Annotated in this window: 52 protein-coding genes, 3 tRNA genes and 2 pseudogenes (1 of these 57 running past the window's edge); 39 read left to right on the top strand and 18 right to left on the bottom strand. The window is 28.1% G+C overall.

The window, feature by feature from the left end; genetic code table 11:
- Positions 1-1,514, top strand: a 1,514-nt coding sequence (locus AVBRAN12654_RS03805) for a hypothetical protein (protein ID WP_336612877.1), incomplete at its 5' end; no start/stop codon positions are given.
- Between the two features lie 15 nt (positions 1,515-1,529).
- Here AVBRAN12654_RS03805 and AVBRAN12654_RS03810 read toward each other — a convergent pair.
- The 3 genes from AVBRAN12654_RS03810 to AVBRAN12654_RS03820 form a co-directional block, all read right to left on the bottom strand.
- A complete protein-coding gene (locus AVBRAN12654_RS03810; RefSeq protein ID WP_214117507.1) occupies positions 1,530-1,973 on the bottom strand; it encodes a hypothetical protein in 444 nt (147 codons plus the stop codon).
- Positions 1,974-2,193: 220 nt separating this feature from the next.
- On the bottom strand, positions 2,194-3,969 hold the full coding sequence (locus AVBRAN12654_RS03815; RefSeq protein ID WP_336613978.1) for a dynamin family protein: 1,776 nt from the start codon (positions 3,967-3,969) through the stop codon (positions 2,194-2,196).
- On the bottom strand, positions 3,966-5,942 hold the full coding sequence (locus AVBRAN12654_RS03820; RefSeq protein WP_336613979.1) for a dynamin family protein: 1,977 nt from the start codon (positions 5,940-5,942) through the stop codon (positions 3,966-3,968). The genes AVBRAN12654_RS03815 and AVBRAN12654_RS03820 overlap by 4 nt, the downstream gene beginning before the upstream one ends.
- Before the next feature lie 211 nt (positions 5,943-6,153).
- Between AVBRAN12654_RS03820 and AVBRAN12654_RS09520 the strand changes: the two are divergent.
- Positions 6,154-7,182, top strand: a pseudogene (locus tag AVBRAN12654_RS09520) (cache domain-containing protein); the annotation flags it as partial.
- A gap of 351 nt (positions 7,183-7,533) precedes the next feature.
- Positions 7,534-8,040, top strand: a pseudogene (locus AVBRAN12654_RS09525) (methyl-accepting chemotaxis protein); the annotation flags it as partial.
- Between the two features lie 78 nt (positions 8,041-8,118).
- On the opposite strand, the gene AVBRAN12654_RS03830 reads toward AVBRAN12654_RS09525, so the two are convergent.
- From AVBRAN12654_RS03830 to AVBRAN12654_RS03840, 3 genes are all read right to left on the bottom strand, one after another.
- Positions 8,119-8,340, bottom strand: a complete 222-nt coding sequence (locus tag AVBRAN12654_RS03830) for a helix-turn-helix domain-containing protein (RefSeq protein WP_214117503.1) — start codon at positions 8,338-8,340, stop codon at positions 8,119-8,121.
- 306 nt (positions 8,341-8,646) lie between these two features.
- Positions 8,647-9,939, bottom strand: coding sequence for an adenylosuccinate lyase (purB, locus tag AVBRAN12654_RS03835; RefSeq protein WP_214117502.1), 1,293 nt, complete (start codon positions 9,937-9,939; stop codon positions 8,647-8,649).
- Positions 9,936-12,116 (bottom strand): hypothetical protein, encoded by a 2,181-nt coding sequence (locus AVBRAN12654_RS03840; RefSeq protein ID WP_336613981.1) that lies wholly within the window; start codon positions 12,114-12,116, stop codon positions 9,936-9,938. Before AVBRAN12654_RS03840 ends, purB begins: the two co-directional genes overlap by 4 nt.
- A gap of 156 nt (positions 12,117-12,272) precedes the next feature.
- On the opposite strand from AVBRAN12654_RS03840, the gene groES reads away from it, so the two are divergent.
- The 3 genes from groES to traT all read left to right on the top strand — a co-directional run bounded on the left by groES (position 12,273) and on the right by traT (position 15,033).
- Positions 12,273-12,530: a co-chaperone GroES gene (gene groES, locus AVBRAN12654_RS03845; RefSeq protein WP_214117500.1), complete on the top strand. Its 258-nt coding sequence runs from the start codon at positions 12,273-12,275 to the stop codon at positions 12,528-12,530.
- Between the two features lie 10 nt (positions 12,531-12,540).
- Complete coding sequence (groL, locus tag AVBRAN12654_RS03850; RefSeq protein ID WP_336613982.1) at positions 12,541-14,181, top strand: chaperonin GroEL; 1,641 nt, start codon at positions 12,541-12,543, stop codon at positions 14,179-14,181.
- Between the two features lie 321 nt (positions 14,182-14,502).
- Positions 14,503-15,033: a complement resistance protein TraT gene (gene traT / locus AVBRAN12654_RS09530; protein ID WP_442862316.1), complete on the top strand. Its 531-nt coding sequence runs from the start codon at positions 14,503-14,505 to the stop codon at positions 15,031-15,033.
- 190 nt (positions 15,034-15,223) lie between these two features.
- On the opposite strand, the gene AVBRAN12654_RS03860 is transcribed toward traT, so the two are convergent.
- A complete protein-coding gene (locus AVBRAN12654_RS03860) occupies positions 15,224-16,570 on the bottom strand; it encodes a cation:dicarboxylate symporter family transporter (protein ID WP_336613984.1) in 1,347 nt (448 codons plus the stop codon).
- An 82-nt stretch (positions 16,571-16,652) separates the two neighbouring features.
- Here AVBRAN12654_RS03860 and AVBRAN12654_RS03865 point away from each other — a divergent pair, with 82 nt between their 5' ends.
- From AVBRAN12654_RS03865 to AVBRAN12654_RS03880, 4 genes are all read left to right on the top strand, one after another.
- Entirely contained in the window at positions 16,653-16,979 is a 327-nt protein-coding gene (locus AVBRAN12654_RS03865) for a rhodanese-like domain-containing protein (RefSeq protein WP_214117496.1), read from the top strand.
- A 267-nt stretch (positions 16,980-17,246) separates the two neighbouring features.
- Positions 17,247-19,316: a ribonucleoside triphosphate reductase gene (locus AVBRAN12654_RS03870; protein ID WP_442862313.1), complete on the top strand. Its 2,070-nt coding sequence runs from the start codon at positions 17,247-17,249 to the stop codon at positions 19,314-19,316.
- On the top strand, positions 19,313-19,444 hold the full coding sequence (gene nrdD / locus AVBRAN12654_RS03875; protein ID WP_214117495.1) for an anaerobic ribonucleoside-triphosphate reductase: 132 nt from the start codon (positions 19,313-19,315) through the stop codon (positions 19,442-19,444). The genes AVBRAN12654_RS03870 and nrdD overlap by 4 nt, the downstream gene beginning before the upstream one ends.
- Positions 19,441-20,103: an anaerobic ribonucleoside-triphosphate reductase activating protein gene (locus tag AVBRAN12654_RS03880; RefSeq protein ID WP_336613985.1), complete on the top strand. Its 663-nt coding sequence runs from the start codon at positions 19,441-19,443 to the stop codon at positions 20,101-20,103. Before nrdD ends, AVBRAN12654_RS03880 begins: the two co-directional genes overlap by 4 nt.
- A gap of 27 nt (positions 20,104-20,130) precedes the next feature.
- On the opposite strand, the gene bamD is transcribed toward AVBRAN12654_RS03880, so the two are convergent.
- Complete coding sequence (gene bamD, locus AVBRAN12654_RS03885; RefSeq protein ID WP_214117493.1) at positions 20,131-20,793, bottom strand: outer membrane protein assembly factor BamD; 663 nt, start codon at positions 20,791-20,793, stop codon at positions 20,131-20,133.
- Between the two features lie 83 nt (positions 20,794-20,876).
- Here bamD and fliW point away from each other — a divergent pair, with 83 nt between their 5' ends.
- Positions 20,877-21,287 (top strand): flagellar assembly protein FliW, encoded by a 411-nt coding sequence (gene fliW, locus AVBRAN12654_RS03890; protein ID WP_214117492.1) that lies wholly within the window; start codon positions 20,877-20,879, stop codon positions 21,285-21,287.
- Positions 21,284-22,021, top strand: coding sequence for a pyrroline-5-carboxylate reductase (locus tag AVBRAN12654_RS03895; RefSeq protein ID WP_214149682.1), 738 nt, complete (start codon positions 21,284-21,286; stop codon positions 22,019-22,021). Before fliW ends, AVBRAN12654_RS03895 begins: the two co-directional genes overlap by 4 nt.
- A gap of 29 nt (positions 22,022-22,050) precedes the next feature.
- Here AVBRAN12654_RS03895 and AVBRAN12654_RS03900 read toward each other — a convergent pair whose 3' ends face one another.
- From AVBRAN12654_RS03900 to rpsL, 5 genes are all read right to left on the bottom strand, one after another.
- Positions 22,051-22,584 (bottom strand): YagU family protein, encoded by a 534-nt coding sequence (locus AVBRAN12654_RS03900; RefSeq protein WP_214117490.1) that lies wholly within the window; start codon positions 22,582-22,584, stop codon positions 22,051-22,053.
- A 955-nt stretch (positions 22,585-23,539) separates the two neighbouring features.
- Positions 23,540-23,616, bottom strand: a tRNA-Arg gene (locus tag AVBRAN12654_RS03905).
- Between the two features lie 58 nt (positions 23,617-23,674).
- Positions 23,675-25,750 (bottom strand): elongation factor G, encoded by a 2,076-nt coding sequence (gene fusA, locus AVBRAN12654_RS03910; protein WP_214117489.1) that lies wholly within the window; start codon positions 25,748-25,750, stop codon positions 23,675-23,677.
- A 12-nt stretch (positions 25,751-25,762) separates the two neighbouring features.
- Positions 25,763-26,233 carry a 30S ribosomal protein S7 gene (rpsG, locus tag AVBRAN12654_RS03915; RefSeq protein ID WP_214119742.1) on the bottom strand — a complete coding sequence of 157 codons (471 nt, stop codon included), beginning with the start codon at positions 26,231-26,233 and terminating at the stop codon, positions 25,763-25,765.
- 78 nt (positions 26,234-26,311) lie between these two features.
- Positions 26,312-26,719: a 30S ribosomal protein S12 gene (rpsL, locus tag AVBRAN12654_RS03920; RefSeq protein WP_214117487.1), complete on the bottom strand. Its 408-nt coding sequence runs from the start codon at positions 26,717-26,719 to the stop codon at positions 26,312-26,314.
- Positions 26,720-26,889: 170 nt separating this feature from the next.
- Here rpsL and AVBRAN12654_RS03925 point away from each other — a divergent pair, with 170 nt between their 5' ends.
- The 22 genes from AVBRAN12654_RS03925 to AVBRAN12654_RS04030 all read left to right on the top strand — a co-directional run bounded on the left by AVBRAN12654_RS03925 (position 26,890) and on the right by AVBRAN12654_RS04030 (position 47,341).
- Entirely contained in the window at positions 26,890-27,279 is a 390-nt protein-coding gene (locus AVBRAN12654_RS03925; RefSeq protein WP_214117486.1) for an NAD(P)H-quinone oxidoreductase subunit 3, read from the top strand.
- On the top strand, positions 27,261-27,761 hold the full coding sequence (locus AVBRAN12654_RS03930) for a NuoB/complex I 20 kDa subunit family protein (protein WP_214117485.1): 501 nt from the start codon (positions 27,261-27,263) through the stop codon (positions 27,759-27,761). Before AVBRAN12654_RS03925 ends, AVBRAN12654_RS03930 begins: the two co-directional genes overlap by 19 nt.
- Entirely contained in the window at positions 27,761-28,552 is a 792-nt protein-coding gene (locus AVBRAN12654_RS03935; RefSeq protein WP_214119743.1) for an NADH-quinone oxidoreductase subunit C, read from the top strand. Before AVBRAN12654_RS03930 ends, AVBRAN12654_RS03935 begins: the two co-directional genes overlap by 1 nt.
- Positions 28,552-29,778, top strand: a complete 1,227-nt coding sequence (gene nuoD, locus AVBRAN12654_RS03940) for an NADH dehydrogenase (quinone) subunit D (RefSeq protein WP_214149680.1) — start codon at positions 28,552-28,554, stop codon at positions 29,776-29,778. The genes AVBRAN12654_RS03935 and nuoD overlap by 1 nt, the downstream gene beginning before the upstream one ends.
- On the top strand, positions 29,775-30,002 hold the full coding sequence (locus AVBRAN12654_RS03945) for an NADH-ubiquinone oxidoreductase subunit E family protein (protein ID WP_214117482.1): 228 nt from the start codon (positions 29,775-29,777) through the stop codon (positions 30,000-30,002). Before nuoD ends, AVBRAN12654_RS03945 begins: the two co-directional genes overlap by 4 nt.
- On the top strand, positions 29,999-30,646 hold the full coding sequence (locus tag AVBRAN12654_RS03950; RefSeq protein WP_214149678.1) for a hypothetical protein: 648 nt from the start codon (positions 29,999-30,001) through the stop codon (positions 30,644-30,646). The genes AVBRAN12654_RS03945 and AVBRAN12654_RS03950 overlap by 4 nt, the downstream gene beginning before the upstream one ends.
- The gene (locus AVBRAN12654_RS03955; protein ID WP_214117480.1) at positions 30,636-33,041 is read left to right on the top strand and encodes an NADH-quinone oxidoreductase subunit G; all 2,406 of its coding nucleotides are present in this window, start codon (positions 30,636-30,638) and stop codon (positions 33,039-33,041) included. The genes AVBRAN12654_RS03950 and AVBRAN12654_RS03955 overlap by 11 nt, the downstream gene beginning before the upstream one ends.
- Positions 33,034-34,029, top strand: a complete 996-nt coding sequence (nuoH, locus tag AVBRAN12654_RS03960) for an NADH-quinone oxidoreductase subunit NuoH (RefSeq protein WP_214117479.1) — start codon at positions 33,034-33,036, stop codon at positions 34,027-34,029. Before AVBRAN12654_RS03955 ends, nuoH begins: the two co-directional genes overlap by 8 nt.
- Before the next feature lie 9 nt (positions 34,030-34,038).
- Positions 34,039-34,710 (top strand): NADH-quinone oxidoreductase subunit NuoI, encoded by a 672-nt coding sequence (gene nuoI, locus AVBRAN12654_RS03965; protein ID WP_214117478.1) that lies wholly within the window; start codon positions 34,039-34,041, stop codon positions 34,708-34,710.
- Positions 34,703-35,212, top strand: coding sequence for an NADH-quinone oxidoreductase subunit J (locus tag AVBRAN12654_RS03970; RefSeq protein WP_214117477.1), 510 nt, complete (start codon positions 34,703-34,705; stop codon positions 35,210-35,212). The genes nuoI and AVBRAN12654_RS03970 overlap by 8 nt, the downstream gene beginning before the upstream one ends.
- Complete coding sequence (gene nuoK / locus AVBRAN12654_RS03975) at positions 35,209-35,487, top strand: NADH-quinone oxidoreductase subunit NuoK (RefSeq protein WP_214117476.1); 279 nt, start codon at positions 35,209-35,211, stop codon at positions 35,485-35,487. Before AVBRAN12654_RS03970 ends, nuoK begins: the two co-directional genes overlap by 4 nt.
- Positions 35,478-37,283 (top strand): NADH-quinone oxidoreductase subunit L, encoded by a 1,806-nt coding sequence (gene nuoL, locus AVBRAN12654_RS03980; RefSeq protein ID WP_442862314.1) that lies wholly within the window; start codon positions 35,478-35,480, stop codon positions 37,281-37,283. Before nuoK ends, nuoL begins: the two co-directional genes overlap by 10 nt.
- Positions 37,276-38,652 (top strand): complex I subunit 4 family protein, encoded by a 1,377-nt coding sequence (locus AVBRAN12654_RS03985; protein ID WP_214117474.1) that lies wholly within the window; start codon positions 37,276-37,278, stop codon positions 38,650-38,652. The genes nuoL and AVBRAN12654_RS03985 overlap by 8 nt, the downstream gene beginning before the upstream one ends.
- Before the next feature lie 9 nt (positions 38,653-38,661).
- Positions 38,662-39,978, top strand: a complete 1,317-nt coding sequence (locus tag AVBRAN12654_RS03990) for an NADH-quinone oxidoreductase subunit N (RefSeq protein WP_214117473.1) — start codon at positions 38,662-38,664, stop codon at positions 39,976-39,978.
- Complete coding sequence (locus tag AVBRAN12654_RS03995) at positions 39,978-42,299, top strand: tetratricopeptide repeat protein (protein ID WP_336608514.1); 2,322 nt, start codon at positions 39,978-39,980, stop codon at positions 42,297-42,299. The genes AVBRAN12654_RS03990 and AVBRAN12654_RS03995 overlap by 1 nt, the downstream gene beginning before the upstream one ends.
- A gap of 49 nt (positions 42,300-42,348) precedes the next feature.
- Positions 42,349-42,439: transfer RNA gene (locus AVBRAN12654_RS04000), tRNA-Ser, on the top strand.
- 24 nt (positions 42,440-42,463) lie between these two features.
- Positions 42,464-42,540: transfer RNA gene (locus AVBRAN12654_RS04005), tRNA-Arg, on the top strand.
- A gap of 64 nt (positions 42,541-42,604) precedes the next feature.
- The gene (locus AVBRAN12654_RS04010; RefSeq protein WP_214117471.1) at positions 42,605-43,045 is read left to right on the top strand and encodes a DUF3015 family protein; all 441 of its coding nucleotides are present in this window, start codon (positions 42,605-42,607) and stop codon (positions 43,043-43,045) included.
- Entirely contained in the window at positions 43,046-44,893 is a 1,848-nt protein-coding gene (locus AVBRAN12654_RS04015) for an Lnb N-terminal periplasmic domain-containing protein (RefSeq protein ID WP_336613987.1), read from the top strand.
- A 178-nt stretch (positions 44,894-45,071) separates the two neighbouring features.
- Positions 45,072-45,662, top strand: a complete 591-nt coding sequence (locus AVBRAN12654_RS04020) for a zeta toxin family protein (RefSeq protein ID WP_214117469.1) — start codon at positions 45,072-45,074, stop codon at positions 45,660-45,662.
- Between the two features lie 192 nt (positions 45,663-45,854).
- On the top strand, positions 45,855-46,802 hold the full coding sequence (locus AVBRAN12654_RS04025; RefSeq protein WP_336613988.1) for a sialidase family protein: 948 nt from the start codon (positions 45,855-45,857) through the stop codon (positions 46,800-46,802).
- 2 nt (positions 46,803-46,804) lie between these two features.
- The gene (locus AVBRAN12654_RS04030; protein ID WP_239803324.1) at positions 46,805-47,341 is read left to right on the top strand and encodes a hypothetical protein; all 537 of its coding nucleotides are present in this window, start codon (positions 46,805-46,807) and stop codon (positions 47,339-47,341) included.
- 6 nt (positions 47,342-47,347) lie between these two features.
- On the opposite strand, the gene AVBRAN12654_RS04035 is transcribed toward AVBRAN12654_RS04030, so the two are convergent.
- From AVBRAN12654_RS04035 to AVBRAN12654_RS04045, 3 genes are read right to left on the bottom strand one after another with little or no spacing between them, the layout of a single operon-like run.
- Positions 47,348-47,788: a DUF4878 domain-containing protein gene (locus AVBRAN12654_RS04035; RefSeq protein ID WP_214117466.1), complete on the bottom strand. Its 441-nt coding sequence runs from the start codon at positions 47,786-47,788 to the stop codon at positions 47,348-47,350.
- Positions 47,789-47,792: 4 nt separating this feature from the next.
- The gene (locus tag AVBRAN12654_RS04040; RefSeq protein WP_214119755.1) at positions 47,793-49,829 is read right to left on the bottom strand and encodes a rhodanese-like domain-containing protein; all 2,037 of its coding nucleotides are present in this window, start codon (positions 49,827-49,829) and stop codon (positions 47,793-47,795) included.
- Positions 49,830-49,872: 43 nt separating this feature from the next.
- Positions 49,873-51,801 carry a multiheme c-type cytochrome gene (locus AVBRAN12654_RS04045; RefSeq protein ID WP_214117464.1) on the bottom strand — a complete coding sequence of 643 codons (1,929 nt, stop codon included), beginning with the start codon at positions 51,799-51,801 and terminating at the stop codon, positions 49,873-49,875.
- A 243-nt stretch (positions 51,802-52,044) separates the two neighbouring features.
- Here AVBRAN12654_RS04045 and AVBRAN12654_RS04050 point away from each other — a divergent pair, with 243 nt between their 5' ends.
- The 5 genes from AVBRAN12654_RS04050 to AVBRAN12654_RS04070 are packed head-to-tail and all read left to right on the top strand — an operon-like array spanning position 52,045 to position 56,425.
- Positions 52,045-54,105, top strand: a complete 2,061-nt coding sequence (locus AVBRAN12654_RS04050) for a cytochrome c biogenesis protein ResB (RefSeq protein ID WP_336613989.1) — start codon at positions 52,045-52,047, stop codon at positions 54,103-54,105.
- Positions 54,093-54,608 carry a cytochrome c biogenesis protein gene (locus tag AVBRAN12654_RS04055; protein WP_336613990.1) on the top strand — a complete coding sequence of 172 codons (516 nt, stop codon included), beginning with the start codon at positions 54,093-54,095 and terminating at the stop codon, positions 54,606-54,608. Before AVBRAN12654_RS04050 ends, AVBRAN12654_RS04055 begins: the two co-directional genes overlap by 13 nt.
- Positions 54,605-55,021, top strand: coding sequence for a hypothetical protein (locus tag AVBRAN12654_RS04060; RefSeq protein WP_336613991.1), 417 nt, complete (start codon positions 54,605-54,607; stop codon positions 55,019-55,021). Before AVBRAN12654_RS04055 ends, AVBRAN12654_RS04060 begins: the two co-directional genes overlap by 4 nt.
- 2 nt (positions 55,022-55,023) lie before the next feature.
- Positions 55,024-55,785 (top strand): 5'/3'-nucleotidase SurE, encoded by a 762-nt coding sequence (surE, locus tag AVBRAN12654_RS04065; RefSeq protein ID WP_214117461.1) that lies wholly within the window; start codon positions 55,024-55,026, stop codon positions 55,783-55,785.
- Positions 55,778-56,425: a tRNA threonylcarbamoyladenosine dehydratase gene (locus AVBRAN12654_RS04070; protein ID WP_214117460.1), complete on the top strand. Its 648-nt coding sequence runs from the start codon at positions 55,778-55,780 to the stop codon at positions 56,423-56,425. The genes surE and AVBRAN12654_RS04070 overlap by 8 nt, the downstream gene beginning before the upstream one ends.
- A gap of 21 nt (positions 56,426-56,446) precedes the next feature.
- Here AVBRAN12654_RS04070 and AVBRAN12654_RS04075 read toward each other — a convergent pair whose 3' ends face one another.
- Both AVBRAN12654_RS04075 and AVBRAN12654_RS04080 read right to left on the bottom strand, forming a co-directional pair.
- Positions 56,447-56,869 (bottom strand): DUF1090 family protein, encoded by a 423-nt coding sequence (locus tag AVBRAN12654_RS04075; protein WP_214117459.1) that lies wholly within the window; start codon positions 56,867-56,869, stop codon positions 56,447-56,449.
- A gap of 9 nt (positions 56,870-56,878) precedes the next feature.
- Positions 56,879-57,671 carry the 3' portion of a PLP-dependent cysteine synthase family protein gene (locus tag AVBRAN12654_RS04080; protein WP_214149664.1) on the bottom strand. Its footprint extends 188 nt past the window's final position, so only the last 793 of its 981 coding nucleotides appear in the window; the start codon falls outside the window, past its right edge — the gene reads right to left on this strand; it ends in the stop codon at positions 56,879-56,881.

The raw sequence follows: 57,671 nt of genomic DNA on the forward strand, positions 1-57,671 counted from the left end.
TTGAAATTAAAGAAGAAATTAATAATAAAGTAGTGGCTTTATTAGAAAAAGAAGATGATGAAAATTCTGATAATAATAAAGAAGATGAAGAAAATAATGATAATGACACAAATAAACCAGATATGCCAATAGTTCCTAGTGAGCCTGTTTATAATAAATATTTTTCAAATGCAGACAATAAAAACTATTATTATTCATCAAATACTAGCCTAAGAAGTGGCGATGTTAGACAAGACGCTGCAGAGCTTAATGTGAAAAAAGGTAGTTTAAATATCCTTAGTAATACTAAAAGCGGTAATAATATTACAGATTTTAAAAAAATTAGCGTTACAAATAATCAGCTAAACATATTAAAAACTACAAATGATGCTAATAGTGTTGAAGATTTTTCATATAGTTTAACAGATACTACAATTAGTGGTTTAGATGGATATAGCGATTTAAAATTTAGTGCTAATGATGGAAAAGTAAGTTATACTGCTAATAAAGAAAAATTAGAAGCAAATATTTTAGATGATAGTTTTTCTATGTTAAAAGACACAAGCACAAATTCTAATTATAATGCTATAGATAAAGAGTGGGGTAATTTTACAAATACATTATTTGAAAAAAACAAGGATTATTTCAATGTATCAGATTTAAATAAGGTATTTTATTATGGTTCAAATAAAGCTGCAATGCAGTTAAATCTTAAAAATTCATCTATTGCTTATTATTATGCAGATGCATATGAAGCTAAAAAACTTTATGCTGATTTTAAATATGCAAATCAAATATATTACGAAAACGCAAAGAGTTCAGGAAGTTCTTATGATAAGCAAACTTATGATGTATATAACAAAACCATATCACCTATTAACGGCTCATCTACTTATAATATACAAGCAAATGCTTCTAATGGCATTAAAAATCAAGATTTTGCTTTAAAAGCAGATAAAAATAAAGCAGAAATTAATTTTGGAAGTGTAATTTCTAGTTTGATGGATACTCAATTAGACCCGCAAAATAGATTTCAATACTTTTCTAATGAATTTGATAAATATAAAGATACTTATAAAAGTAAATATTTAGGTGCTGATGAAGATAAGGAATATTTTTATGCAGGTAGTGGAAGCTCAATTAAATTAAATCCCGCTAAGCAAGAAGTAGATAGTTATGTAGTATATGATGGTGGGTATGGAAATATTTTTAGAGTAACTTTTGATAAAAATATCGGAGATGCTACCTATGTTAAAAGAGTTGATGGTAGGGTTCAAGATGTTAAACATTCTCAAAAATTTAATATAAATAGTATTAGAGATGTAAATTCAGGTTATACACTAACAGTAGGCGATAGCAATAATGATTATAATTTTGCAGTGAAGGCTGATAAAGTTGGAGCTATATTAAAAGGCAATTTTAAGATAAATGGAGCTAATCATAACGTAGATTCTGATATTTTAAAATATGTAAATACTTCTGCAGCACATAAATTAGTTAAAGATACTTACGATAAAGCAGTTCAAGGAAAATAATAATTTTTAGGGGAGTTAGATTTGACCTAATTCTCCTAATAAACTTCTTAATTTATCATTTCTATATTTTATTTCTTCACTACATTTCCTAGCAATATCTATGCAAATATTTAAATAATTAGTAGTTTCATCATTTTCAAAATCAATATGTTTAGGATTTTGAATTTTATCTTTATTTACACATCCAAAAATATATGTTATTACATTTAAACTTGGAGTTAGTAATAAATATCTTTTATTATGATACATAATATATTGCTCGTTGCATTGTGTGGTTAATAGTGTGATTATTTCTTGTTTTATTTGTTCGTAAGGAGTATTTGGGAAATCTTTGGCTACTTTTTTGATAAATTTTTCATCATTAATTCTATCTTCTTCACTCTGCAAAAATACACTATCATTTTCAAGTAGTGTTTCAAGTTCTTTTAATATTTCAATAGCTCTAATGTAATCTTTCATTTTACCACCTACTATATTTATTACATTTATATTACATTAAAAAGAAAAATAAAGGTAAATTTTTTAGGTTATTTAATTAGTTTTTTTAATTAAAATAATTTTAATAATTAAGCATTTAGCCTAAATATTAGTATTTTTTATCTTTTATAGTCATAAATATATAAAATAATACATTGAAAATTTAAGTATAAATATTAAATATTTATACTTAAAAGGTCTTTTATATGTCAAAAGTTAAAAAAGAATTTGAAATAATATCTTTAATATTATCTAGCTTAATTTGTCTATTATCTAGGCTTTTTGTATGTTTTAGCAGTATTGTATTTAACTCGTTTAGATATTCATTTTTTAATTTTATGATTTCTTTTTTATTTATCAATAGTTCTTCAAATTCAAAAAAACTACAATCAGTAAGCAATCTTTGATAAATTTCATTTTCACTAGGCAAATAAAGCTTAAATTGTTTGCTATCTAGCTCATAAAATTCACGACTTGCATTAATCTTTTCATAAAAAAATGATAGGCTTAATTTAGCTGCGTTTTCGTAATTATTTAATGCTTTTATATTTATTTTTTCAAAAAGCTTATTTAATTTAAGCTCATAATTATTTAAAGCCTTTTCATAATCATTTATAATAAGCTCATCTAATGCTTTATAAAAATCATCTGCTATTGCGTAAAAATCAGCATTTACAAGGTCATTGTAGTTTTTATCTAATTCTTTTGTTTTAGCAATATTTAAAACATTTTTAAATTCTTTTAAAGGCTTGTGAAAATTATCTAAAAGGTTTAAAAATTGCTCGTTTATTTCTTTTCTAATTTTTAAAAATTGCTTATTAATCGTATCTTTGTTGTAAAAAATACTTAAAAATGTATCATCAGGATTTAAAGTTTTGTATGAATATTCGTTTTTATTAAAGCAATTTTTATGAAATACCCCATCATTTTGGGTATAAAAATAAGCATTTTTTACCTTAAAATTAGTCATAAATTCATTAGCAATCGTCCTTGCTATACTCTTTAAAGCATTTAAAATCTCATCATTAAAGCCACTATAATCAAATTCATTTTTTGCAAGTATTTCTAAATAATTTTTAATTTTACACTCTAATTCTTCAAGGCTTAGTTTAATTTCACTAATAATTCCTAAAAGCTCATTATTTAATGTTTTTAAAGACGCTTTTATATTATCTTCTTTAATGCTTGTTTTATTTAGGTTTTTTAAAAAATCATAAAAGGCCAAAATATTTGAATCAGGATTATTTTCACTTGCTTGTTTGCAAGAAATTAGCTCAATTTTTTCAAAATACTTAGCAAAAACTTCATTTAAATAATTCTTTAACCTTAATTGCTCGGCTTCGTTTAATTTATCTTTTTGATTAATTAGACAAATCTTTTTTATATTTGGTTTTAATTCTTTAATAGCCTTTTCTTCACTAGCTTTACCAGCACTTTCAGCTAAACTTAGCCAAATTAAAGCATCAAAAGAATTAAATAAATTTTTAGAAAATTCTTCATCGGTAGTATTTGCATTTAGTCCTGGAGTATCAATTAGTGTAATATCTTTTAAAAGCTCGTTATTTGTAAAAATATTAATACTTTTAAGCCCATTTAGTTCTTCGTTTTGGTCATTTACAATATTGTTTGTAAGTTCGCTTAAGCCGTTTTCAAATTCTGCTAAAACTAAATCATTTAAACCATAATTAATATAAGTAGCAACAACGCTAACAGGTCTTGCTCCTGTAGCTAAAATATCTTTTTTAAAAAGCAGATTTAAAAGTGAGCTTTTACCTGAACTAAATTGTCCTATCACACCAACTTGCAATGGTAGATTATAATGCTTACATAAATTATCAATATTATTAATTAGTTTATTACTAAGCATTAAATTAGGATTTTTTAGAGTGTTTTTTAAGGTTTTTAAATCTCCTAAAAAGCCTTTTTCATAACTTATATTATATTTTTCATTATATTCTTTTAAGACACTTTTTATCATTTTAAATTCTCTTTTATTTCTAATAATTTTTCTATTTTTTGTGTATTTAAGCTCAATAGATTTTCATCGTTAAATTCATTTATATTGATTTTTTCAATATGATAAATACTAAAAAATTCATTTTTCAAAAACTCATTAGCTAATTGTTTTTGCTCGCTAAAATTAAAAAAATTAAGATTTATATTTAAATAAATCGCATTTAATTTATTATTGATTGCATTTTCACTTTTATCACTTAGCAAATCAAGTTTATTTATGATTTTTTCAAATTCTTCAAATATTTCTTGTAATTTATTTTTATCAAAAATAATTTCATAATCTTTAGTAATATTTAGCCTTACTTTAATTTCATTAAAATCATTTAAGAATTTATTACTCATACTTGAGTTAAGCCCATTTAATAAATCTTTAAAACCTTGAAAAATTACATTTCTTACCTTTTCGTTTGAGTAATTTTTGTCATAATTTAATTCATCAAAAATCCTAGCAGCTTGATTTTTTGCTAAAAAGCTTAATTCGTGTGCTTGGATTTTGTAGTCTTTATTTAAGTATTCATTTAGCGATATTTCAAGTTCTTGTTTTAAGGCTAGCTTTTTGGCATTTTCGTTTTGTAGATTTTCTATATTTTTCATATATTCGTTTTTATCTAGCTTTAAAGAATTGTTTATATTAGTTAAAAGCGTAATTTCTAAATCAATTAGATTTTTAAATTTTTCGCTAATGCTATTTATAAATTCTTGTGAGCTAGTAGAATTAAAGCAAATATCGTTTAAATAGGCTTTTAAAGCATTTATTTCGCCTTTTGAATTGTCTTTTTTAAATTCACTAGCACTTACGCAAAATAGCTCATAATTAGGTGTAATATCTAGGTTTTTAAGCTCATTGTTAAAGCGATTTTTGACATATTCTTTTAATTTAATTTGCTCATCAATACTTATTAAATCACTTTTTGTAAGCACTAAAACTAGCTTTGAATTAGGATTATTTTTAGCAAAACTTGTTAAAAATTCTAAATCTTTAATGCTAAGTGCTTGAGTGCAAGTCATAAGGTATAAAACACAATTAGCAGTTTTTAAAAACTCTAAGCTTTTTTGTTCTCTACTAATTACTACATCATCAAGACCAGGAGTATCTATTATATTTATTTTATTTTTTAAATACTCGTTGTTTAGATGGATTTCAATATCTTTTACAAAAATACTTATGCTAGAATTTGCACTTGTATAATCGTATAATTCGTTTATTTTTACTTCAACGCTTTTATGCTCAACAAAATCAATATTAAAGATTTTATTTAATTCTTCATTCAAACTAGCTTGAGTTTTTAAGGCATTAAATTCTGCTTCATTATAAAAATTTACTTTTATTTTTTCATTTTCATCATAGCTAATTACACTAAGATTTGCCGTTTCAGGTGCATTTGATACACCTAAAAAATCTTGATTTAATAAAGCATTTATTAGGCTACTTTTTCCTGCGTTAAATATCCCGCTAAAAGCTATTTTATAATCTTTGCTAATTAATTGAGTATAAAACTCATCAAGCTTATCTTTAAGCTCATTGCTTAGAATTTGTTGTAAATTTTTATAAATATTTTCAAGTTTATCTTGGCTTTTTTTAAAATTATTATTAAATTCTTTTGATGAATTTATTTTTGTATTTTGAAGATAAGTGAAGATATTTTCTTTTATTTTTAATAATTTTAATTTTTCAAGATAAAAGATTATTTCAAGTGGATTTAAAAGATTATTATGAATAGAATTTAAAACAGCAATTTGCTTCATTTTAAGCTCAAAAAAACTATCAGTATTTAGGTATTGTTTGTATGTTTTTAGATTTAATAATTCTTTATAATTTAATTCATTAGCACATAAAATTAATGCGGCAAGTTCGGGATTAAAAATATTTTCTTCATAGTTAAAATCAAGATTTCCTAATTCATCATTCCATAAATTTTTTAATAATTCTTGCAATTTAATTCCTTTTTGAAAAGATTTAAAAATCTTAGCTATTAAGATTTAAAGAAGTGTTACAAATAGTAATTAGGAGAAAAATTATCTAGTTTTTGTGTAAAAACTACTCAAATACCTATAAATATTTTAATTATATTTATCAATTAATTATATTTTTATTATATTTTTTGTGTTAGTATCTCGCCGAATTTTTAATAAAAAAAGGAAAAAAATGAGTTTTAAAAATAAAATTTATTTAACATTAATTGTGTTATTAGTCGTTGGATACTCGGCTCTAACCTACATTAGTTATAGCACTAGTAGCAAAACTATATCTGCTAATATTGAACGCTATTTAGATGATATTGTAGATAAGAATTTAAATTACATTCAAAATTTCATTAGCATAACAGAGCAAAGCATTAAAGAGACTGCTAAAACTTTATCTAAGTTTGATTCAAATTCTAAAGAAGCTTTTGTGCCTTACTTAGAAAATGAAACTAGGGTTTTAAATTCTCCTATGGTATTTTTAGCGTTTGAAGATGGCTCTATGTATGATGGCACAGGCTGGAAAGCACCTTTTGATGCAACTCAAAGAGGTTGGTATAAACAAGCAAAACAATTAAATAAAACTTTTGTAACCGATGTTTATGAAGACGCTCAAACTAAAAAATTAGTTATGTCAGTAGTTTCTCCAACTTATGATACAAATTCTAATTTTAAAGGTGCTTTAGGTGCTGATGTTACCTTAGATAAAGTTTCTGATTTTTCTAAAAATGCTGGAATTGAAGGTGGAGCTTTATATGTTTTAGATAATTATGGAATGATTATTGGTTATCCTGATCAACAATTAATAGGTAAAAAATTAGTAGAAGTATTTCCTAATTTAAAACCAATGCTTGATGAAATGTATTCAAAAAATAGTGGAAAATTAGAATTTGAATTAAATGGAGTAAAGCAAATTATGGATTTTAGCACTATTCCTGAAACTGGCTGGAAAGTTGCTGCTGCGATAAATAAAGAAATAGCATTTAAAGATGTTAGCAATCAATTTAAAACGCTAATAATCGCAAGTGTTTTAGCTATTGTGGTTACTATTGGTATTGTTATATTGGTTTTAGTTTATTTGTTTAGACCATTTGATAGACTAGGCTTAATGATGAAAGATTTAGCAGTAGGGGAAGGTGATTTAACAAAAAGAGTTGCGATTAATGGTAATGATGAAATAGCTCAAATAGGAAAGCATGTAAATACTTTTATACAAAAAATCCAAACTTTAATCGCTAATTCAAAATCAACTTCAACAGAAAATGCAAGTGTAGCTCAAGAATTAAGCTCAACTTCACTAGCAGTAGGTAAACAAGTAGAAGAAGAAACTACAATAATAGGTTGTGCTACTAAGGCAGGAGAAGCTATATTAAAAGATATAGATGCTACCGTTGAACACGCCGAAGAGAGTTCAAAACAACTTGAAACAGCTAGTGATAATTTAGATATTATTAAAAATCAAATATTAAAACTTGTTTCAGTATTAGAAAATCAATCTTTACAAACTACTGAATTATCAAATAAATTAAATCAAACTAGCCAACACACAGAAGAAGTTAAAAATATCTTAAATGTTATAAACGATATAGCAGACCAAACTAATTTATTAGCATTAAATGCAGCTATTGAAGCAGCTCGTGCGGGTGAGCATGGTCGTGGATTTGCTGTGGTTGCTGATGAGGTTAGAAAATTAGCTGAAAGAACGCAAAAAAGCCTTGCAGAAATAAATACAACAATAGGTGTGGTAGTTCAATCAGTAAATGATGCGTGTGGAGAAATGGAAAAGAACGCTCAAGATATTTCAAATATTTCAAAATCTAGTGTTCAATTAGAAGAAGTGGTTAATGAAAACTCTTTAATCGTTCAAACAAGCATTAGTGCTAATAAAAATAGCGTAAATGAATATAAAGATATAGCTAAGACTATTCGTAGTGTTATAACTCAAATTGAGCAAATTAACAAAATCGCTAATTCAAATGCTAGAAGCGTAGAAGAAGTAGCAGGAGCAAGTGAGCATTTATCTAAGATGACTATTAAACTTGATGAAGAATTAGGTAAATTTAAAATCTAACTTAAACCAGCTAAATGCTGGTTTAATCTTTTAGTGGAATTAAATTCTAAGATTATTTGTAAAAGTTTTTTAATATTGTTAGTTTGATAGGATTTCTTTTAATTTTCTGAAATCTTTTAATTCATTTTCTAGTTTATAAACTTTTTTTAGCAAATTCATAGCAGCTATGGTTCTTGTGCTTATTCTATTTGTAGCAATTGCAATTCTTAAACTCCCTTCACTCATTCCAATTTTTTCTGCTAATTCTTTGTAGGTTAGATTGTTTTCTTTACAAAATGTTTTTATTTCTTCTACTTTCATATCATATCCTTAATACAAATATATTTTTTATATAATATCATTTAAATGATTAAGCAAAATATATATTTTTTAAATTTTTGTATTTTTATGATGATAAAAGTAATGAATATATTTTAAGTGTAAGCATAGTTAAGCTTTTTATTAAATGAAGTAAGTAAGAGATAGGAATGAAAAATAATAATTCACAAATTATATTTAGAAGAATAGATATAAAGAATTATCAAAAGTTATTAAAGAAACAAATAAAGCTAAAAAATTAGTTTTAAAATGAGATAAATAATAGGAATTTGAAATTCCTATTATTTTTTACAATCCCAAACGCTCATAAATTTTATCAATATTTTTAAGATGATAATCAACTAAAAAAGCATTTTCAATCTCTTCGGTACTTAAGATTTCGCAAATTTCTTTGCTATTTTTTAATAATTCTTTAAATTGAAGCTTTTCGCTCCAAGCCTTTTTAGTTAGTCCTTGCACTAAATCATACGCCATCTCACGACTTAAACCCTTTTGAATAAGGGCTAAAAGCACTTGTTGAGAGAAGATTAATCCATAAGATTTATCTAAATTACTTTTCATATTTTCAGGATAAATCATTAGATTTTTTACAATAGAACTAAATCTTTTTAGCATATAATCAAGCAAAATCGTTACATCAGGAAGCATAATTCGCTCTGCACTAGAATGGCTAATATCACGCTCGTGCCATAGATTTATGTTTTCGTAAGCAGTTATTAAATACCCCCTAATCACACGGCTAAGACCACAAATATTCTCACTTCCTATTGGATTTTTCTTATGTGGCATTGCAGAGCTACCTTTTTGATTTTCACTAAAATATTCAAGCATTTCTACGCATTCAGTTTTTGCAAGGTGTCTTATCTCTGTAGCAAATCTTTCCAAAGCACTTGCAATCAACGCACACACGCTTATATAATTTGCGTGCAAATCTCTAGGTAAAACTTGAGTGCTGATATTTGCTACATTTAATCCAAGCTCTTTACAAATATCAAGCTCTACTTCTAGTGGAACATTTGCATAAGTACCTACTGCACCGCTAATTTTTCCTACTCTAATCTCTTCACTAGCGTTTATAAAACGCTCATAATTTCTTTTGATTTCTTCGTAAAAATAAGCAAATTTTAGCCCAGTAGTAGTAAGCTCTGCATGAACTCCGTGAGTTCTTCCTATTTGTGGAGTATATTTATAAAGATTTGCTTTTTCTTTTAAAATATCTAAAAGATTTTCTAAATTAGCTTTTATTATTTCATTTGCTTTTTTTAGTTGAATTGCTTGTGCAGTATCTACTACATCAGTGCTTGTTAGTCCATAATGAACCCATTTTCTCTCATCGCCTAAATTAAGTGATAATGCTCTTGTAAAGGCTATTACATCGTGTTTGGTTTGCTCTTCTATTTCTTTTATTTTTGCTATATCAAACTTAGCATTTTTATATAGTTTTTCTAAATCTTCATTAGGAATTACACCTATTTTATTAAACGCCTTGCAAGTTGCAAGCTCAACTTCTAGCCAAGCATTAAATTTAGCTTCTTCACTCCAAATACTTGACATTTCAGGGTTTGAATATCTTGCAATCATTTTTTACCTCCAAATAATCCTTTAATAAGATTTTCAGCAGGTTTTAATGTTTCATTTATTTTTTCACCATTATTTTTGCCTGTTATTTTATCTAATACTTTTACAGCATTTTCTATAGTATTTTTTGCATCAGGAATGAATTTAACATCATCATTTACACCTGAAAATGTTCCTTTAATTTCATTATTATTAAATGCTACAAGAGCAGGTGCATTGATACTTTTTGTAAGAGTATTATATGTTCCATTATTTACTTCAATTTTTGCACTTGTTGCACTAATTTTTGCATTATAATCAATTAGATTTTTATTAATATTTACTAATACATCGCCTTTATCAAAAATAACTTGGGTAATATCAGTATTTAAAATCGTATTAATTAATTTTATAGTTTTGTGATATTTTAAATGTCCTTTTCCAAGATTTGCAACTAATTTTCCATTAGCATTTTTTAAATCATAATCTAAATTCCCATTGATATTTGCCTTATAAATATCAATTAAATCAAAAGATTTTGCAAGATTATCTAAAGCTACGCTAGTTAAATTAGCGTTAAATTTATCCCCATTTAGCTTAGCAGCTAATGAACCGCCAAAGAATTCTTTTGAGTTTAAAGTAAGATTTAATATCTTATCAAAAGTTAAATTCCCATCAACTTTTACATTTCCGCTCATATTTTTATTAAGTAAAGCATTAAAATTAGCTAGATTTGCACTCGCATCATAATTTGCGTTTGCTACGCCTTTTTTGTAATTACCATTTGCATTAAAACTATCTACTAAATCAGTATTTAATTTAGCGTCAAAACTGATATTATCAGCACCATTTAGCTTAACATCAGCGTTTGCTAATACTTTTGAATTAATCTCTAAATCATATTCTTTTTTGAAATAACTTGGGATTGTTTTTCCGTTTATATTAAGATTTGCCGAGCCTATTAGGTTTTTTAAATCGCTTAATTTTGCGTTTATATTAATATTTGCATCTAACATTTTATCTTGATTTAATAAGCCCAATAAAGCTAGAGATTTTAGACCTTCAATATTAGCTACTAAATCATTTCTACCCATTTTTATATCTGATTTTGCACCTAATAATAAACCATTTACATTCGCATTTTCTAAACCATTTTTATCTAAATTAGCACTAGCTTTAAGATTTATTATTTCATCGCCACTAAGTTTTAAAAGTCCTGCGTTAGCTCTTAAATCAGTATTAATTGCAGTTTTGCTATTAGATAAATCGTGAGTGATTTTTAAATCTTTTGCATTTATATTTTTACCACTAACTATAGAATTTATATTTGCTAATTTATTTTTAAAATCAATTTGCGAAGTGATTTTCAAATCAGAATTTAAATTAGGATTTATGAAAGCTAATTCAGTAAGGCTTGTAACTAATTGCCCTTGAACTTCTAATTTATTAAGATTTATAGGTTTAAAATCACTTGTAATATTTAAAATATTTGATTTTACATTGATATTTGGAGTAATTTCATTAGCTTTATAAGTATTTTTAGAATCAATTATAACCTTACCAAATCTTGAAATGTCAATTCCAAATTCTTTTGTGATACTTGGTTTTAGCTTAAGTTCTGAATAAATATTAATTAAAGCTTTTGCATCAAGTTTGTCTTTATCAAATTCATCAACATTTGCATTTAGGTTGATAAATCCACTTGCATAATCAACATTTGCGATTTTGCTTAATTTTTCTATATCTAAATTATTAGCATTAAGATTTAGTTTAGTTGGAAAATAATCTTTTATATTTGCATCAAGTGTAAGTGGGCTAGTAAAAATAACACCTTTTCCATCTATATTAAAATTATTAAAACTACCATTTATATTGCCTTTAATGTTTAAAGGGTCGGTGATTTTTAGGGTTTCTAGGTTTTTTCCATTTAATTCATAATTTATATTAAGATTGCGAGATAATAGTGAAAAATCCCCATTAACTGCTGCTTCAAGCATTCCATTAACTAAAACTTTTAAATTAATAGTTGAAAATCTCAATTCAAATTCTTCAATTTTAACTGCTATATTTGAATTTTCATTGATTTTTTTCTCTGCTATATTTTTTACGAAATTATTTCCAAAACTTGTAAATAATACACAATAAGCCCCTATAACAATTATTAAAATCAAAGCAAGGAGCGAATAAATAACTTTTTTCATAATACAACCTTTCGTTTTCTTCATAAATAAACTTGAGCTATTTTCACTAAAGTTTCTTTAGTTATTTTTTATCATTTAGTGATTTGATTAACTTATTTTAATTATAATTTAGCACTCAAAGAATTAGAGTGATAAACCACAAGAAAGGAAGAAAAAATGAATTTTACTCCACTAAATAAGCGTGTATTAATCAAATGCGCAAATGAAACAAAAACAACAGCTTCAGGAATTATTATACCTGACAATGCTAAAGAAAAACCACAACAAGGCGAAGTTGTAGCAGTTGCTAAAGAAATTAGCGATATTAAAATCGGCGATAAAGTAGTATTTGGTAAATACGCAGGTAGCGAATTAAAAATTGATAATGAAACATATTTAATTTTAAGTTTTGAAGATATTTTAGGAATTTTATAAGGAGATTTAAATGGCAAAAGAAATTTTTTATTCAGATGAAGCTAGAAATAAATTATATGAAGGCGTTAAAAAATTAAGCGACGCTGTAAAAGTTACTATGGGGCCTCGTGGCAGAAATGTATTAATTCAAAAAAGTTTTGGTGCTCCAACTATTACAAAAGATGGTGTTAGCGTTGCAAAAGAAGTTGAATTAAAAGACACTTTAGAAAATATGGGTGCTAGTTTAGTAAGAGAAGTTGCAAGTAAAACTGCTGATCAAGCAGGAGATGGAACTACAACTGCAACCGTTTTAGCTCACGCAATTTTTAAAGAAGGTTTAAGAAATATAACAGCTGGTGCAAATCCAATTGAAGTTAAGCGTGGTATGGATAAAGCTTGCGAAGCAATTATAGCTGAACTAAAAGCTTTAGCAAAACCAGTTGCAGGAAATAGAAAGCAAATCGCACAAGTTGCTACAATTTCAGCAAATAGCGATGAAAAAATCGGACAATTAATCGCAGATGCTATGGAAAAAGTAGGCAAAGATGGCGTTATCACAGTTGAAGAAGCAAAATCAATCAATGATGAATTAAGCGTTGTTGAAGGTATGCAATTTGATAGAGGTTATCTAAGTCCATACTTTATCACAAATACTGATAAAATGAATTGTGAATTAAGCAATCCATTAATTTTACTTTATGATAAAAAAATCACAAATCTAAAAGACATTTTACCTGTGCTTGAAACTGCACAAAAAAATGGTCGCCCACTTTTAATCATTGCTGAAGATATTGAAGGCGAAGCATTAGCAACTTTAGTTGTAAATAAATTAAGAGGAATTTTAAATATAGCTGCAGTTAAAGCTCCTGGTTTTGGCGATAGAAGAAAAGCAATGCTTGAAGATATTGCAATCTTAACAGGTGGAACAGTAATTTGTGAAGAAATGGGTAGAACTCTTGAGAGTGCTGGTGCTGAGGATTTAGGAAGTGCTAGTTCAATCGTAATTGATAAAGACAATACTACAATAGTAAATGGTGCAGGTAGCAAAGACGCAATTAATGCAAGAATTAATCAAATCAAAGCTCAAATTGCTGAAACTACAAGCGATTATGATAGAGAAAAATTACAAGAGCGTTTAGCAAAATTAAGTGGTGGTGTTGCTGTTATTAAAGTTGGTGCTGCAACTGAAACTGAAATGAAAGAGAAAAAAGACAGAGTTGATGATGCACTAAGTGCAACTAAAGCTGCTGTTGAAGAAGGTATAGTAATTGGTGGTGGTGCTGCACTAATTCACGCTACAAATAGAATTAATCTAAATCTTGAAGGCGATGAGTTAATCGGTGCAAATATCGTTCGCCGTGCAATCAAAGCTCCAATTCGCCAAATTGCAGAAAATGCAGGATTTGATGCAGGAGTTATCGTAAATACAATTGAAACTTGCAAAGATGAAAACAAAGGATTTGATGCTGCAAGTGGCGAATATGTAGATATGTATGAAGCAGGAATAATTGACCCTGTTAAAGTTGAGCGTGTAGCATTACAAAATGCTGTAAGCGTTGCTTCAATGCTACTTACAACAGAAGCTACAATAAGCGATATTAAAGAAGATAAACCTGAAATGCCAATGGGTGGCGGTATGGGTGGTATGGGCGGAATGCCTGGTATGATGTAATACCACTTTTAAAAGCTCCAATTTTGGAGCTTTTTATTATTTAAATTCCTAAATTATTTTATTAACTTCATTTTATAAATCTAATTTAATCATATCTTTAAAAAACTATTTATTAAAATAAATTTTAAGCTTATATTAAGAACCACCCCCCCATATAATAAAAGTTTAATTTATTTTAGGAGAACTTTTATGAAAAAGACAATTTTAAGTATTGTTGGTGTTGGTTTGATGTTTGGTGCTTGTGCTAGTAATTCTTTATAGCTTGATACTAAATTAAATAATAGTATTTTTATTGAACCAGTTGCTAAAAGCAAAAAAAGTATATTTGTATTTGCAAAAAATACTAGTGATTGTAATGTAAATATTGAATCAAAACTAATTGAAGGATTAAAAAATAAAGGTTATACAATATTAAATGAACCCACTAATGCTACTTTTATTGTAAGCACTAATATTGTTGAATGCTCTAAAAAAAGTGAAGAAGAATTAAAGCAAGATGCTTTAAAATCAATTAATCCAGCATTTGCTGCTTTTGCTAATAATAAAAGTTTTGCAAGTTCTATTATAAATAATATTACTGGCGAAGAATATACAATAGAATTAAAAGCTGATGTTAATATTAAGCAAAGAAGTGCAAATAAGGTAATCAATCAAAACAATAATTATGATATAAAAAATTCAAATTCATCTTTAAAATTACAAAACAATTCAAAATCTCAAAATTACGAAAGTGATTTCATTGAAAACTCAACAATAATTAATGCAAAAGCAAAACAAAGAAATATTAAGCTTGAAGAAGTATTACCTATACTTGAGAATGAAATGGCTAAGAAGATATATAATTTATTCTAATTTTTAAGGAATTTAAATCCTTTTTAAATTCCTTAATTCAGGTAAAACCTTATTTTTCTTGGTTTTCATTATTTTTTTTAATAAAAATTGTTGCTATGCAAACTAGCACAGCAAATAAAGAAAAAGCTTGTTCTAACACTTGCATTTGATATCCTTTCATATTGCAGGATATCAAAAGCAAAAAGTATTCCTAATCTTGTATTTTAAAATCATTAGGGTGGTCTAGTGCGTAGCGGAATTTTTCCATATCTATTTGTTTATTCCATATAGCAACTATTAAGCAAGCAACAGAGTTACCGCATAAGTTTCCACACGCTCTCATCTCACTCATAAACTTATCAACTCCTAATAAAACGGTGATTGTTGCAACAGGGATTAAATTATCTCCTAATGAGCTAAGAGTTCCTGCTAAAACGATAAAGCCGCTTCCTGTTACTCCAACAGCACCTTTACTAGTAACCATTAATATAAGTAAAATTGTAATTTCTTGCCATAGGCTAATATCTATATTAAATGCTTGTGCTAAAAATATTACAGCCATAGCTAGATAAATATTTGTACAATCTAAGTTAAAGCTATATCCAGTAGGTAAAACTAAACCAACACAGCTTTTATCAATTCCTGCTTTTTCTAATTTTTTCATAAGTGGTAATAATGCACTTTCACTTGAGCTCGTTGTAAATACGATTAATAATTCTTTAGCTATAAATCTAATGAATTTAAATATATTTACTTTAGCCACATAACAAATTATTCCTAAAACTCCAAATATAAATACACAACAAGCAGCAAGCATAACAAATAATAAATATCCCATATTTACAAGTGAGCTTAAGCCAAATTTTGATATTAGATAAGCCATAGCACCAAATGTAGCAAGTGGGCTAAAATACATAATTAAAGTAAGAATTTTAAATACAAATGATTGGAACACTTCTAAGGCTTTTTTGATATATTCTCTATCTTGTTCTTTTAAAGTTATTACAATAAATGCTGTAAATAATGCTATAAATAAAACTTGCAATGTTTTTCCATCTGTAAATGGGCTTACTAAATCTTGTGGAATTGCTCCTTTTAAAACTCCCCAAAAACTACTTTCACTACCTTGAGAAGCTTTTACATATTTATCAACACTTGATGCATCTAAAGCATTGATATCAAGATTCATACCAACTCCAGGTTGTAAAATTCTAGCCATAAATATACCAACTATTAGAGCAAGTGTGCTTACTACTTCAAAGTAAATTACAGCCTTAACACCAATTCCGCCGATTTTTTTAATATCTCCTAGCCCAACTATTCCTAGAATAATCATTACAAAAATGATAGGTCCAATTAAAAGCTTTAATGCTTTAATAAACATATCAATAAACACTTTAGACCAAATAGCTAGATTTTCTATTCCAAGTGCTTCTATTTTAATAGGAGGCATGGCTCCAACAACAATTCCTAGGATTAATCCTACAATAACCCAAAAAATAAGGCTTTTAAAATACCTGCTCATTTTTTTTTCCTTTTTTAGATAATATTCACTCATAATAACCAAAAAAATATTTTTTTGATAATTTTTAATAATAAATTAGATAAAAAATGTTACGAATTTACACAAAGGATAAAATATGAATATAAATATCAATGCAAAAGATATAGATTTTGACAAACATTTAATAGTAGATATTAGAACTCAAGAAGAAATTGATGAATTTAGTTTAGAAGATACTTTACTTTATCCTATAGATTTTAATTCAGCTGATGAAGAAATTATCAAAAAAGACTTTGATGAGATTATTAAAAATAATTCTAAAACATTAGTAATTATGTGTAGAAGTGGAGCAAGAAGTGCGTTTTTATGTGAGTTTTTAAATCAAAAAGAAAAAATCGCTCTTAATTTATCAGGTGGTATTATTGCAATGTGTCAAAATTACCCAGATAAAGTAAAAAATTAATTAAAATCATTACAATATGTAACATATTTGACTATTTATAATAATTATTATTAAAATAGTCAAATAATTAAAATTTTTAAAAAATTCTTATTTTAAATTCTTTTTATCAAAATCAAACAAAGTCCGATACGATAAATGTTTTAAATATTTTAAAATTATTATTAATTACTTTAAAGTTTCAGTTTGATTTTGGCTTAACTTAGTAGCAACTTTTCTTTAACTTTTAAAAATAAAATGAAAATATTCATTATAAAAAGGACAATCAAAATGATACTTAAAAGAAATGGATTAAAAGAAGTTTTTAAACCTTATAAGATAGAAAATGCTATCAAAAAAGCTTATGCAAGTTGCAATAAAGAAGCTTCAAATTCTTTAATATCTTTAGTTATTAAAGAGTGTGAAAACAAAGACTTAGTAAGCGTTGAAGAAATACAAGACAAAATTGAAAAAACACTATTTAATGAAAAAGAATTTGAAGTATTGAAAAACTTTATGCTTTATAGACACACTAGAAAACTTCGTCGTGAAAAAGACCTAGAATATGGCACTTATATTAACTGCTCAAATACAATAAGCGAATATATAAACAAAAGCGATTGGAGAATTAATGCTAATTCAAACACAGGCTATTCTCACGCAGGACTTATAAATAATACTGCAGGAAAAGTTATTGCAAATTATTGGCTAGATAATGTCTATAGTGATGAAATGGGCTTAGCACATAGGAATGCTGATTTTCATATACACGATTTAGATTGTCTTAGTGGATATTGTGCAGGTTGGAGTTTAAGAGTATTATTAAATGAAGGATTTAATGGGGTAAGAAGTAGGGTTGAAAGCAAAGCTCCTAGGCATTTTAAAGAAGCTTTAGGGCAAATGGCTAATTTTTTGGGTATTTTACAAAGTGAATGGGCTGGAGCTCAAGCGTTTTCAAGCTTTGATACTTATCTTGCTCCTTATGTTTTTAAAGATAAATTGAGTGATTTAGAGATTAAAAAGGCTTTAATAAGTTTTGTTTATAACCTAAATGTCCCTGCTCGTTGGGGGCAAAGTCCATTTACTAATATTACTTTAGACATAGTTTGTCCGCAAGATTTAAAAAATCAATTTCCAACCACTAATGATATTCATTTTTTTAAGGGCATAAAAGATGATGAGTTAGAACAAAAGGCAAAAATGCGTGGCAAAAACTCACTAGAAGAGCTAACTTATGGTGATTTTGAAGAAGAAATGCAAAGAATTGTTAGGATATTTTATGAAGTTTTAAGCGAAGGCGATAAAAATCATCAGCCTTTTACCTTTCCAATACCTACTATAAATCTTACTGAAGAATTTGATTGGAATAGCGAAGTAGCTGATGCGATTTTTGAAAATACAGCAAAAATGGGCTCATCATATTTTCAAAATTTCTTAGGCTCACAATATAAATTAGATGAGTTTGGCAATAAAGTAGAAGATGAAAATGCTTATAAACCAAATGCGGTTCGCTCTATGTGTTGTAGGCTTCAGCTTGATTTAAGAGAATTGTTAAAGCGTGGCGGTGGGCTTTTTGGAAGTGCTGAAATGACAGGAAGTATTGGTGTAGTTACTATTAATCTAGCTCGTTTGGGGTATTTGTATAAAGCAGATGAAAAGGGTCTTTATAAACGCTTAGATGAGTTATTAGTTTTAGCCCGTGATAGTCTTGAATTAAAAAGGGCTTTCATTCAAAAAATGTATGATAGGGGGCTTTATCCTTATACTAAAAGGTATTTGCCAAGTTTTAATAATCATTTTTCAACTATAGGGATAAATGGGGCTAATGAAATGCTTAGGAATTTTAGCAATGATGCTTATGATATAAGTTCAGAAATAGGAAAAGATTTTTGCATTAAATTAGTAAATTATATTAGAGAAAAAATTAAGCAATTTCAAGAAGAAACAGGTAATTTATATAATCTTGAAGCCACTCCAGCAGAAGGGACGACCTATCGTTTTGCTAAAGAAGATAAAAAAAGATTTAAAGATATTATCCAAGCAGGAAATGGCGATGAGATTTATTATACAAATAGCACTCAACTACCTGTAAATTACACTGATGATCCATTTTTTGCACTCAATATGCAAGATGATTTGCAGTGTGCTTATACGGGTGGAACCGTTCTTCATCTTTATATGAAAGAAAGATTAGAAAACAAAGAAATTTGTAAAAGATTGGTTCAAAAAATAGCGAATAATTATCGTTTACCATATTTTACGATAACGCCTGTTTTTAGCGTATGTCCAATACATGGATATATTGCAGGAGAGCATGAGTATTGCCCTAAATGTGATGAATTGTTAAAGGAGAAAGAATGAAAAATAACGAAAAAAGAACAAAATGTATGGTTTATACTAGAGTAATGGGTTATCACAGACCCGTAGAAAGCTTTAATCTAGGCAAAAAAGGAGAACATAAAGAAAGGAAAATGTTTGTTATCAAATGATTTATGATATTACCCCTTTTAGTATGATTGATTATCCTAATTATATCTCTTGCATAGTGTGGATTGCAGGTTGTAATTTAAGGTGTAAATATTGCTATAATGAGCATATTATCAATGGTTTTTCTAATGTAAGTAAAAATCAATTAAAAAGCTTTTTAGAAAGTAGAGTAGGTTTGGTTGATGGGGTTGTTTTTAGTGGTGGAGAATGCACTAATTCTTCTAATTTATTAGATTATATAAAATTAGCAAAAAGCTTAGGCTATTTAATCAAAATTGATAGCAATGGCTCAAATCCTAATGTAATTAAAAATATTTTAGAAAATGATTTAGCAAATTATTTTGCTATTGATTTTAAAGCTCCTAAAGAGAAATTAAAAGCTCTTACGGGGCTTGATTATTTTGATGAGTTTGATAAGACTTTAGATATTTTGCTAGATTTTAAAGCAGAATTTGAAATAAGAACTACTTGGCATTTTGACTTACTTAGCGTTGATGAAGTGCTTAAGATGAATGAGTATTTAAGAAAAAAAGGTTATAAAAATAAATATTATTTGCAAAAATTCCTAGAAGTGCCAAATATTGCTAATCTAAAGCAAAGCATTAAAACGATTGATTTTAATAGACTTAATGATGATTTTTTGTTAAGGAATTTTAATTAAATAAAATTTAGGAATTAAATTCCTAAATCAAAGTGCGTAGCTGCTTTCAAATAATCTTCTATACCAAGGAAGTCTTGGTTTTATATATTTAATATCGTTTAAATCACTATCTTTAATCTTTTTATCATAGATTTCTTCGCTTATATCATGCCCCATTCTTCTATATAAATTCCTAATATCAGTATCTAGCATAATTTGAGTAAGATTTAATTTAGTCTTAATGCTATTTACTAAAGGCGTATATTTTGAATTTTTATAAGTAGATAAGAAAATATCAGCATCTTTAATTGAGTCTAAAAGCAAATATTGATTTCTATTAGGCAATGAAAAAGCATAAAAATTATTTCTAATTTTAAGGTAATTTAGCCATTCGTAATTTTGGCTATTACCATATAGCTTTATATATTCATCTATGTAATAATTTGCTAATAAATACTCGTGCTCATTTGCGTGTGCTTGTGATAAAATTAGCATAGCACTTGCTAAAAGTGGGCTATTTATATGCTCGCTATACAAAGATATATAATCACTATCTGCTTTTTCTAAATCATTCTTTTTTACACTTTCAATGATTTTTTCTAACCAAGCACTATCGCTTAAATTATAATCATCAAACATATCTTTTTTATTGCTAGCACAAGCGCTAAAAAATATCGTTAAAATTAGTAAAAAAATATTAAGTTTTTTCATTTATTTTCCTTTAAAAAGGCGATTATAAGTTCTAATGTTAAATATTTATTATATACTTAGGATATTTTTTTAAAGGAGAAATAATGATATTTGAAGTTAAGTTTCCTATATTAGGTTTTGAAGATACTACAAAAGTAGAGTTAGAAAAAATGTATGATTGTTTCGCGAGATTAAAGAGTGTTGATGGTAGAGGTTTTACATTTACTATGCTAAATCCTTATGCTATTTGTAAAGAATACGAATTTGATATGCCACTTTCTTACAAAGCTTTACTTGAAGTTACAGCTAGTTCAAATATTGAAATTTATAATATTTTGATTTTAAATAAAAGCGTTGAAGAATCTACTATAAATATGTTAGCTCCGGTGATTTTAAACCACGATAATAACACTATGGCACAAATTATTTTAGACCCAACTCAATATCCATTCTATCATCCAACAGAAAAGATTAAAAATTTCTTACAACAAAATATGAATGAACTAAAGCAATGAATGAAAATATTTATATCCTTGGCAATGGCAAAATGGCGAAAGCTATTGCTAAAGGATTAGAAAATTCAAATTTTAATGTGGTTTTTGTAGTAAGAAATAAATTAAATGTAGGTATTAAAAATTGTATTTCTTATGAAGAATTTGATATTGCTAATAAGATTTGTATTTTATGCTTTAAGCCATATAATTTAGATGAAGTTAGTAAAAAATTTTTAGGTAAAACTGCAAAAATTATCATTAGTCCTTTAGCAGGAATTAGTATTGATAGTTTAAAAGTAATTGCATCTGAATATTATTTAAAAATTATGCCAAATATTGCTGCTGAATACAATAAATCTTGCACTACTTATGTAGGAGATAAAACTCATAAATATTTTGATTTAGCTTTAAATATTATTAAAGGTTTTGGGGTGGCAATAGAATGTGAGAATGAAAATGAGCTTAATTTAGCTATGGCTATTAATGGTTGTGCCCCTGCGTTTTTAGCATTAGTTGCTGAAGCTTTAGCTAATGGTGGAGTTAGCATAGGGCTTAAAAACGATAAAGCTTATGAGTTGGTAAAATCATTATTTGCCAGTTTTGAGAGTTTAATTGCTAATAATCATCCAGCATTAATTAAAGAAGGCGTATGTTCTCCTGCTGGAGTTAGTATAAAAGGTGTTAATGTTTTAGAAGATGAAGCTGTTAGAAGTGCTTTTATAAAAGCTATAAAAGCTAGTGCAAGTAAAAATTAATTTACACACCTATAAAAGGTGTGTAAAGCTTATTCAATATCAGGTGATTTTGTAATTCTATTTCTTATATCTCTTCTTACTATTTCCATTCCCCATAGCCATACAATATGTCCAAATATTTCTGATAAATGTTCATCAAATGGAATTTGTGATAAAGGAGGAACTTGTGCTATTAAAGGCATTACAATTACATGCGCGAATAAATATACGAAGAATCCAAATACAGCACCTTGCCACATTTTAATACGAGGCCAAATTTCTGCAATCATACAATACATAACACCAAATACGATTGAAAATCCAACATGAACAATGAAAATTGATAAAGGCATATCCATACCTGAAAACATATAAGTAAAATCAGTAGGCATACCAATTTGTTCTAAAAATATTTTAGGTGGAGTGGTTCTTTCTAATGCATCAAGAGGCCAAACAAAATTAGGATTTCTTGGTGGAAATGGCACTTCCCAGCCCCATTTAACAATAGCACCGAATATTCCAGCTAGAATTCCAATCCAAAAAGATAAAGCCAAACGCCTATCGCTAGGTTTTGTAAAAGTCATAAAATCTCCTTAAAAATAAATTAAAACTGAATTATACTAACTAATATTAATAATTAAATAAAATATATTATCTTTTAATAATATTTATTAATTAATTACCTAAATTATTAATTTTATTTAAATAAATTAATATAGTTTTTCATACTATTAATTTAAACAAATATATATTTTTTATATATTATTTTATAAAATTTTAAAAGTATTATTTTAAATTATTTATAAATAATATATAGATAATTATTTTAAGTATATGTTATAAATTAGAAAAGTATAGTGATAGTATTTGTAAAATAAAAATAAGGTTTGTAGTATTTAATTTATAATATATGTTTTTTATTGATAATAAAAGCTTTTTTTATTTCAAGTATTGCAACTGCTCTTATATTTATTTAAACTTATGGTATAAAGCTATAATTTATATGCTAATAATTACAATATTATTTTCTCTATATTGGTTACATTTAATAATCATAGTCTTATCCGTGAATATTTAAGATTTTTGATAATTGCTAGTTTAGTTAATTGGAAATAATATATTTAAACATTTTAGAATTCAAATACATAAATTATACTGCATTAGCATTTGCAATTTTAGTATACAAATCAATATATTAAGCTTAAAATTAGTGCTTAAATACGATTAAATATATTAGAATTAATATTTTAAAATATTAAGAGTATTTTTTAATAGTAATTAATAAAGAGAATGCAAAATCACTTATACATTTAGTTAAATTATTAGATTGGTTATATCTCACATAAATATAGTAGAAACGCTTTCTTTGTGCCTTTTAGGTTTTATGCTTTATCACTCGCTATTTATTTATGATTGTTTCTTAGTAATTTTTTAAATATTTTAAGTCTTATTATATATTTTTATAAGTAAAGATAAAAATATATAATAATTATAAAAAATACTTTAGAAGCTTAAATATATTTTAAAATAAATATTAAGTGGTGTCCCCAACAGGATTTGAACCTGTGGCCTTAGAATTAGGAATTCTACGCTCTATCCAGCTGAGCTATGAGGACTAAAAGATTTGATTATTATTTTTTGAAGAACTAGGGATTAAAATCCCTAGTTTAGATATTACATATTTCTTTTTTTGATGATTTCTTCAGAAACATTTCTTGGAACTTCACTATAGTGGTCAAATTCCATTGAATATGTAGCACGACCTTGTGTTTGGCTTCTTAAGTCAGTTGAATATCCAAACATTTCAGCAAGTGGGCAGAATGCTGCGATGATTTTATTTCCACCACGCTCATCCATACTATTTACTTGACCACGGCGTTTATTTAAATCTCCAATTACATCACCCATATAATCTTCAGGTGTTTCAACTTCAACTTTCATAATAGGTTCAAGTATTACAGCACCAGCTTTTCTAGCACCTTCTTTAAAGCCCATTGAAGCAGCTAATTTAAATGCCATTTCGCTTGAGTCAACTTCGTGATAACTTCCATCAAATAGTGTAACTTTTACGTCTTCTACAGGATATCCAGCTAAAACACCATTTTGTAATGCTTCTTGAATACCTTTATCAACTGCAGGAATATATTCTTTTGGAACAACCCCACCTTTAATATCATTAACGAATTCGTATCCTTTACCTGGCTCAAGTGGCTCAAGGCGTAAGAATACATGTCCATATTGACCACGACCACCAGATTGTTTTGCATATTTGTATTCTTGCTCAACACTTTGGCGGATTGTTTCACGATAAGCAACTTGTGGCTTACCTACTTCAGCATCAACTTTAAATTCTCTAAGCATTCTATCTACGATGATTTCAAGGTGTAATTCACCCATACCTGAAATAATAGTTTGTCCGCTTTCTTCATCAGTTGAAACTCTAAAGCTTGGGTCTTCTTGTGCAAGTTTATTAAGTGCGATACCCATTTTTTCTTGGTCAGCTTTAGTTTTTGGCTCAACTGCAACACTAATAACAGGATCAGGGAAATCCATTTTTTCTAAAATTACTTTATCTTTTTCACTTGCTAAAGTATCACCTGTTAGTGTATCTTTTAGACCTACGATAGCACCAATTTCTCCAGCATAAAGTTCTTTAATTTCCTCACGCTTGTTTGAGTGCATTTTTAATAAACGACCAATTCTTTCTTTTTTATCTTTTGTTGCATTGTAAGCATAACTACCACTTTCAAGTTTTCCACGATAAACACGAACGAAAGTAAGTTGTCCAACGAATGGGTCAGTCATAATTTTGAATGCTAATCCTGCAAATTCGCCATCATCAGTTGATTTAACACTTGTTTCTGTGCCGTCTTCATATTGACCACGAATATCTGCAACTTCATCAGGAGCTGGTAAATATTTTACAACAGCATCTAGTAGTGGTTGAACACCTTTGTTTTTGAATGCAGTTCCGCAGCACATAGGAATAATTGATAAGTCAAGGCAACCTTTTTTGATACCTTTGTAGATTTCATCGTTTGTTAATTCTTCTCCACCTAGGTATTTATCCATTAGTTCTTCACTAGTTTCAGCAACTGCTTCTACTAATTTTGTTCTATATTCTTCAGCTTTTTCTTTTAAGTCAGCTGGAATTTCAATTTCTGTATAATCTGTTGGTTTTTTATCATCATCCCAAACATAAGCAACCATTTTTACTAAATCAACTACACCACGGAATGTGTCTTCAGCACCAATTGGAATTTGAATTGGAACTGGATTAGCTTTTAAACGATTTTTAATTTGTGCTTCAACATTATAAAAATTTGCTCCAACTCTATCCATTTTATTTACGAATACTATTCTTGGAACATGATATTTATTTGCTTGTCTCCATACGGTTTCACTTTGTGGTTGAACTCCACCAACAGAGCAAAATACTGATACAGCACCATCTAAAACCCTCATTGAACGCTCAACTTCAATAGTAAAGTCAACGTGGCCTGGGGTGTCAATTAGGTTGATTTGGTGGTCTTTCCAAAAGCAAGTTGTAGCAGCTGAAGTAATTGTAATACCACGCTCTTTTTCTTGCTCCATCCAGTCCATTGTAGCTGTACCTTCGTGAGTTTCACCAATTTTATGACTCATACCAGTAAAGAATAAAATTCTTTCTGATGTTGTAGTTTTACCTGCGTCAATGTGCGCAGCAATACCAATATTTCTAACACGAGATAAAGGAGTTTGTCTTGCCATTTTAACTCCTTTTTACCATCTATAATGTGCAAATGCTTTGTTCGCTTCTGCCATTTTGTAAGTATCTTCTTTTTTCTTGAATGCTGCACCTTTGCTATTTGCTGCATCCATTAACTCACCTGCTAATTTTTCAATCATTGTTCTTTCGCTTCTTTTTCTAGCGTTTAGAATAATCCAGCGAATTGCTAGTGCTTGTTGGCGAACAGGGCGAACTTCAACAGGAACTTGATAAGTTGCACCACCAACACGGCGTGCTTTAATTTCTAAAACAGGTTTTACATTTTCAATAGCATCATTAAATACATCTATACCTTTAACTTCGCTATTTTTAGACGATATTAAATCAATCGCACCATATAAAATTTCAGTAGCAACAGATTTTTTACCATCATACATTAATGAATTAATAAATTTTGTAATTACTTTACTACCATAAATAGGATCAGCTAGAACTTCTCTAACTTGTGCTCTTCTTCTTCTCATTTTTTCCTCTTCAACTTTAAATTATAATTTACTCAAATTATGCCGCATATCTAAGCTGCAAATCTGTGAAACTCGTTTTTATTTTTTGCCTTTTGTAGGAGCTGCTGCTTGACCTGGCTTTGGTCTTTTTGTTCCATATTTTGATCTTGAAACTGTTCTCTTTGCAACACCTGCAGTATCTAAAGCACCACGAACGATGTGATACTTAACACCTGGTAAGTCTTTAACCCTTCCGCCACGCACTAAAACGATGCTGTGTTCTTGTAGGTTGTGTCCTTCACCACCAATATAACTAATAACTTCAAATCCTGTTGTTAATCTAACTTTTGCAACTTTTCTTAACGCTGAGTTAGGTTTTTTAGGAGTTGTAGTATAAACTCTTGTACAAACGCCACGTCTTTGTGGGCAATCTTTTAACGCTGGTGATTTTGATTTAACAATCACTTTTTTGCGTTCTTTTCTAACCAATTGATTTATGGTAGGCACGTTTCATCCTTTCAAAAAATTTATTAAAAAGTCGTGATTATATAATATTTTTCTTAAAAAAGTTTTAATACTTTTAACCTTAATTGAGAACAAGAAATAATTAAGTTTTTTTCACTATCATTTACGAATTATTTTTTAGTAAATCCAAAAAAATTTTGAAAGGAATTAAAATGTCTAGTTCAGATGTGGATATTCAGTATTTCGGCATTTTAGCAATGTTAGTTATTGCTACAGGCTTATTTTTTGGACTAGTTTTTTTAGCAAAAACAATAGGAAATTCTTTAGCTAGAAAAAATAGAAAAAAATTAGGCTTAGGACCTTATGAGTGCGGACCTTTACCGCAAAAACAAGCAGTTAAAATAAATTCACAATTTTTTATTTTTGCTTTAATTTTTATCTTGTTTGATATAGAAGTTGTTTTTATGTATCCTTGGGCTTTAATGTATAAGCAATTAGGACTTTTTGCATTGATTGAAATGGTTTGTTTTTTTGTTTTACTTTTAGTTGGTTTTATCTATGCGTATAAAAAAGGAGCGTTACAATGGCAGAGCATCAATTAAACACAAATGGAATGCCAATAGCTTTAACTTCGGTAGATAAGTTAGTTGGTTGGGGTCAAAGTAACTCTTTATGGGCATTTTCTTATGGTCTTGCTTGTTGTGCTATTGAGATGATGGCTGGTGGTGGTTCAAGGTATGATTTTGATAGATTTGGAACTATTTTTAGAGCAAGTCCAAGACATAGCGATGTAATGCTTGTAGCTGGAACTCTTAGTAAAAAACATGCAGAATTTACAAGAAGATTATACGATATGATGCCTGATCCAAAGTGGGTTATATCTGTTGGTAGTTGTGCAAACACTGGTGGTATGTTTAATACTTATTCAACAGTTCAAGGTGTTGATAGGATAGTTCCTGTTGATATTTATGTTCCTGGTTGCGCTCCACGCCCTGAAAGTTTTCAGTTTGCTTTAATGATACTTCAAAAGAAAATTAGAAAAGAAAAAATATCTAAAAAAATAGCAGCAAAAAGGTTGGTGTAATGAGAGAATATAAAGACAAGATTAATGCGCAAAAGCAAGACTACTACAAAGATAGATTTTATCACGCACCACAAACTACTAAAATTGATATAAAAGGTAGTGAATTTGAATATTTATTTGATGAGTTTAATAATAATTTTTCTGTTTTAAATTCTTTTATTGAGCTTGATATTGCAGTTTTTATAATCAATAAAGAAGATAATTTAAAGGCTTTAAGAAAGGCTAAAGATTTAGGTTTTACAACTTTTACTGAATTGATTTGTTCTGATTATTTAGCTAAAGATAATTCTTATGAAGTTCAATATCTTTTATTAAATATGAATAAAAAACAAAGGCTTAGAATAGTTACAACCTGTAAGGCAGATGAAACTATTGAAAGTGGAGTTTGTGTATTTAAGGGTTTAAATTGGTCTGAAAGAGAAGCTTATGATATGTTGGGTGTAAATTTTATTAATCACCCTAACTTAAAAAGACTATTAATGCCTGATGATTGGTTTGATTATCCGCTTAAAAAATCTTATCCTTTAGAAGGAGATGAATTTGCCAAATGGTATGAAATAGATAGAATTTTTGGTAAGGAATATCGTGAAGTTGTAGGGCCTGAAAATCGTGATTCAGGAAGAGTTGATTGTAATGATACAAATAATTTTTCTAGAATTTATCACGAAGTTCCAAAAGGAGCTGAGCCTATTAGTATTGCTTATAAACAAGAATATCAAGAAGATGAAGGCGTAATGTTTGTTAAGAAAGTTAAGCGTGCTGATTCAAAATTCATAGAAGGAAGAAGATAATGCAAATACCATCAAAGTTAAAACCTTATTATGAAAATGTAGCCTTTAGTAAAGAAGATGGCAGAATGATTATAAATCTTGGTCCTCAGCACCCAAGCTCACACGGAAACTTAAGATTAGTGTTAGAGCTTGATGGGGAAAAAGTAGTTAAATGCACTCCAATGATTGGTTATATGCATCGTGGTATGGAAAAAATGGCTGAAAATATGATTTATCAAGAATTTATTCCAACTACTGATAGAATGGATTATGTAGCAGCAAGTGCAAATAACTATGCTTATGTAGCAGCTGTTGAGAAGCTTTGTGGTTTAGAAATTCCTAGAAGAGCTCAAATCATTAGAATGATGTTATTAGAATTAAATAGACTTGCTAGTCATTTATTATGGCTTGCAACTCACGCACTTGATATTGGAGCAATGACTGTATTTTTATATTGCTTTAGAGAGCGTGAATATGTTATGGATTTAATAGAAAAATATTGTGGTGCAAGACTTACGCATTCATCTATGAGAATAGGTGGTGCAATGCTTGATTTACCAGCTAATTTCACTCAAGAATTATTAGCATTTTGTGATAAATTCTTAAACGATGTAAAAGATTATGAAACCTTACTTGATGATAATAGAATTTGGCGTCTTAGAACAGAAGGCGTTGGGGTTGTTACAAAAGAACAAGCATTAAGCTGGGGTTGTAGTGGCGTAATGCTTCGTGGAAGTGGAATTGAATGGGATATTAGAAAAGAAGAGCCATATTTGCTTTATAATGAAGTTCAATTTGGTGTTCCCGTTGCAAACCAAGGAGATACTTACGCAAGATATAAATGCTATATGCAAGAGTTTCGTGAGAGTGTAAAAATACTTAGACAATTAGTGCCTATGTATAGAGAGAGTTCTCCTGAATTAATTTGCAACAATAAAGAATTTGTAAGTGCAAGTAAAGAACAAATTATGACTCAAAATTATTCTTTAATGCAGCATTTCGTATTAGTTACTCAAGGTCTTCGCCCACCTGTTGGAGATGTATATGTGCCAACAGAAAGTCCTAAAGGAGAACTTGGATATTTTATTAAAAGTGATGGTTCAACTAGACCTTATCGTCTTAAAGCTAGAACTCCTAGTTTTTGGCATTGTTCGTTTTATGAAGAGCTTTTGGTTGGAACTTATGTGGCTGATGTTGTGGCTATTATGGGTTCAACAAATATTGTTTTAGGGGAGATTGATAGATGAGAAGAATTGACCTTAGAAAAAGTAAAGATTTATTTGCTGATTTAAAAACTCATATTGATAATGCTAAAGCTAATGAAGTTTTGGTTGTTTTATTTGAAATCGGAGATTTTTCTAATATTGATAAATCTTATGAATTTGTAGCTAATAATAATTGTAAGATGATGAACTCACTTAAGTTTAATCAAAGTGATTGGACTATAGTTATTAAAAAGGAAGCAAAATGAAAATATTAAGCTTCTTAAATTATGCAAGTAAAGAAGTCTTAAGTCATTTTAGCCAAGATGAAATAGTAAATATCGGTAGTTTTTACGATGAGAGATTAAAACAAAAATTTTATAAATGCGAACTAGGAACCGAAAGCTATGTTTTAGCATTGTTTTGCACTATGCTTAATTTAAGCGAATTTGATATAGGCGAACTTAGTGCTGAGAGTTGTTTTGGAGAAGAAGAAGCTAGTGAGATTTTAGAATTTTTAAAGAGTGCTGATTTAATTTTATTAGATAGTAATTTGCTTTATCATAAAGACAAAAGTATATATTATTTTGCAAGTAAATTGGCTAAACATTTTGATTTAAAACTTATGTTTGATTATGAATTAAAAGATGTTGAGTTGGTTGAATTAGATGATAATAATGGGCTTATTTTATATGAATGTTTAGATAATGATGATTTTATAGTAAGTCCAGCTTTTGCAAATCTTGCAAAAATTAAAGAATTTGATTTAGTAGAAATTAAAACAAAAACTAAAACATTAAAAAAGAAAGTAAAAATTGATAATAGTTTAAAAGGATTATTTGCATTAAGTAAAAAAGATAATGCTTATGCGTTTAGTCCTTGTGTGGTTAAAGGAGTAAGCAATGAAAATTAACATTAATGGTAAAGAATGCTTAGCTAATGATGGCGATTATGTTTTACAAGTTGCTCGTGCTAATGATATTTTCATACCTGCAATTTGCTATTTAAATGATTGCAGTCCAACTTTAGCTTGTAGAATGTGTATGGTTGAAATTGATGGCAAACGCTCATACGCTTGTAATACTAAAGTAAAAGATGGAATGCAGGTATTAAGCAATACTAAAGAATTATGGGACGAAAGAAATGCTATTATGCAAACTTATTGCATAAATCACCCATTACAATGTGGAGTTTGTGATAAAAGTGGAGAATGTGAATTACAGAATTTCACGCATAAAGCACAAGTAGATACTCAAAATCATTGGATAAAAGAAATAGATAGAAGACATCAAGATTGGGGTGCTTTACAATATGACCCAAGTCTTTGTATAGTTTGTGAAAGATGTATTACCGTATGTAAGGACAAAATCGGAGATAGCGAGTTAAAAACTATAGCTCGTGGTGGAGATGCGCCTGATAAAGATTTTAAAGATACTATGAGTAAAGATGCTTATGCAGTTTGGACAAAATTTCAAAAATCACTAATAGCTCCACAAAATGGAACAACTTTAGATTGTCAAGAATGTGCTGAGTGTGTTAGTGTTTGTCCGACCGGTGCAATTATTAATAAGAATTTTCAATATCGCTCAAATGCTTGGGAACTTACTCGCATACCTGCTAGTAATCCACATAGTAGTGATTGTGAGCTTATGTATTATGATGTTAAACAAAAAAGTATTAAAGATAATACTAAGATGGTTTATAGAGTTTCAAATGATTTTCATTTTACTACTTTAAATAAGGCTGCAAGATTTGCTTATGATATAGCAAGTGATTGTAAAGGTAAAGATGAAGTAGAGTTTAATCGCTTAGTATCGTTGTTTAAAGATAATAAAATTAAAAATGTGAAATTTAATAGCTATATAACAAATGAAGAAGCATATATTTTAGAATTACTTAGACAAAAATATGGCTTTAATTTAGTAAATAATGAAGCTTTATGTTTTCAAGATTTCTTAAAGACTTTTTGCGCTCATTCAGGTAGTTTTTATAATGCAAGTAGTGATGATGTTAAAAAATCTGATTTTATCGTAATTGCAGGAAGTTTTTTAAGACACGATAATCCTACTTTATCTTATAAGGTAAATAATGCAATTGTTATGAATAAGGGTGCTGGACTTTATTTTCATCCTATTAAAGATACAAAATTTTCAAAAATTGCTAAGAATTTCGTAAGTGTAAATTGTGATTATGGTAAAGAAGCTCAAGTTTTAGAATTTATTTTACAATATTTTGCAAAAGACTTGCCGCAGGATTTAGCATATATCAAAGACGCTTTTTATGAAGAACAAATTGAAGTAGAAGTTAAAAGTAAAGATGCTGAAGGCAATGAGATTAAAGAGAAAAAGCAAGAAACAATCAAAAAATCAAGTCTAGCTAAAGAATTAGGATTTGATGAAGATAAATTAAAAGATTTATTACTTAAAAAAGCTAATTTTACTTTAATTATCGGAAATGATTATTTTTACCATGAAAATGCAAAATATTTAGCGTATTTACTTGCAAATATCCAAAAATTAACTGATTTTAAAGTTATGTTAATCCCACCACGCACTAATACTTTAGGTGTAAGTTTATTGTGTAAATTAAGTAAAGCTAGTGATGGTTTTACGCTAGGATATAATGAGCGTGGAGATTTCTCATTCTCAAATGATGAGCATAATAATCTTGCTAGTTCAAATCTACTTGAGCAAGAAGGAACATTTGTAAATTATGATAAAAGGCTTGTTCCTACGAATGCTGCACTTAAATTTAAAGGATATTATTTAAATGATTTAGCAAATGCTCTTGGATTAGATGCACTTTATACGATTGAATATACAGAGCAATTACCTAAAGATAAAGGCTTTTTAAATATTGCTTTTGATGATTTGACAAATCATTATGATAATGCAGGAAATAATCATCGTGGGTATTTAATTGATACTTGTGAGTTTGTAAAGAATTTAAAACAAGATAATCAAATTCCACAAAATATAAAATCAACTTGCGAATGTAAAAAAGATGATATTGTAATACTTGCAAACCCAATTGGAAATCTATCAAAATATACTAATAAATCAAGCTTTTTTAACGAATGTGCTTCACTTTACGCAAGTAAAGATTATCTAGCTAAACATAATTTAAAAGAAAATTCTATGGTTAAGATTTATGATGATAAAGATGAAATTATTATAAAAGTAGTTTTAGATAAGAATATTGAAAATGGTGCTTATTTACCTACTTTTGATGATAAGATTAATCCTTATAAATTCTTTAAAACAAGACGCTACTATGCGTTAAATATAAAGGAAATTAGCTATGAGTGAGACTATGTTTTTTATAATCGTTACGCTGATTAAATGTCTTTTAGTAATTGCAATTTTTGCTTCATTAGCTGGATTTGCAACTTATTTAGAAAGAAAGGTTTTAGGTTATGTTCATAGAAGACTTGGGCCTGATATGGTAGGACCTGCTGGTGTTTTACAAATTGTTCCTGATATGATTAAATTATTTACAAAAGAAGATTTAATTCCATATATGACAAATAGTAAAGTATTTAAAGTAGCTCCTTTAGTATCAGCAATTTGTGCTTTTATGGCTTTTGCTGCTGTGCCGATTTTTCCTGAATTTACATTATTTGGGCATACGATAAAACCAATTATTGCTGATGTAAATATAGCAGTTTTATACATTGCTGGATGTTCATCGCTTTGTGCTTATGCTATATTTTTAGGCGGTATGTCAAGTTCTAGTAAATATCCTTTAATAGGTGGTGCTAGGGGGCTTGTTACTATCATATCTTATGAAGGCGTTAGTGGTCTTTGCTTATTAGCTGTTGTTTTATTAACTGGTTCTATGAGCTTAGTTGATATTAACGCTTATCAAGAAGGTGGAATTTTATCTTGGTTAGTATTTAAACAACCAATTGCATTTGTTTTATTTACAATAGCAATTTTTATTGAAACAAACAGAACTCCTTTATGTCTAGCAGAAAACGACCCTGAATTGGTTGCAGGTTATGGCACTGAATATAGTGGTCTTCGCTGGGGAATGTTTTTTATAGGCGAATATGCTAGTATGATTTTAGGCTCAATTTTGATTACTTTATTATTTTTAGGTGGATATAACGATTTTTATTTCATACCAGGCGCTATTGCTATGATTTTAAAAATATGCTTTGTATTTTCTTGGTATTTTTGGGCTAGGGGGACTTTCCCACATTTAAGGGCTGATCAAGTTATGAGAATGAGCTATTTGATATTATTACCTGTTGCGGGTGCGAATTTAATCATAACTGCGTTATTGGCTTTATAAGGAGAATATATGAAAAAATATTATGTAGTAGATGAAAAAAGAAAATTAATTCTTACTCCTTATGAAAAATTTATAAGAAGTGTTAAAAGATGTTTAAATACTGATTTAATCAGCGGTTTAGCATTTATAATTAATGAAACCTTAAAAAGGGGTAATTCAGCAACTATTAAATATCCAATGGAAAAAATCAAATTAGATAATCGTTATCGTGCTGTGCATAGATTGCAAAGATTTATTGAAAGCGAAAATGAACGCTGTATTGGTTGTGGGTTGTGTGAAAAAATTTGTATTTCAAATTGTATTAGAATGGAGACAAAATTAGGCGATGATGGTAGAAAATTAGTAAGTAATTATTCTATTAATCTTGGTCGTTGTATTTATTGTGGATTTTGTGCTGAGGTTTGTCCTGAACTTGCTATCGTGCATGGTGTTGAATATGAAAATGCAGCAGAGCAAAGGTCATATTTTGCACATAAAAAAGATATATTAACTCCAATTGATAATCTAATTAATCAAGTTGAATTTGAAGGTGCTGGAAGTTTAAGAGCTGATGCTGATGATTTTGTAAAAGTTACGCCAAATTATTATGATGTAATGAAAGCAAGAGAAAGTGAAGCTTCAATTTCAAATTCTAGCGATACAAAAGAAGATAAAACGAATAAAGAGGCAAAAGATGTTTGAGTTAATTATATTTTATATTTTCGCTGCTTTAGTTGCGGGATTTTTTATAATTGCGGTAAGTTCTAAAAATATTTTATATTCTCTTAGCTCTCTTGCTTGCGGAATGGTATTTTTAAGCGCTCATTATTTTTTATTAGGAGCAGAGTTTTTGGGTGCTGCTCAAATTATAGTATATAGTGGGGCTGTTTTAGGGCTTTATAGTTTTGCTATGATGTTTTTTGATTTAAGCAAAGAATTAAAAGAAAAGCTAAAACATAAAAAAACTTTTTTTAGTTTAAGTATTTTAGCGAGTGTTCTTATGATAATTATGACTTTAGGATTTAAGTTAAATTTATCTCAATCAAGTTTATTGGTTAGCGAAGAGCTTGAAAATACTCGTAGTTTAGGGATTATTTTATTTACAAAATACCTTTTAGCTTTTGAGATAGTTGCAGTGGTTTTACTAATGGTAATAATAGCAGCTATTGTGCTAGTAGCAAAGAAGATAAAGGAAGAACAATGAATTATTTATTATTATCAATTGTATTGTTTTTGATTGGTTTAGTAGGAGTATTAAAAAGACAGAATTTAATAATGTTTTTTATATCTACTGAAATTATGTTAAATGCTGCAAATTTAGCTTTTGTAGCAATTTCAAAAATGCACAATGCTTTAGATGGGCAAGTTTTTGCTATTTTTATTATGGCAATAGCAGCTTGCGAAGTAGCTATTGGGCTTAGCTTTTGTGTGATTAAATATAGACGCGATAAAAGTCTAGATTTTGGAGAGTGCAAATGAGTTTATTATGTGTTTTATTTTTACCATTATTAAGTGCAATTTTTGCAGGAATTTATTCTTTTTCTCCAAAAAATAAAGTAATAGGTTATTTTTGTTCTTATTTAATGCTTTTAGCTTGTATTTTTGCTTTTATATCTTTATATTATTTAGCAGATAAGAATTTGTATATTAGTTTGGGTCATTGGATAGGAATTTTAAATGTTAATTTCGGCTTTTTAATAGATTCTGTTAGCCTTACTATGATGTGCGTTGTAACATTAGTTGCTACTTGTGTGCATTTTTATAGTATTTATTATATGGAGCACGATGAAGGTTTTAATAAATTCTTTGCATTTTTAGGCTTGTTCGTATTTTGTATGCTAATTTTAGTAATGAGCGATAATTTCTTATTATTATTTGTTGGATGGGAAGGCGTTGGTCTATGCTCTTGGTTATTAATCGGCTTTTGGTATCAAAATGAAAAATTCTCATTAGCAGCAAATGAAGCCTTTATTATGAATAGAATAAGCGATTTTGCAATGCTTTTAGGAATATTTTTAATATATTTTAATTTCGGAACTTTAAGTTATAAAGAAGTATTTGCTATATTAAGCTTTCACGAAATGTTAAATCCTAATTTATTAACTTTAATTGCTGCTTTATTATTTGTTGGTGCTATGGGTAAATCAGCTCAATTTCCATTCCATACTTGGCTAGCAAATGCGATGGCAGGTCCAACACCAGTTTCAGCATTAATCCACGCTGCTACGATGGTAACTGCTGGTGTTTATTTGGTAATTCGCTCTCACGATTTATTTTCGCAAGTTCCAAATGTAAGTTATTTTATAGCTTGTTTAGGTGCTTTTGTAGCTTTATTTGCTGCTTCAATGGCAATTGCTGCAAAAGATTTAAAAAGAATTGTGGCATTTTCTACACTTTCTCAACTTGGATATATGTTCGTAGCTTGTGGTTTAGGAGCTTATAAAATAGCATTATTTCATTTAGTAACTCACGCATTTTTTAAAGCATTATTATTCTTAGGTGCTGGAAATATTATGCACGCAATGCACGATGAATTAAACATTTACAAAATGGGTAAATTATATAAACCTATGAAAGTTACAGCAGTTTTAATGATAATTGCAAGTTTAGCTTTAAGTGGTATTTATCCATTCGCAGGATTTTTCTCAAAAGATAAGATTTTAGATTTTGCATTTGTAACAGAGCATTTTGGCTTATATTCTGTTTTATTATTTACAGCATTTTTAACAGCGTTTTATAGTTTTAGACTATTAATGATGGTATTTTTTGCTCCAAAAAATCACACAATCCATCCACACGAAGCAAAACCTATAGCATTAATTGCAATGCTACCTTTAGCAATATTAGCAATTATTGCAGGTTTTTGGGATAGTAAATTCTTTGATTTTATTAGAATTCCTATGCAAGAATTACACCATAATTATGTATTAATTGCTATTTCTTTAGTGGTTGCTATAGTAGGAATAGTTTTAGCTATAGTAGTTTATAAAAATGGTGCAAAAGAAACTTGCAATTGTAAATATAAAAAGCTTTTAGAAAATGAATATTATATACCTAAATTATATGAGATTATTTTCATACAACCTTATAAATGTTTAGCTAAAGTATTAACAGGATTTGAAGAAGGTCTATATTCATTTATTTTTGAATGTCCTAAAAAGCTTTTAAGTCTTGTTTCTTGTGAGAACAAAAACAATAACTTAACTCTTCACATTGTGTTTATTTGTGCATTTTGTGTGTTTTTACTTTTAACAATGGTGGTGATATATGCTTAGTTTATTGATATTTTTACCTTTAATTTTTGGGGTTAGTGCATATTTTATAAATGATAAGGCTTCTAAAATTAGCGGAATTTTATTTTCTTTTATAATTTTATGCCTTAATTATTATGTAATAATTGATGAAATTCATACATTTAACTATACTTTAATAAAAGCTTTTAATTTTGGGATTAATTTAAAAGCTGATGAGATAGCATTTACTTTAGCTTTTGTGGCAAATTTAATGCTATTTTTGTCAATGTGCTTTTTTTCTAAACAAACAAAAGACTTTTTAATAAGTGCTATGATTTTAAGTGCTTGTATGAATGGTTTATTTTTAGCAAATGATGCTTTATTATTTTATATTTTTTGGGAAGTTTCATTATTTCCACTTTTATATTTAATGGTTAAAAACAATGAAGCAAAACTAGCTAGGTCATTTTTTGTATTTGCATTTTTAGGCTCAATTTTTATGCTACTTGCTATGATTTATCTAGCTTATAATGCAAGAGTTAATGATGCGATTTTAAATTTTGATATTAGTTATTTCTCAACTACAAATTTAAGTCCTATTGAAAATACTTTATTATTTATAGGATTTTTCTTAGCATTTGCTATAAAAGCTCCTATTTTTCCATTTCATAGTTGGGCTATTAAAACTTATTCAAAAGCACCTAATTTTGTTTCTGTAATGCTTGCAAGTTTTAAAATGGCGCCTTTTGGAATGATTAAGTTTTGCCTTCCTTTATTTGCTGTTAGCATTAATGAATTTAGTGGGATAATTTATACATTATGTATAATTTCAGCAATTTATGCAGCACTTCTAGCAAGCAATGCGAAAAATTATAAAGAATTAAGTGCAATGAGTTCAATATCACACTTAGGAATTATTTGTTTAGGTATTTTTTCTATGCATCCAATTGCTTTAAGTGGAGCTGTTGTTTATATGGTGGCTCATGCTATTGTAAGTGGGGCAATGTTTTTTTACGCTGAAATTTTAAAAGATAATTACAAAACTTATAATCTAAGTGAGTTAAAGGGCTTAGCTAAACATATGCCTTATTTGACATTTATTTTTGGAGTTTTATTATTTTCATCAATTTCTTTACCACTTACTATAAGCTTTGCAGGTGAGTTTTTGGTTCTTTATGGAGTATTTGCAGCTAGTAAGATGGCTGGAGTTTTTGCTACTTTAGTTGTGATACTTGGAGCTGTTTATATGTTAAATATGTTTAGAAATAGCTTTTTAAGTAAAGAAAATGAAGCTAAAGACATAAAGGTTAGTTTATCTAAGATAATAATTTTATCTTTCATAGCTTTGATTATAATTGTATTTGGAGTAAATCCTAATATAATTTTAGATTATATCAACTTTGCGGTATAAGGAGATAGAATGCAACTTGATTTAAATGTATTACTTATTTTACCTGAACTTGCTTTGATAGTTTTTGCTTGTTTTATATTGGTTGCTAATTTATTTTATAAATTTGATTTAAGAGCTTTAAAAGGGCTTAGTATTGTGGCTTTAATAATTGCTATTATTTGCCAATTTAATTGCCCTTATGATGAGAGTTTTTTTGATTTATTTATATTTGATAATTTAGCAAAATATTCAAGTATATTAATCAATCTATCAGCTATTTATTTTCTACTTGCTAATAAAAGAGCTGATGAAGGTGAGTTTTTTGCATTATTTTTAATGATGATAGCTTGTTTAAATTTTATGGTAAGCACTAATAATTTAATAGTAGCTTTTATAACTCTTGAAGGCTCTTCTTTAGCACTTTATAGCTTAATAGCGTTTAAGAAAAAAGCAATTGAAGGTGCTATTAAATACTTTAATTACGGAATGTTAGGTTCAGCATTTTTTGCTATGGGTTCTGCAATGTATTATTTTGATAGTGCAAGTTTAGAACTAAACTCATTAGCTACAATTAGCACGGCTAGTATTTTAGCCTTTGTTATGATAGGAATTACAATATTATTTAAATTATCAGTAGCACCGCTTCATATGTGGCTTAAAGATGTGTATTTAAAGGCTGATTCAAGTTTAGCTGGATTTATTTCAATAGTTCCAAAAATAGCTATGATGGTATTTGCATATAGATTTATGATTTCATTTGAAAATTTCTTCAATGTAAGTGAGATTATTTTAATTATTGCTTGTGCTTCTATGCTTTTTGCTAGTGTTATGTCATTAAAGCAAGATAATGCAAAATCAATGTTAGTATATAGCTCTGTTTCACATTCATCGTTTGCTTATTCAACCCTTGCATTTTTTCATTTATCAAGCCAAATGTTTTTATATTATTTTTTAACATTTGCATTTGTAAATATCGCATTATTTATGTTTTTAGGTGCGTTTAAAGACACAAATTATGAGAATTTAAAAGGGGTGTTTAAGAAATATCCTTTATTAGGAATTTGTATTGTTGTATTATTGTTAAATCTTGCAGCATTGCCACCATTTGGTGTATTTTTTGCTAAGGTTGGTGTAATTAATATAGCTTTAAATGTTAATATTTATGCAGCAATTTGTATGGCACTTAGCTCAATTATTATGCTATTTGCTTATTTAAGATTTATAAAAGCAATTTTTGCAGATAAAGAAATAGGATTTTTATATTTTAATAACGCTCAAAAAATAGTTTTAATTTTAGCAGTTATTGCTTCTTTTGTTGCAAGCGTTGGATTAGATTATATTAAATAATGAAAAAAATATTATTTCTTTGCTTTTGCGTTTATTTATATTCTTTTGAACTATATATAAACTCTGGCAAGGAAATAAATAAAAATATATCAGTTTTACATATTAAAAACAATACTGATATAACTTGTGATAAATTACAAGATGAGAATTTAAAACCTTATTTTAAATGTAGTGTGAAGGGTAAATCAAGGTTATTATCAAATCAAGATTTAACCTTATTCAAATTAGAATTTAAAAATTCAAAAGATACTTTAGATATATATATTTACCCTAAAACAAATGTTAGTATTGTTGATAGCGAGCAAAAATTATATGATACTAATGTGGTTTTTGCATCTAGCAAAAAAGTTTCTAAAAATTTTACTTTTATATTTTTTCCATATACTCAAGGAGTGTTAAGTCCTAATGGACTTGATTTTGATGTGATTTTTCCTGATTTACAAACTCCTTTTATAGAAGGACTTGATTTAGACCAAAATCCTGTAAATATTAGCGATAATAGTGATATTAATTCTTATTTGAGTATTAAAAAATATTACGATAATAAGCAATATAAAGAGCTATTAGATTTATGCAATATGTCTTTAGAAAAATATAAAAATAGTATTTTTATAAGCGAGTTTTATTTGTATAGAATTAGAGCTATGTTTAATTTGCTAAATGAAAATACCACTTTAAGTGAAGAAATTATTTCAAGTGCAAAAGATTATGTAAGGGTTTTTCCAAGTGATGAGAATTACACTGAAATATTGCAAATGATGGTAAAAACTTATTTAAAATTAGAACAAAGAAGTGATGCTGAATATTTTATAGATATTTTAAATAACGAGCACCCAAATTCTTATTACACAAAATTGGCAAGTTTAAACTATGCTGATTTTTTACTATCTCATGGCAAAAGAGATGCTGCTACTATTATTTATAATAATATTTTATTTAGTTCAGATGATGCGATTTTGGCTAGTAAAGCTGCAATATCTTTAGCAAAAATCAATATTAGTCATAATAAAGCAAAGGAAGCTAAGGAATTTGTATTAAAAGTCTTTAATGCAAATGAGCAATATTTATTAGAAGATAAGGATAAAACATTGGGTTTAGCTGATGATTTTTTCAAGGAAAAAATGTATGATATTAGTGCTCCTATTTATGAGTTTTTATTTAAAAATTCAAATAAATTAGACCCTTATTATGAAAGGGTATTAAAAAATTTAGGGGTTTCTTTAGCTAAAAATAATGATTATAAAAAGGCTGATGAATATTTAAATGAATATAAAAAGCTATTTCCTAATGGCGAATATATGAATATTATTGATGAAACTATTGATAGTTTATATTTTGAAAAAGATGAACAAGATAGCTTTAAATTGCACGAATATTATAATTTTTTAATGGCTAAATATGATAATAACATATCAAAAAGAGCTCTTTATGAAGAAGTTAAATTATTGTATAAAGAAAAAGATTATGAAAAGATTTTAAAACTAGAAAAGAAAATAAAAGATAGTGAAAATGAAGAGCTAATTTCTTTATATGATAGTAGCTTGATTAATTTATTAAATATTGCATTAGATGATGATGATTGCGATGAAGTTTTAGGATACATAAAAAATAATAATTTTATAAGTGATGAAAAAGTCATTAATAAAATGAAATATTTAGAGTGCCTAGAGAGAAAAAAAGAAAATAAATTAGCTTTAGATTTTGCAATTAAGTTTGAAAATGAAGATTTGGTGTTTTATAAAATCAAACAAGCAAAACTTTTATATTTAAATAAGCAGTATAAAGATGTGGAAAATATAATCAAATCTATTTTAAATAAACGATTTAATATTAAAAAACCAGAATATTTTGAGATATATTATTATTTATCATTATCATTAATTAAGCAAAACAAATACAATGATGCTATTTTTTCATTAAAACAGCTTGAAAAATACGGCAATGGATTAAGATTAGTTGAGGTTTATGATGAATTTTTAAATTACTTTAAAAACAATAATCTTGATATTTCAGCTATTACTTATGGTAAAAAAGCAATTAATATACAAAATTATTTAGGTATTAATTTATATAGTCCTAAGATAGAGTTAATTACTTTAAATGCTTTAATTAATAAAAATAATATAAAAGAAGCTAAAGAAATATTTATAGATTTATATAAATTAAAATTAAGCGAAGAAGAATACAGCAATGCAAAATATTTAGAAGCTAGTATGCTAATTAAAAATAAAGAATTTGAAAAAGCAAAAGAAACTTTAAAAGAATGCAAAAGTGGTGATTGGAAAAATTTATGTGATGAAAAATTACAACTTTTGGAATAATTTAAGCTAAATCTAATTTTTAAAATATATAATATGCGTTTTACTTATTGGACAGATGGGTGAGTGGCTGAAACCACACCCCTGCTAAGGGTGCAGCTCTTAATCGGGGCTCGAGGGTTCAAATCCCTCTCTGTCCGCCACTTTATTTCAAAAACTTATTTTATGCGCTCGTAGCTCAGCTGGATAGAGCATTTGATTGCGGTTCAAAAGGTCAGGGATTCGAATTCCTTCGGGCGCACCATTCATACTCATTGTTAATATATAGTTTTATAATTTGTTTTTTTAATACTTTAAAAGGAGTTATAATGAGAAAATTACTTTCTTCATTGGTAGTTGTTGGTGCGATTAGCACTTCTTTATTTGCAGGTGCAAATACTCAAACAGGTTGCGGACTTGGAACTATAATTATTAAAAACCCTGATTCAGCAATTATGTATGCTTTACAAGCTACTACAAACGGAACTTCAGGTAATCAAACTTTTGGTATTACTACAGGAACACTAAATTGCCAAGAAACAAGATTAGTTCATAATGAAAAAGCAATTAATTTCGTAAATGCAAATCTTGACGCCTTATCAAATGAAGCTGCTTTAGGAATGGGCGAGCATTTAGATACTTTAGCTGAACTTTTAGAAGTAAAAGACGCTGATTTATTTAAAGCTAATTTAAGAGCAAATTACTTAGCTATTTACAATTCAAGCGATGTTGTAGGTGCTCAAGTTTTAGATAGAGCTTCTGCTTTATAATTGAAAAAGTTTTTATTTTTATTGTGCTTTTGTATTTTTGCAAAGGCACAAGATAATGAATTATTAAATCTTGATTTTTCTAAATTAAGTATTTCTAAAGATGAGTTTTTAGAAATTATTCAACAAGCTAATCAAAAACAAGTTTTTAACACAATAGAATGGAAAAATCTCCTTCACTTTACAAATAATAAAAGCGAGATAATTAATAAAGAATTTTTTTATTCAAATCAAAGGAATTTAAAATCAGAATTTGAGCTTAATTTATATATGTATTTTCTAAAAAAAGAAATATATTTAGGCAAAAAAGAAGAGTTAAATCAAAAAGATTCTGCTATAGCTTTTAGCAATGATAATGATAATTTGCACTTTATTTGCAAGTTTCCTTTAAGGGCAAAATACATAGAAAAATCTCTAAAACTTACTAAAAATCAGGATTTAAATTGTTCTGATTTGAATAATTTCTTAGAATATATTAGTCCTAAATCAATTAGCATAGTTTTTCCAGCTGCTTATTTAAATTCCCCAGCGTCAATGTTTGGGCATACATTTTTGCTAATTAATTCTAATTACAATTCAAGGCTTTTATCTTACGCTATTAATTATGCTGCCGATGTTGATGAAAAAGATGAAAATGGCTTAATGTTTGCCTTTAAAGGTTTGTTTGGCGGATACATTGGCAAGTATTCTTTAAAGCCTTATTATGATATGTTAAAAACATACAAAGATAGCGAAAATAGAGACCTTTACGAGTATGATTTAAAATTAAATGAAGAAGAAGTAAATAGACTGATTTTGCATTTATGGGAGATTAAGGATAGTAGTTCGGTTTATTTGTTTTTTGATAAAAATTGCTCTTATAATATTTTGTGGTTACTTGAGAATGCAAATCCTGATATTAAATTAAGAAATAAATTTATTTATAGCGTAATCCCAAGCAATACTATACAAAAAATCAACGATATTAATCTAATTAGCGATTATCACTATAGAGCATCAAAGTTAAATACCATTTTAAATCAAGCAAAAGATTTGAGTTTTGATGAGATAAATCTAGCAAAAAATATAGCTTTAGGTAAAATTGAGCCAAATTATGATTATTCTATTTTAGCCTTAGCAAACGAGCTTAGTCAGTATTATGCTAGTAAAAATGAGCTTAGTGTAGATGAATACAAAAAAATAACTCATAAAATATCTAGTAATTTATCTCAAAGCAAAATAGCAAAGCTTCCTTTAAAAACTCCAAAAGAAAGCATAATTAAGGCTAATTATCCTAGCAAAATATCATTTGCTTATGATACAAAAAAGAAAGCTTTATTATCAATTAGACCAGCCTTGCACGATATTTATGAAGATGATTTGGGTTTTGATAAAGGTATCGGGATAGAATTTTTAAGCACTACTATTAATTATGATAAAAAGTCTAAATTAGATGAGCTAATCTTGCTAAGACTTGCAAGTTTAAGTGATTTTAATTATATAAATCATAAGCCAAGTTTTTTGTTTAAATTAGCTTATGATGATGTATTAGATGATAAATTAGCAAATGTGGAGCTTTTAGGTGGGATTAGTTTTGTTAATGAGTATTTTTTATTATCATTTTTAAGTGGTTTTAGAGCTTATAAAGATGGTTTGAGCTTTAATAATCAAATAATTACAAGCCTATCTTATAAAGCAAATAAGCTTAGTTTAAGTTATCATAAGAATTTTTATAAGCACGGCTTATTAGAAGATATTTTAAGTATCAAAACTCATTTTAAGATTTATAAAAACACTGCGATTTTTGCTGAATTTCAAAAATATTTTTACAAAAACGAAACATTTAAAATAGGTATAAATTATTATTTTTGATATTTTTTGGATTTGGAATTTAATTTGATTTTTTTTAAATTCTAAGTATTCGGGTTAGCAATTGTTTTTAAAAATTTATAAAAAGATATAAATAAATATAAAATATTTTTAGTTTTTTATATTAATAAAATTATTTAATTTTTATTATAATTACTTAAAATCTATATAAGGAAAATTTATGATAAATCAACCTATAGTTACTATTTTTGCTGGTGTAAATGGTGCAGGAAAAACCACTTTATATTTTTTAACACTAGAAAAAGGAATAAATTTAGGCTATCGTATAAATGTAGATGAAATAGCTCAAAGTATTGGAGACTATAGAGATAGACAAACTCAAGTTCGTGCTTCAAGAATAGCTATAACAATGCGTAAAGTTTATATAGATGATAAACTTAATTTCAATCAAGAAACTACACTTTGTGGAAAATCTATATTAAATCTATTTGATGAATTAAAAGAGAATAATTACAAAATAAATTTACGCTTTGTAGGGCTTGATAGCCCACAAACAGCAAAAGAGCGTGTAAAAATACGAGTTAGTAAAGGTGGACATGATATAGAACCACATTTAATAGATAAAAGATATTACGAAAGTATGCAAAATCTTTTAAAAATTATGCCGTTGTGTGATGAGATTTTGGTTTATGATAACACTAAAAATTATGAATTAATTGCAAAAATAACAAATGGAAAAGTAGATATACAAAAAAATATTGAATGGTTCAATGATTTAATTTCAGAAAAAATAAAACTTCAAAATTATTAATTTATAAATGTTAGTTATGATTTAAAAAACCACAAAGGACAAAGATGAAAAAACTCACATTATTTTTATTTAGTTTATTTTTATGGGGGGGGGTATTTATTAAATAACAAAGATATAAATTTTACTTATTTAACCAAACCAACCAACCACAAAACCCAAACAATCCAAGAACTAAAAAGCATTTCTATACCAATGAAACAAGGTGTATTATCAGCACATTCTTCAAGCACAATATCTCTTAATAATGATTATTTGCTTAGCGTATTTTTTGCAGGTTCTAAAGAAGGTGCAAAAGATGTAGCAATTTATGCGAGTATTTATCAAGGCACAAATTATTTAGAGCCTTTTGCATTAATTACTAGAGAAAAGCTTATGAAAGATAGCAAAGAATATATTAAAAAAATTGGAAATCCAACCTTAGTCAAAACAGATAATAAAATCCATTTATTTGTTGTAGGAGTTAGTTTTGGCGGCTGGGCAAATAGCAAAATATATCATTATATTAGCAGTATTGATAATATTGATTTTAAATTCCAAAAAGTCCTTCATTTAAGCCCTTTTGCAAATATTAGTAATCTTGTAAGAGCCAATGCTATTTATGTTAATTTAGGTAAAGAATTTGGCTTTTTACTCCCGATTTATCACGAATTAGCCAATAAATATCCTTTAGCTTTAGTATTTAATAATTCAGGCGAACTTTTAAAAATCAAAAAACTCACTAATGCTAAAGATTTATTTCAGCCAAGTGTTGTTGCTATTAATGATAAACTAGCTTTATTTGCTTTTAGGTCTAGCAAAAGTGCTAATTATGATTTTTATACTATGACTTGTGATAATCTTTTAAATTGCAATGATTTAACAAAAACAAATCTAAAAAATTATGATAATTCTATTAATTTATTCAAAGTAAATAATGATATTTTCTTGCTTTTTAATAGTGATAAAGATGGCTCAAGAAATACTTTAAGCCTTGCTATTATGAAAGATTATAATGATTTTCATAGGATTTTAGATATTGATAAAGGTAAAGAAATGAGCTATGCAAGTGTATTTATTAGCGATAATAAAGCTCATATTACATACACACATAATCGTGATTTTATTCAATACAAACAATTTTTATTTAACAAAAAGGATTAAAAATGCACTTTATTTATACTTTACTTTATTTATCAATTTTTGCAAGTATTTTTCAAAAACTTACAATTAAGAAGAAAATTTTTATATATTTAGCGATAATTTTTTTGACAAATATATCTATATTTAATGGTTTGAGTTTGAATGATTATACTTATAGTATATTTTCTAATCTTAGTATTTTTAGTGTTTTAATTTTGCTATTAATAATTTTTAATCAAGGCAAATTGCTTGATTTTAGGGCTTATGTTTATATTTTTGTTATCAATCTTTTATTTTTTCTATCATTTTTAAATATTATTGCTTTTGATATTTATTATGAAAATGGTTTTTTAAATTATTTAATAATTTTTGTAATTTTTATAATTTCGTATTTGCTAAATCAAATTCTATCAATTTTATTTTTGCTATCTTTAGCAATATCTTTTATCTTAGGCATTGATAATATAAATGATTGTTTTTTTGATATTTTTATTTTGATATTTTCATTTTTTCAAGTAATTTTAAAAGCAATTAAAAAGAATTTAAATAAGTCTAGTTAACTAGACTTATTTGACCTTTACAGGATATAAGCTTGGGTATTCATAGATTTTCCACTCGCCATTTTCGTTGTGTAAAATCACATCTTTACTGAATTTATGTTGCTGGATTTTGTAGTTTGTATCTACTTGAACTATTGCTATTTCGCTACTTTTGTTCTTTTTAGTAAAGTTCATTTCTATAGTATCATCATTACCTTTATAATCATAATCTATAAAAATCATATCCTTACCTTTATCTTGAAACTTCTTAAAATAATCCACATTATTTTTACTAGCAAGTAATTTAGCAGCATCACTCATTTTCCCAGCTTCACATAAAAGCACAAAGTCTTTAACCACAGCTTCAGGCTCTTTAGCTTCATTGCCGCAAGCACTAAGAATTAGTGCTGCAGCAATTAAACTTGATGCCGTAAAACTTAAAATCATATTAGCATCTTTATTTTTCATACTCTTATCCTATCAACATATCAGCAAAGGCATAAATTATTAAGAACAGAAAAATTAGTCCAGTAAATAACATTAAAAATCCAACAACTCTTGCAAAATAAAAATACTTAGCAAAAGAATTGCTTTCGTTTTTAAGTTCGTCTAATTTTCCACTAGCTTTAAGCCTTGCATACCATTCAGGTCTATCGTGCTTTAATTCTTCTTCAGTTAGTTCTCCACTAAAGATAACCATATCCATAGGGAATCTATCAGCTCTAAAGTGAGTATTGAAAAAATGCACCGCAAAAATAAATCCTGTAGCTAAAAGTGCTTCATCAGAATGCACAAGCGTTGCAAGATTTAGCATAAAGCCAGGTAAAATCTTCGTAAATTCAACCGGAAACCACAATACTAAACCACTAAAGCCAATGATAAACATACCCCAAAATACTGCTATATAATCAAATTTTTCCCAGTAAGTAAATCTATCAAACTTAGGTCTTTCGCCTTTTCCAATAAACCATTTAAAATGAGCTACAACATCTCTTAAGTCTTGCATTCTAGGCATTAAACTATCAGGTCCAAATAATTTTGCTAAGAATAATTTAAAGCTTAGCTTTCCATTATTATCACGAATAGCATCACGTTTAGTCCAAGAATTATAAACTACTTCAGCAATGTGGCTTAAGAACACTGCAATCATAATAAACGCACTAAAATGGTGTATTTTAGTAGCCATTACAATTCCGCCCATTAAATCAATCATAGTTTGAGCCCAAGGAGCGGTATAGAATTTTTGCGGTAAGCCAGAAAAACTTAATCCTAAAAAGCTTGAAGCTACAAAGAAATGCTGAATTCTATGCAAGGTGCTAAAGCGTTTAATATTTACCTTGTCATTATGCATTTTTTCTTTTGCTGCACGCCACTCATCTTTATATTTAATACTCATATAAATTAGTTTCATACTCCACAAGAATGTGTGTAAGCCAAAGAATGCAAATACTGATATTACAAGCCCTGTCATAAACACATAAGCCCAATAAAGTAAAGGGAAATTCTCTTTATCAGTATGGTCAGCATGAGCTATAAAATCACTAAAGTTATCATTAGCTCCTTCGTGGCATTTTTCACAAGTTTTTATTCTAGTTTCACCATATAAAGTTGATTTTTCATCTTTTGGTTTATGAATATTATGAGCCCCGTGACAATCAAAACAAGCAGCTATTTTTTTGCTTTCACCATCTTTTGCTAAAACCATAGCCTTTCCGTGGAAAGTTTCGTGATAGTGTTTTTGCTCTTTTTCATGGCAACTTCCACATTTTACATCGCTTAGTTTTTTAACAGCTAAAGAGGTTAATTGTTGTTTATCATGTACATTATGGCAATCCGAACATGATGGAGATTTTTCTCTTGGATTTGTGAATTTATCATGCACACTTCCGCTAAATTCAGCCTTAACTTCTTTATGACAACTAGTGCAGTTTGCATTTACATTGTCTTTGTCGTTTGCTAAATCATTGATAATTCCACTAGCACCATGACAATCTCTACAAGCAGGAAGGTTACCAAATCTTAAATTCTTATGTAATTCATCTTTAAAACTACTTACTTCATTTCCTTCGTGCCAACTATTAATATCATGGCTTTTTACAAGTGGTTTTATGCCGCCTTTTTCAATAGGTCTTGCACTAAGAATCCAGCTTTCAATTCCATCTAGCATTACACGAACATTTGTATATCCTAGTTTTTGTGCTTTTAATGCAGCATCAGAGCTTGCATAGCACATTCTATTTAAGCAATAAAAAATAATCTTAGCGTCTTTATTGCTAGGTAATAAACTTACCCATTCAGGTGTATTAATAAAAATAGAGCCTTTTAAATAGCCGTATTTTATTCTTTCTTCTTTTGTATTTGCGTCAAATATATATACATCTTTTTTACCTAATTCTTTTTCTACATCAGCCATAGATATAGGAATTACTCCTTCAACTACTGCAAAATCGCCTTCCGATGCAAAAAGGTTAAAGCTTAAAAAGATGGCAAAAATAAGTCTTAGCAACATATTTTATCCTTTCACTAAGGTTAGGATTTTTCCTAACCTTTTATTATTTCTTACCATCTAATAAATCTTGAGCTTGTGCTACATAAACTAATGCTTCATTTATTAGTTTTAGAGCATATTTTGGACCATGAACGCCCCAGCTTCCATCTTTTTCAATTTTTTCATAAATTGCTCTTGCTTCTTTTGTAAGTAGGATAATTTCTGATTTAGTTTTTGTGCTTAGATTATCCATTTTTGCTTGTTCTCTATCAATTTTGCGAATTGCAAGTTCTAGTTTTTTAAAGCCTTCTTTAACAGGTAATTGCCATTCCATAACTTTATCATAGATTTGCTCTTGGTCTGTGAAGTGTAATTCTTTTGGTAAAGTTGATTGCACAGCACTATGGCAACCACTTGCCCCAGGTCCTACTAGATTTACATCACTCCAGCTAGTTCTTCCACAACTCCACATTAAATCCACAAAGAATTTGCCATCTTTTCTAGCAATTGTCCAACCTTTAGTTGTTTGTGGGTCTCTTGGTTTTCCTTCTGGTGGGTTTAGAGTTTTTGCATCTTTATCTACATAAATTTTCCATATATGACTTGCACGAACATTGTCAAATCCACCTTTATCAGGGTTTTGAACGCTTGCAAAGTTTTCACAACTCATCATATTTGGCATATGACAGCCTGTGCAATTATCTTTAGCGTGTGCTCCGCCGTATTTAAACATTTCAGCTTGAGTTTCGTGACAATCACTACAAGTTTTTTTAAGTCCTACTTTTGTATAAGGGTCTTTCCAATCATTTGCAGTAACTTCGTGTGGGTCGTGGCAAGTTGAACATCTCATACCTTTATCATAGTGCATAGTATTATACATTTGTGAGCCTTCAGTTCCACAAGATGGACACGCTGATTTAAAGTAGCTATTAAATGGCTTTCTTGGGTCAATCTTCGCATCTTCGCTATCATAAGCAAATCTTTGATGGCATCTTTCGCAATTACTTGGCATACCAGCACCCCTTGCTCCATAAAGGTGAGCTCCAGCTCCGTGACATTCTTCACAGCTAATTCCTTTAGAAATTGCGTGTTTTCTAAGCTCGTCTTTATTTCCAATTGCTGCTAAGAATTCTTCTTTAGATTTAAAGTCAAATTTAAAGCTATGGCATACTTCACAATATGCAGATGCAGGTTGAAACATCATTTTTTCTTTATAAGTAGAACCATAAGAGTTTATTCCCCAAACGCTTGAAGTTTGTTTGCCAAAATCTTCTAATTTTGTAGGAAAGCCAGGTGAGAATTCAGCGATTTTTTTCGCAACTTCAGGTGTAAGTGATTCAACCCAAAGGCGTGAGAATTGATTACCTCCAGCAACCATTTTACCTGTTCCATCAGCTAATTTTCCATCTTCAATGTGATAAGTTCCACGAACTAACCATTTATCAATAAAACCATATTTTGTTCTAGGAGTTCCTACAATTACAAATACATCATCAGCTTCAACACCTTTTGGTAAAATTGTAGCTTCGCTGCTTCCATACATAGGTTTTTTAGGGTCTCCTCCAGCTTCTTCTAATTCATCAGGAAAACGAATAACTTTTGAGTGGCGTGAGCGATTCCAAGCTTCATATTGAGCAGGGTGGCATTCACCACATTTTTTAGGTCCTACGAATTTATTTGGATAATCTAAAATACTTTCCATACCTAGACGATATGTAATTGATGCAGAACGACCTGTGTCTTTTTCATAATTTCCATGCCCACCGAATTCTACGAATTCTTCTTGGCGATTAGAAATAGAATATTTTCCAACTAAATTTCCTTCCTTTTCGTATTTAAACATAGGATGGCGGTCTTTTAAGAACTCTATAAAATCAGTTTCTTGATTTACATAATCGTGTAGAGTTCTAGGCTCGATACCATCAGCTTGAGGTGTTATATTATTAGCATATAACATAATACAGGCACTACCTAGTGCTAACAAGCGTTTCATAGCTTTCTCCTTAAAATTAAAATTACAACAATGAAGTGTAATCCAATTTCATTTAAAGCTTTCTTAAAAAAATATAAAAATTATAATATAATTTAAATAATTCAAAAAGGAGAAAAAATGTATTAAATAATTTTAATTAATTTTCTTATTTTTTAAGGCTTTTATTATAAAATATAGCTTTAAGTTTAGATAATAAATTTTATCAATTAAGAATGATTTTAAAAGAAAGTAGTTTTGACAATAATGTTTTTAAATAAATTTTTAAATTTAAAGATTTCTTTAGTTTATATGCTAATTTTCGCTATTTTTTGTGGGGTTGCTACATTTATTGAGAGTGCAAAAGGCACAAGTTATGCTATGAGTTTCATTTATAATGCTTGGTATTTTCACTTGATTATGGTTTTATTGTTTTTAAGTGTGATTTATGCGATTTTTAAATACAAACTTTATAAAAATATTTCATTATTTTTAATTCACATTTCTTTTATTTTTATATTTATTGGTGCTGTTTTAACTCATTTTTTTGGTTTTGAAGGCATTATTCATTTAAGGGTTGATAATAAAGCAAATGAGATAAAAAGCACAAAAACTGAATTAGTCTTAAAACACAATGATAAAATCAGTAAAACTAGTAATTTAAATGAGATTATAAAACTTGATAATGCAAGTTTAAGGTTTGTTGATTTTAGCAATGAAGCAGGGATTACTAAGGTAAAAAGTGATGATTTAAACGACCCTAGTTATTTAAAATTAAGATTTAATTTTGATAATGGATATAGTGATGTTGAGATTAATTATAATGAATGCGTTAGTGTTGCTAATATTGATTTTTGCTTTAACAAAACAAGCACTAATTATGTTAATTTTTATATAAAAGATAATGAGTTTTATATAAACACTAATCAAGAAATGAAATTCTTAAATCAAATTCTAAGCAGTGATTTTAAATTAAAAGATGGTATATATTTGCTAGATGAGTTTTCTTTTTCGGCTTTAAATTATTTAGTTCATTCAAAAGACGCACTTAGTATGAGTGGGGGTAATTTACAAGCGATTAGAGTAGAATTTAAATCAGGAATTTCAAAAGAAAAACTAATCCTTGCATTAAACGATAATATTAAGATAAATGATTATGATATTTCTTGGAAGCAAGAGAGCTTAAAGCTTGATTTTGATATTTATCTAAAACGATTTAATTTAATAACTTATGCAGGTAGCAAGAGTGCAAAAGATTATGAAAGTGAGTTATTAATCTTAGATAATAATCAAAAAATAGATGTAAAAATAGCTATGAATAAAGTGCTTGATTATAAAGGTATTAGGTATTTTCAGCATTCTTATGATGAAGATTTAAAAGGCACGATTTTAAGTGCTAATAAAGATTTAGGCAAAACTCCTACTTATATTGGCTATGTTTTATTATTTATTGGGTGTTTTTTAAATTTATTTAGTCTAAAAACTAGAAAATATTTTAAGGCTTTAAGTGTTGTTTTTATAGTAATTCTTAGTCCAAATTTAAAAGCAAATGATTTTAACTCTCATATAAATGAATTAAATTCTTTAATTATTCAAGATTTAAATGATAGATTTTTGCCATTTTATACTTTTTCACTAGAGCTATGCAATAAAATTGGTTGTCCTAATAAAAACGCTGCAAGTGAAGAGATATTTAGATTAATTACTGATGTTACTTATGTAAATGAAGCTAGATTAATTAGGGTCAAAAATCCTAAATTAAGAGAATTTTTAAATTGTGAAAAACAAGCAAAATTTAGTGATTTTTACGATGGTTCAAGCTATAAATTAAAAGATGAAATTAAAAAAACCTATGCTAAAGGAGAAGCGAATTTTAATGATTATGATAAGGATTTGATTAGAGTTGATGAGAGTGTGAATATTTTATATTTAATTTTTACAGCAGAATTATTTAAGATAATTCCTGATGAAAACCACTTGCAAAGCCCATTTGCAAATAATATAAGCTTGGATAATCAAAAGCTAATTAATGAATATTTAAGCTCTTTAGTAATTGCTAAAAAAACTAATGATTATAGCAAGGCTAATGAGATTTTATCTAAGATTAAAAACTTGCAAAATCAGTTTGATTTTTTACCTAGCCAAGCACAGATTAAAACTCAAATATTTTTAAGCAATACTTATGAGAGTTTAATTTATATTGCTTTAAGCTCCGTTTTTGCTGGACTTGTTTTTAGAAAAAATCTATTACTTAGCTTATGCTTATTATTTGTGCTATATTTACAGCTTAATGATGTTAATCCACAAATTACAAATTGCCTGTTTTAAATTCTCCTTATCTTAGTATTCATGTAAGCTTAATTGCTGCTTCTTATGGATTTTTTGGCTTAAGTGCTTTAATTAGCTTTTCTTATTTATTATGCGTAATATTTAAAAAACCTTACGATAAGGCAAATATTCAAATATATTTAGCAAATCATTTAGGCTTATTATTATTAATTTGCGGGAATTTTTTGGGTGGAATTTGGGCTAATGAGTCTTGGGGAAGATACTGGGGCTGGGATAGCAAAGAGACTTGGTCTTTAATAAGTATATTAATATATGCAATTTTGGTGCATTTAAAATTAAAATCAAAACTATTATACGCGCTTCTTAGTATGTGGGGATTTGGCGTTATTTTGATGACTTATTTTGGAGTGAATTATTATTTAGTAGGTAAGCATTCTTACGCAGGAGAAAAGAGCAATTTTGAAAGTCCATTATGGCTAATAATTAGCGTAATTATCCTAACAATCTTTAGTTTAGTTGCTATTAGAAGGAATTTAAAATGAGAGTTGTGTTAATATTTTTAGCTTTATTTTTCATAGCTTGTGATGATGAAACAATTGATGAAAATTATTTAAACACTCCACTTAAATGCTCTATTAATAAAGATATATGCGAAAAAGATTTCAAAGGTAGAAAAATTAGTTTTGAAATTATTAATCGTCCGATAAGATTTATGGAAGAAACTAAATTAATAATTAAAGGCTTACCTAAATACGATAATCTAAATCTTAAATTATATGGGCTTAATATGGATATGGGTGTTATAAATGCCGAGCTTATTAGACTTGATAACGGAGATTATGTAAGTGAGTTTGTAGTAAGCACTTGTTTATTAAGCACTATGAGATATAGATTAGAATTATTTAATAATGATAAAAAAATAAAATTATTTATAGATTTTGATATGAAAAGGTAAAAATGAGAATATTATTAACCAATGATGATGGATATGATGCACCAGGTCTTCTAGCGCTTAGAAAAAGACTTAAAAAGATTAAAGATTTAGAGGTTTTTGTAGTTGCTCCTTGGAGCAATAAGAGTGCTTGTGCGCATTCGCTTACACTAAATCATCCACTAAGTTTTGTAAAAATTAAGAAAAATTATTATGCCTTAAAAGATGGCACACCAAGTGATTGCGTAAATCTTGCATTTTGCACTATTTTTAAGGATAAATTACCTGATTTGGTAGTAAGTGGGATTAATAATGGAGCAAACTTAGCTGAAGATATAACCTATTCAGGCACGGCGGCTGCTTGTATGGAGAGTGTGCTTTGTGGAGTGAATGCGATTGCTTTTTCTCAACTTTATGAAAAAGATATAGATTTTAAGCGTTCAAGCAAACTTGCTGTTAAATTAATCTTAAAATTACTTAAGCTTAATCCACTTAAAAAAAGAAGATTTTTAAATGTAAATTATCCAAGTTGTGAGAGTGATTATAAAGGTTATAAAGTTTGTAAGATGGGTAAAATGAGATATGAATTCTCAAGTAAAATATGTAAAAACCCTAGAGGATTAGAGTATTATTGGCTAGATAGCTTGTATGATTTAAGCAAGGTAAAAGCAAAAGATGATGATATTGATTATGTAAGACAAGGTTATGCAAGTATTACTCCAATTAAGCTAAATCTAACGGCTAAAAAAGAATTAAAAAAAGTAAAGAAATGGTTAGAAAATGAGTGAGAGATTTGCAAGAGCTAGATTATTATTTCAAGATAATTATGATAAATTGAGTTCAAAAAAAGTGCTAATTTGTGGGCTTGGCGGAGTTGGTGGTATGTGCTTTAGCTCACTTGCTAGAGTTGGTATTAATGTAAGTGGAATTGATAAGGATTATTTTGAAGCTAGTAATCAAAATAGACAATTACATTCTGAAAATATTGGACTTAGTAAGGCTAGTGTTTTTGCTGAATTTTATAAGGCAAATTGCTATGAGTTATTAATCACTAAAGAAAGTTTTTTAGAGTTTTTAAAAGATAAAGAATTTGATTTAATAATTGATTGTATTGATGATGTTAAAGCTAAATGCGATATAGCTGAAATTGCTTATGAAAAAGGCATTAGTTTTATTAGCAGTGGTGGGGCTGCAAAAAGAATTGACCCTTTAAAATTAAAGGTTGCAAATTGGGATAAGACCAAAATGTGTGCTTTAGCAAAAGCCGTTAGACTTGAGCTTAAAAAACGCAGATTTAAGGGTAAATTTAAAATGGCTTATAGCGAAGAAGAGCCAATGTGTGTTGGGCTTGGGTCTTTTATGGGAATGACTGCTTCTATGGGACTTTTATTATCATCTTTAGCGATTAAGCAATTATTGAAGAATTAAAGCCTAAAAAATTAGGCTTTTTTAATATTTATAAGAGTTTTTTAAAGCTTGTTTTTGTCTTTTATATTCGTCTTTTATACGATTTTTTTCAGCTTTTAATTCTGCTTTTCTTCTTTTGTATTCGTCTTTACTCATACTATTTTTCATATCATTTAATTCATCAAGCTTGTCTTCAATCCTATCAATCTTACGTTCAGCTTCATCTTCTAATCTTTCAATAGTGTCTTTAATCTCATTTTTTCTAGTGTAATAATCATTATTATAAACACTACCGCCACCACAATGTGCTCTTACATTTGCTAAAGCGTTTTCTAGACCTCTAACTCTATTAAAATTGCCATATTGTTTTGCATAGCTTAATTCACGCTCTAATTTGTTGATTTTATAAGAGCAATCTGCCATTGCAATACTTGAAATTATGCTTAGTAAAATTAATTTTTTCATATCTTCTCCTTATAATACTTTAAATCCGATTAATTCAATTTTATTGCTTAAAAATCTTTCTTCATCTTGCATATTTAGCATTAAATCAGTGCTTAGATATTTTTTATTATCATCAGCAAACACGCTAACGCTTACGCAATCTCCAAAAAGCTCCTTAGCCTTAATACAACCTAAGAAATTAGCTCCACTAGAAATTCCAACTCCAAGTCCGATTTTAGCTAGTTTTTGTGCCATTATAACGCTATCTATATCATTTACTATGATGATATCATCTAATTCATTTAGCTTTACAATATCAGGCACAAAACCATCTCCTATGCCTTGAATTCTATGCTCTGAATTTTCTCCAGGATTACTCATACTAGCGCAACCTTCAGGCTCTAATGGGCATATTTTTACTCCAAGTGGTCTTAATACCTTGCCAATTCCCATTATAGTCCCACCTGTTCCAACTCCTGCTACAAAGCAATCTGGCTTTAGGTTGTGTTTTTTTAGAGTGTTTAGAATTTCATTTGCAGTTTTTTCATGGGCTTTTACATTGCTTTCGTTTTCAAATTGATGAGGTAAAAATACATTGCCATTTTTTGCACTCTCATCGGCAAGTCTTACACTACCACTAAATCCACCTTCACAAGCACTAACTTCTCTTAATTTTGCTCCGTAACTTCTAATTATTTTCTTACGCTCTTCACTCATCCAGCAAGGCATAAAAATCTCAACACTAGCACCTATAAAAGCACCTAAAGCAGAAAAAGCTATACCTGTATTTCCACTAGTTGCTTCGGCTATACTCATACCAGCT

Source organism: Campylobacter sp. RM12654 (genome assembly GCF_020137585.1).
In the GTDB taxonomy this organism is placed as follows: domain Bacteria; phylum Campylobacterota; class Campylobacteria; order Campylobacterales; family Campylobacteraceae; genus Campylobacter_E.

What these genes read in the sequence shown, in the direction of transcription:
- AVBRAN12654_RS03810 (WP_214117507.1), bottom strand. Translation starts at nt 1,973, where the DNA reads ATGAAAGATTACATTAGAGCTATTGAAATATTAAAAGAACTTGAAACA.
- AVBRAN12654_RS03815 (WP_336613978.1), bottom strand. Translation starts at nt 3,969, where the DNA reads ATGATAAAAAGTGTCTTAAAAGAATATAATGAAAAATATAATATAAGT.
- AVBRAN12654_RS03830 (WP_214117503.1), bottom strand. Translation starts at nt 8,340, where the DNA reads ATGAAAGTAGAAGAAATAAAAACATTTTGTAAAGAAAACAATCTAACC.
- purB (WP_214117502.1), bottom strand. Translation starts at nt 9,939, where the DNA reads ATGATTGCAAGATATTCAAACCCTGAAATGTCAAGTATTTGGAGTGAA.
- AVBRAN12654_RS03840 (WP_336613981.1), bottom strand. Translation starts at nt 12,116, where the DNA reads ATGAAAAAAGTTATTTATTCGCTCCTTGCTTTGATTTTAATAATTGTT.
- groES (WP_214117500.1), top strand. Translation starts at nt 12,273, where the DNA reads ATGAATTTTACTCCACTAAATAAGCGTGTATTAATCAAATGCGCAAAT.
- groL (WP_336613982.1), top strand. Translation starts at nt 12,541, where the DNA reads ATGGCAAAAGAAATTTTTTATTCAGATGAAGCTAGAAATAAATTATAT.
- AVBRAN12654_RS03860 (WP_336613984.1), bottom strand. Translation starts at nt 16,570, where the DNA reads ATGAGTGAATATTATCTAAAAAAGGAAAAAAAAATGAGCAGGTATTTT.
- AVBRAN12654_RS03865 (WP_214117496.1), top strand. Translation starts at nt 16,653, where the DNA reads ATGAATATAAATATCAATGCAAAAGATATAGATTTTGACAAACATTTA.
- AVBRAN12654_RS03870 (WP_442862313.1), top strand. Translation starts at nt 17,247, where the DNA reads ATGATACTTAAAAGAAATGGATTAAAAGAAGTTTTTAAACCTTATAAG.
- nrdD (WP_214117495.1), top strand. Translation starts at nt 19,313, where the DNA reads ATGAAAAATAACGAAAAAAGAACAAAATGTATGGTTTATACTAGAGTA.
- AVBRAN12654_RS03880 (WP_336613985.1), top strand. Translation starts at nt 19,441, where the DNA reads ATGATTTATGATATTACCCCTTTTAGTATGATTGATTATCCTAATTAT.
- bamD (WP_214117493.1), bottom strand. Translation starts at nt 20,793, where the DNA reads ATGAAAAAACTTAATATTTTTTTACTAATTTTAACGATATTTTTTAGC.
- fliW (WP_214117492.1), top strand. Translation starts at nt 20,877, where the DNA reads ATGATATTTGAAGTTAAGTTTCCTATATTAGGTTTTGAAGATACTACA.
- AVBRAN12654_RS03895 (WP_214149682.1), top strand. Translation starts at nt 21,284, where the DNA reads ATGAATGAAAATATTTATATCCTTGGCAATGGCAAAATGGCGAAAGCT.
- AVBRAN12654_RS03900 (WP_214117490.1), bottom strand. Translation starts at nt 22,584, where the DNA reads ATGACTTTTACAAAACCTAGCGATAGGCGTTTGGCTTTATCTTTTTGG.
- fusA (WP_214117489.1), bottom strand. Translation starts at nt 25,750, where the DNA reads ATGGCAAGACAAACTCCTTTATCTCGTGTTAGAAATATTGGTATTGCT.
- rpsG (WP_214119742.1), bottom strand. Translation starts at nt 26,233, where the DNA reads ATGAGAAGAAGAAGAGCACAAGTTAGAGAAGTTCTAGCTGATCCTATT.
- AVBRAN12654_RS03925 (WP_214117486.1), top strand. Translation starts at nt 26,890, where the DNA reads ATGTCTAGTTCAGATGTGGATATTCAGTATTTCGGCATTTTAGCAATG.
- AVBRAN12654_RS03930 (WP_214117485.1), top strand. Translation starts at nt 27,261, where the DNA reads ATGGCAGAGCATCAATTAAACACAAATGGAATGCCAATAGCTTTAACT.
- AVBRAN12654_RS03935 (WP_214119743.1), top strand. Translation starts at nt 27,761, where the DNA reads ATGAGAGAATATAAAGACAAGATTAATGCGCAAAAGCAAGACTACTAC.
- nuoD (WP_214149680.1), top strand. Translation starts at nt 28,552, where the DNA reads ATGCAAATACCATCAAAGTTAAAACCTTATTATGAAAATGTAGCCTTT.
- AVBRAN12654_RS03945 (WP_214117482.1), top strand. Translation starts at nt 29,775, where the DNA reads ATGAGAAGAATTGACCTTAGAAAAAGTAAAGATTTATTTGCTGATTTA.
- AVBRAN12654_RS03950 (WP_214149678.1), top strand. Translation starts at nt 29,999, where the DNA reads ATGAAAATATTAAGCTTCTTAAATTATGCAAGTAAAGAAGTCTTAAGT.
- AVBRAN12654_RS03955 (WP_214117480.1), top strand. Translation starts at nt 30,636, where the DNA reads ATGAAAATTAACATTAATGGTAAAGAATGCTTAGCTAATGATGGCGAT.
- nuoH (WP_214117479.1), top strand. Translation starts at nt 33,034, where the DNA reads ATGAGTGAGACTATGTTTTTTATAATCGTTACGCTGATTAAATGTCTT.
- nuoI (WP_214117478.1), top strand. Translation starts at nt 34,039, where the DNA reads ATGAAAAAATATTATGTAGTAGATGAAAAAAGAAAATTAATTCTTACT.
- AVBRAN12654_RS03970 (WP_214117477.1), top strand. Translation starts at nt 34,703, where the DNA reads ATGTTTGAGTTAATTATATTTTATATTTTCGCTGCTTTAGTTGCGGGA.
- nuoK (WP_214117476.1), top strand. Translation starts at nt 35,209, where the DNA reads ATGAATTATTTATTATTATCAATTGTATTGTTTTTGATTGGTTTAGTA.
- AVBRAN12654_RS03985 (WP_214117474.1), top strand. Translation starts at nt 37,276, where the DNA reads ATGCTTAGTTTATTGATATTTTTACCTTTAATTTTTGGGGTTAGTGCA.
- AVBRAN12654_RS03990 (WP_214117473.1), top strand. Translation starts at nt 38,662, where the DNA reads ATGCAACTTGATTTAAATGTATTACTTATTTTACCTGAACTTGCTTTG.
- AVBRAN12654_RS03995 (WP_336608514.1), top strand. Translation starts at nt 39,978, where the DNA reads ATGAAAAAAATATTATTTCTTTGCTTTTGCGTTTATTTATATTCTTTT.
- AVBRAN12654_RS04010 (WP_214117471.1), top strand. Translation starts at nt 42,605, where the DNA reads ATGAGAAAATTACTTTCTTCATTGGTAGTTGTTGGTGCGATTAGCACT.
- AVBRAN12654_RS04020 (WP_214117469.1), top strand. Translation starts at nt 45,072, where the DNA reads ATGATAAATCAACCTATAGTTACTATTTTTGCTGGTGTAAATGGTGCA.
- AVBRAN12654_RS04025 (WP_336613988.1), top strand. Translation starts at nt 45,855, where the DNA reads ATGAAACAAGGTGTATTATCAGCACATTCTTCAAGCACAATATCTCTT.
- AVBRAN12654_RS04030 (WP_239803324.1), top strand. Translation starts at nt 46,805, where the DNA reads ATGCACTTTATTTATACTTTACTTTATTTATCAATTTTTGCAAGTATT.
- AVBRAN12654_RS04035 (WP_214117466.1), bottom strand. Translation starts at nt 47,788, where the DNA reads ATGAAAAATAAAGATGCTAATATGATTTTAAGTTTTACGGCATCAAGT.
- AVBRAN12654_RS04040 (WP_214119755.1), bottom strand. Translation starts at nt 49,829, where the DNA reads ATGTTGCTAAGACTTATTTTTGCCATCTTTTTAAGCTTTAACCTTTTT.
- AVBRAN12654_RS04045 (WP_214117464.1), bottom strand. Translation starts at nt 51,801, where the DNA reads ATGAAACGCTTGTTAGCACTAGGTAGTGCCTGTATTATGTTATATGCT.
- AVBRAN12654_RS04050 (WP_336613989.1), top strand. Translation starts at nt 52,045, where the DNA reads ATGTTTTTAAATAAATTTTTAAATTTAAAGATTTCTTTAGTTTATATG.
- AVBRAN12654_RS04060 (WP_336613991.1), top strand. Translation starts at nt 54,605, where the DNA reads ATGAGAGTTGTGTTAATATTTTTAGCTTTATTTTTCATAGCTTGTGAT.
- surE (WP_214117461.1), top strand. Translation starts at nt 55,024, where the DNA reads ATGAGAATATTATTAACCAATGATGATGGATATGATGCACCAGGTCTT.
- AVBRAN12654_RS04070 (WP_214117460.1), top strand. Translation starts at nt 55,778, where the DNA reads ATGAGTGAGAGATTTGCAAGAGCTAGATTATTATTTCAAGATAATTAT.
- AVBRAN12654_RS04075 (WP_214117459.1), bottom strand. Translation starts at nt 56,869, where the DNA reads ATGAAAAAATTAATTTTACTAAGCATAATTTCAAGTATTGCAATGGCA.